A 57,671-nucleotide genomic window follows, 5' to 3' on the forward strand; every position below is an offset into this window, starting at 1 on the left:
AACGATTTGTAGGATGGTTGAAGAAAAGCCAGTATATCAAAAATTAATAAAACAGAAGCTAAACGTATAACTCAATTAATTTATACATAAAAATAGATATGGACTATAAAAATTTAGTAATATCAGAAAATGAAACTATTTCTGATGCTTTAGAAAAGTTAAATTTGATTAGAGATGTAAGTAGATTAATTCTTTTTGTATCCAAAGATAATGGAGAAATTATAGGATCGCTTACTGATGGAGATATTAGAAGGTCATTAGCTAAAGATAAAGATTTATTTAAAAAAGTTGGTGAAATTTGCTTTAGAGGTTTCGTTTATAAATATAAAACTGAAGGTTTTATTGAATTACGAAGTATTAGGGAACAAAATATTATAATACTTCCAATTTTAAATAATGATAAAACATTAAATAAAATAATTGATCTTGATAAAATAAAATCTGTTGTTCCTGTTGAGTGTATGATTATGGCAGGCGGAAGAGGGAAGAGATTAAGCCCATTGACAGATTCAATACCAAAGCCTATGCTTACTCTAGGAGAAAAGCCAATTATTGAATATAATATTGATAGGCTTATTGCTTTCGGAATAAAAAAAATATATATATCTGTTAAATATTTAGGAAAACAAATCGAAGATTATTTTGGAGATGGTAGTTCGAAAGGTATTGAAATTGAGTATATATGGGAAGAAAGAGCCTTAGGTACAGCAGGAGCATTGTCTTTAGTGGATAAATTTGAATCTAACCAAGTTCTTTTAATGAACAGTGATTTATTTACTAATGTTAATATTGAAGAAATGTATCTCAAGTTAATAGCTGAAAATGCAGATATGGTTGTTGCTTCTACTGAATACAAAATAGACGTTCCCTATGCAGTTTTTGAAAGTTCAGACTATAGGGTAAATGCTTTTAAAGAAAAGCCAACATATATTTACCATTCAAATGCTGGAGTTTATTTGTTTAATAAAGATTTAATATCTAAAATCCCTAAAAATAAATATTATGATATTACTGATTTGATGGATGAAATAGTCTCTACAGGTGGGAAATTATTACACAATCCAATTCGAGGTTATTGGATTGATATCGGGAAACCAATTGATTATAAAAATGCACAAGAATTTGTAAAACATATTAATAAATGATAGCTTAAAAACATTATATATAATATAAAACAGTTAAATTATCTATAATTGAAACTGAATACTCCTGTATTAATTATTTTAATGAAAATTTTAAATAATATAGGTAAGTTTAAATTTATAGTGTTTAATTTTTTATTATAAAATTTAATTTCTTTTACAACTATTTTAGATATACTTACCATTAAGAAAATAAAATTTGAAGCGAGATATTGAAGAAAGTAAAATACAAAGGCAATAAAAATTTATGAAAAATAAATTCAATTTGAATGTAGATTTTAAAGAATTAATTATTCATTCAAAAAATTATCTAACAGCAGAGTTTATATCTTTGTTAATTGGTTTTATTGCTTTACCATTTTATACTAGATTGCTTAGTCCAGAAGATTTTGGAATTATGTCTGTTTTTGTATCTTTTGTGACATTATTCTCTGTTATTTTAGGGTTAGGAATTAGAGGAGCAATAATTAGATATTATTATGAAGAAAACGATGATTTTTTCGATTTTTTTAATACTAATGTAACATTAAGTTTTTTTGTTTGTGTCATTTTGGTGATTTTATTGTTTTTTTTCAGAGTTTCGGTTCAGGGTTTTTTTGACATACCAATGAAACTAATTTATTTTGGTGTTATTATATCTTTCTTTACAGTTTTTATTCAACTCTACCAAGCATATCTTCAAGCATCAAAGCAAAGTAAATTTTTATCACTCCAAAAAGTTATACAAGTTTTTATTGGAGTAAGCTTTTCTGTAATAATAATGTTTTATTTAGCTGAAGATAAATATTTTGGAAGATCATATGCTATGCTAGCTTCAGTATTAACAATAACAGTAATTATAATATATAATATAAAGAATTTTTTTTCATTTTCATTAAAAAAGAAATATGTAGTTTATTCTCTTTCATTTGGTTTACCAATTTTATTACACCTAATATCTCAAAATGTTCTTACAACTTTTGATCAGGTGATGATTAACAATATATTAGGGGAAAAAGAAGCAGGATTGTATTCTATAGCATACAGAATAGGTATGATTCAAAATATTGTTTGTACTGCAACACTAGCAGCTTGGACACCTATTTTCTATAATAAATTAAATTTAAAAAAATATATGGAAATTAATGTGCTTACCAAAAAGTATGTTTTAATTATGACGTTAGTCTCTTTAATTTTAATTTTATTTTCAAAAGAAATATTATTTATTTTTGCAGATAAAAGTTATCACGAGGCCTTTTCTGTTATACCGTTTGTAGTAATTGGGTATTTTTTCTTTTTCTTATATTCTATTTATGTAGCTTATTCTTTTTATAATAAAAAAACAAAATTTATTTCTATATCTACTATTTTTGTTGGTATTTTAAATATAATATTAAATTATTATCTGATACCTATTTATGGTTATATTGGTGCAGCATGGTCAACCTTGGGATCTTATTTATTATTATTCTTGGTACATTATATTAACTCTAAAATTAAATATAAAGAATACTTAACAATCGAAATTTCTTTTTTTTTGATTCCCTTATTTATTATAATATCAACTTATTATTTGCACGGTTATCTGAATACTTTAAATGTTACTTTTAAGACAAATATTTTATTAAAAATAATTGTCTTAATTTCATTTTCTACGTTTGTGTTTAAAAAATATGCTTTAAAATAAAAAAAGAATAATGAAAATATTAAACTTCATATATCTAATCTTAGATAAGATATCTTGGTTCTATCATAGGCTAAATTATAATATTTATTCTAGTAAATATGATATTCATAAAACTTTCAATTATAACGGGAAGGGTATTTTATTTCACGGAGATGGAGAAATAGTTATAAAGGAAAATTCATATATTGGGAGATATTCATATCTACAAACATCATATTCACAAAAAATTCAAATAGGTAAAAGTGTCTCAATATCTCATTTAGTTTATATTTACACAAAATCTAATATAGCTAATCAAGATTTTAAAACCAAAGGAATCAATAACGAATTTTCTATAAAGAAAGGAAATGTTATTATTGGTAATTATTGTTGGATTGGAGCGAAAGTTTTTATAAATCCAGGAATAGAAATAGGAGAAAACACAGTTGTTGGTGCAAATTCTGTTGTTACACGTAATTTACCACCTAACGCAATTGTTGGAGGGATTCCTGCAAAAGTAATTAGTTTTAAGAGTTATTTAAATGAACAAGAGGTCTATGATTTATCTAAACAATATTACTCTGTGTTAAGTGATTCTTTAAAATTAAACTTAAGTGATAATAAAAAAATAGAAAATTAAGTCTATGATGTCGCATAAACAACTTTTGGAAGAATTTATTTCTTTTGAAGAAGAAAATAATCTATTTGCTTGGAATATAGATTCTATTCCTATTTGGGAGTTGGTTAGAACTATAATTTTCACAGAATTATCTTCCAAATTAGTAAACAAATTTGTTGTTAAAAGAAATGAAAAAAAAGGATTAAGAATTAAGCTTTTCTTTAATATATTATATAATTCAATTTTCCATAATCCTTTTTTTAGCTTTAAAAGAAAAGACATATTAATTTTAAATCATCCTAGAAGAAAATTTAATCAGGGTTTTTTTGAAGACATTTATATTGATAATCTATTACCTAGTTTAAATAATAACTACCTATTATTGGAGGGCTTTGTAAGCCATAATCAGGCTCATTTAAAACCAATTAAGAGAAATAATTTTTTTTATTTAGATTTAATTCAATTTACAAGTAATATTATTAGCAAAAAACAAGGAACAAAATTATCTTTAGGTGATCTAGAGAAAATTAAAACTTTAGAGTGGAAAATATCTAACATTTGGAATGTGCATACAAATACTCTTCAGAATGAAATACCAATATTATTAAAGAAGTGGAAAATAACAAAATTCTTTATAGTAAAATTACTTATCAAATTTAAACCCAAAGTTGTAGTCACTGTAGTTTCATATTCTTTTATCAATCAAGTTTTTAATTATGTTTCTAAACAAAAAAAAATACCAATAGTAGAGTTACAACATGGTACAGTTGGTAAATATCACATAAACTATAATTACAAAAACTATAAAAATCTTACACTTAAGACCTTTCCCGACTTTTTTTTGGCATGGGGAGAAAACTGGGTTAAAAACTCTAGGCTTCCATTATTAGATAAAAATATTATTTCTACAGGTTATCCATATATAGATAATTTTAGAAATGAAATTAAAATTAAAAGAAATTTAAATCAATTAGTATTCATTTCTCAAATTAGAGAAGATATCGCTTATTTTACGCAAGAAGTTGCAAAAATTTTACCAGATTTTAAAATTATATTTAAGGCTCATCCAGCAGAATATTCTTTTGCAAATAGGAAATATAAATCAATATTAATTTCTAAAAATATAGAAATAGTAACTAATGATGAAAAGAATTTATATACTCTTTTTAAAGAAAGTTATGCTATATTTGGAGTTCATTCAACTGCACTAATTGAGGCTTTAGCTTTTTGCCCTAAAATAGGAATTATAAAGCTATCTGGTTGGGAATATTTTGAAAATATAGAGGAAAGTAATAAGATAGTTTTTATTGATAATAAAAAAGATGCTATTGATTATATTTTAAAGAATGATTATAAAGACTCGAAAATTTTAAATAATAATTATTTTGAAAATAACTCAAGAGAAAATATAATTAATTTTTTAAATAAATTTTTATAGTTTATGATGATTTTACTTTCAGTATTAAATATAATTTTATTGTTTTTTTTATTAAATTATGATTACAAGAATAACTTAAAAAATGTTTTTTCACCAGGAGCTATTTTTTTGTATTTTGCTTTTTTGCCAGCTTTTTCAAATTTATATTTCTCACTAAATCCAGATTCATTCAACAAGATAGTTTTAAGTCAAGTGCTTCCAAAATTTAGAGATTTAACTATTGTAAATATAGCTTTGTTGTTTGTTTTTTTAGGTAATCTTGTTACTTATGTTGGTGTTAATCATGGTGTTAATTCAGATAATAAAATTTTTAATATTTTTCTAAATAGAATCTTATTGACTAAATATTACCCAAAAAAACAAAATAGTATTTTTTATCAGAATTTTTTTTTTAAATTTGGTGTTATTGTTTATGTGCTTGGTTTTTTAGTTTATTTGCTATTCGTCCAAAGAATGGGAGGGTTATCTCAGATTTGGAGTGAATTACACTTGAGATCAACTAACAATGCAGGTTTAGGTTATTATCAATCATTTTATATGATGGCTATTCAACTAGGAGGCATGATTATAATGTGGTATTTTAAAATTAAAAAAAGTAAATTATTACTCCCTTTTTTTATTTTAACAATTATTATTGTTGGATCCTTAGGGGCAAGAGGTCCAGTAGTTATTTTTTTGCTTTCAATATTAATAATGAATCATTTTCTTTTTAAAAGAGTAAAAGCACTTTTTAATTTTAAGATTATTCTACTTGTTCTTTTTTTACCTTTTTTTATTGTTGGTATACTTCAGTTTAGGTCGAATTCATTAGAATACTATTTAGACCATACTGATGAATTTGTAGATAATACAATAGATAGTTTTGAAAGTGGTTTTGTAGCTAGAGTTGGAAGATTGGAAAGAGATGTTGTTATTTTATCATATTTCGATGAAAACAATTTTTGGTTTGGGAAATCTTATTTTGGTTTAATTACGGCACCAATTCCAAGAACAATGTTCCCAGATAAATCTCCTGTAGATACTGGAATGTATTTACGAGCTATGGCTCTTGGGGATGTTTTAGAGCCTCCATTACCAGTTCATAGGTTAAGAGGCTCTAGTTGGCCAGAACATAATTGGGTGGGTTACATGAATTTTGGGATCTTTGGTTTTATTATATTCTATTATATCTCTGGTTTATTATTTGGTAAATTTTACAATTTTGTTAGCAAAAAAAAATTTAATGTTTTGGCAACATCCCTATTTTCTATACTAGCAGTTAGTGGGCCTCCAATGTTATCTTCCTTAGGTTTAGTAAGCCTATTGACAAAGTTTTTAATAGTATACTTATTGATTTTTTTTATTCTTATTCCTTTAAAATCAAGAAAATAATTTAATATGAAAGTAATTCACATTATAAATTCTATTGATAAATCTACAGGTGGTCCTGCTAGGAGTGTTACACATCTAATGGAGCAAATTTTAAAACTTTCTAAAAACATACATTTAGATTTAGCAACAAAAAATTCTGAAAAACCCATTATTAAATCCTTTAAATCAAAAAAAAGTAACATTTATTTTTATAAAAATAAATTTAAATTTAAAGAACCTTATGATATTTATCATGCTCATGGAATTTGGCAGAGACCTATACATGAAATGGTTATAGAAGCAAGAAGTGAAAAAAAACCATTTATTATAACAATTAGAGGTATGTTAGAACCTTGGTCTTTAAAGCAAAATAAATTAAAAAAATATTTTGCTTTACAACTATATCAATTTAGGGATTTGAAAAAAGCATCTTGTTTACACGCAACTGCTCAAATGGAGGTTGAGAGTTTGAGGAATTTGGGACTAAAAAACCCTATTGCTATGATACCTAATGGTATAGATTTAGATAAATTCCCAAAAGAAATTCCTGTAAAAAAAATAAAACAAAAGAAAATTTTATTTTTATCGAGGATACACCCTAAAAAAGGTATTGAAAACTTAATAGAAGCATGGAAAGAGTTAGATAAGAGTATAAAGAAAGGTTGGGTTATTGAAATTGTTGGCAATGGAGAACCTAAATACATTCAAAAATTACAAGAATTAATTAGAGAGTCTAAGTTAGAAAACCAAATATTTATTTTATCACCCGTTTTTGGATCTGATAAAATAAAACTATACAGAGAAGCTAGTTTATTTGTTTTACCTACATTTAGTGAAAATTTTGGAGTTGTAATCGCTGAAGCTTTAGCAAGTTATACACCTGTTATAACTACAAAAGGTGCTCCTTGGATAGATTTAGAAAAATATAATTGTGGTTGGTGGATAGATATTGGTGTAAAACCACTGAGAAATACTTTGGAAGAAGCAATGTCTATTAGTGAAAAAACAATTTTAGAAAAGGGTAAAAATGGACGAATGTTAATAGAGCAAAAATATAGTATAGACGCTGTTGCAAGAAAAATGATAACATTATATAATTGGATACTAAAAAAAACTGAAAAACCAGCTTTTGTTGACATATTATGACTAAAGTAAATTTATCTAAATATCAGAATAAATTATCAAAATTAAATCAAATTAAAAGATTAATATGGTCTATTAGTTGGTTTTTATTGGTAAAACCATTGCCTAGAAGTTTATGTAATAGATGGAAAATATTTTTGTTAAGGTTGTTTGGAGCTAAGATTAACAGTAAAGCCGTAATATATTCAACTGTAAAAATATATGCTCCTTGGAATTTAGAGATGAAAGAATTTTCTTGTTTGGCGCCAGAAGTAGATTGTTATAATGTAGATAAAATTATAATAGGAGCGCACTCAACAGTTTCTCAGAAAAGTTATTTATGCTCTGCATCTCATGATGTAACAAAAAGTTCAAATCCATTAATAACAGCTCCAATAATTATTAAAGACCAAGTTTGGATTGGCGCAGATGTTTTTTTAGGAATGGGGGTAACCATAGAACAAGGGGCAGTTGTAGGAGCTAGATCTTCTGTTTATAAGAATATAGCACCATGGACTATTGTTGGAGGTAATCCCGCAAAATTAATCAAAAAAAGAGAAGTAATTGAATAATACAACAACGTCATTAACCGCAATAGTACTAACGTTTAACGAGGAATTACATTTAGAAAGATGTTTAAATTCGTTAAAAGATGTTTGTAAAGAAATAGTAGTTGTAGACTCTTTTTCAAAAGATGAAACAGAAAATATTGCTAAAAAATATGGAGTTAGGTTTTATCAAAATAAGTGGATAAATTATGCAACGCAATTTAATTGGGCAATTAAAAATACAGAGATAAATACAGACTGGGTTATTAGAATAGATGCAGATGAATATATTGATGAAGAATTACAGACTAATATTTTAAATAAATTACCTCACTTTAATAAAGAAGTAATTGGTCTTAGAATTAAACGTATGATGTGTTTTTTTGATAAACCACTTAAAAAAGGAGGAATGTATCCAATTTGGCATCTTAAAATTTGGAGAAACAAAACTGCAATTTGTGAGCAGAGATGGATGGATGAAAGAATGATTTCTATTGTAGATGGTGAAACTGAAAGTTTGAAAGGTAATTTAATTGATAATAATTTTAATAAAATTTCTTGGTGGACACAAAAGCATAATAACTATGCAACAAGAGAAGCAATAGACGTTTTAGATAAAATATATAATTTTACTAATAATAAATTGACAAGTGATAATTTTTTTGGTACTTCCGAGGAAAGAAGAAGGTGGTTAAAAATGAGGTATTTAAAAATGCCATTATTTGTCAGACCTTTTTTGTTTTTCTTCATAAGGTATTTTCTGCAAGGAGGTTTTTTAGAAGGTAAAAGAGGTTTTATTTGGTCTATTTTACAGTGTTTTTGGTATCGATTTTTAGTTGATGTTAAAATATACGAAGCATATAAATATGCAGGCAGGGATAAAGAAAAATTGATAGAATATTTTAATGTAGAATATGGATATAATATTACTAAATTCTCTTAATGTATGAAAATCTCCATAATAACAGTTTGCTACAATAGCGAAAAAACAATTGAGAAAACTTTTAAATCTGTTAGAGATCAAACATATAAAAATATAGAGTATATTGTTGTAGATGGAAATTCTTCTGATAATACTTTAAATCTAATAGCAGATTATAAAGAAATTATTTCAAATCATATTTCAGAGAAAGATAAAGGATTGTATGATGCCATGAACAAAGGAATTGCATTAGCAACAGGTGATGTAGTTGGAATCTTAAACTCTGATGATATTTTTTTTGATGATAATGTTCTAGAAAATGTAGCAAAACTTCATAAAGAAAATGATATTGAAGCTTCTGTTGGTAATATTATACAATTCAATGAAGCAGGAAAAATTGTTAGAAAATATTCGGCAAAAAATTGGAATCCAGAAAAATTAAAAATAGGTTTTATGCCAGCGCATCCAGCAATATTTTTTGATCGAAAACTATTTGAGAAATATGGTAATTACCAATTAGACTTTATTATTGGTGCAGATTACGAATTAATTACTCGTTTTTTCTTAAAACATGATATTACTTGGAAATTCTCTGACATTACTACAACATCAATGTTAATAGGAGGGTTAAGTAGCTCTGGAATTAGTAGTTATAAATTGATTTCAAAAGAGATTAACAAAGCATTATTAAGAAATAATATTAAATTTAGCCCAACAAAAGTAAAGTTAAGAGGATTTTGGAAAATAGTTGGCTTCTTAAATAAAGGATAAGTTTTGGCAGAAAAACCTCATATAATTACAGGAAATAAAGGTTTTGTTGGTAGTAATCTAACACAGTATTTCTTAGAAATAGATAAGCTAGTACTCGGAGTTTCTAGAAACCCTGAGAATGATGAGATAAACTATCTAGATCTTAATTTAGAAATTATAAACAAATCTAGAGGTTTCATACATTTAGCAGGAAAAGCCCACGATTTAAAAAAAACTTCAGAAGACAAAGAGTATTTTGAAATTAATACTGAATTAACAAAAACGCTCTTTAATCAATTTTTGAAGAGTGATAGTGAAGTGTTTATTTATATGAGCTCTGTAAAAGCGGTGGCTGAATTAGTAGAAGGGGAATTGACGGAAAATGTTTTAGCACATCCTGTTACTGCCTACGGTAAATCTAAATTAGCAGCAGAAAATTATATTTTATCTCAAGAAATACCTCAAAATAAGAGAGTATATATTTTAAGACCTTGTATGATACATGGTCCAGAAAATAAAGGTAATTTAAATTTGTTATATAGTTTTGTATCTCAAGGAATACCTTATCCATTTGGGAAATACCAAAATAAAAGATCTTTTGTCTCTGTAGAAAACCTGTGTTTTATTATTAATGAATTGATTGAAAATAACAATATTCAATCAGGTATTTATAATGTAGCTGATAATACATCCTTATCTACAATAGATTTGGTTAAAATTATGGGAGATGTTTTAAATAAACCTACAAAAATCTTAAACCTACCTAAAAGATTTATAAGATTTTTAGCCAAAGTGGGAGATATGATACCCATCCCTATAAATTCAGAAAGACTTCAGAAATTAACAGAAAACTATGAGGTTTCTAATTTAAAAATAAAAGAAGCTATACAAAAAGATTTACCTTTATCAGCTGAAGAAGGTATCAAAAAAACAATAGCTTCATTCTAATTATGGGAAAATACGCATTCGTTTTATTTATTTTAGTTATTGTATCGTACTTGTATTTAAAACTAGCTGTTAAATATAAAATTATTGATAAGCCAAATCAAAGAAGTTCTCATAAAAAAATAACTGTTAGAGGTGGAGGAATCTTGTTTCCTATTGCTATCGCATTATTTTTTTTGTTGAATGATTTTCAATATCCCTATTTTTTTGCAGGTGTTATAGGGATTTCAATCGTTAGTTTTTTAGATGATATCTATACGTTAAGTTCTAAAATTAGATTTCCATTTCAATTGATTGCAATTTATTTAATATTATATCAAATAGGTTTGCCATTTCATCCTGTTTATATGTTCTTTTTATATTTGATAACAGGAATAGGAGTTATCAACATGTTTAATTTTATGGATGGTATCAACGGAATAACAGGCTTATATAGTTTAGCTACAATTTCTGGTTTATATTTGATTAATATTGATGAACAGATTGTAAATCAGGAACTACTAATATATGCAATCCTAGCGATTCTCGTTTTTGGTTTTTATAATTTCAGAAAAAAAGCTGTGTTTTTCGCAGGTGATATTGGTAGTATATCTATTGGAATGCTCATTTTCTTTGTTGGTTTTTACCTAACATATAAATTGAATTCTCCGCTTATTTTACTCTTAGTAATCGTTTATGGAGCTGATGCAGGTAACACTTTGTTGTATCGTACGTTTTTTACACAAGAAAGTATTTTAGATCCTCATCGACACCACATCTACCAAAAATTAGTAGATATCAAAAAAATGTCTCATTTAAAAGTGTCGATCATTTATGCCTGTATTCAGTTAATCATAAATATGATTGTTTATAAGACATATCATTTAGAATTACAACTCCAATTCTTAATTTTAGCAATTTTAGTATCAATTTTCACGTTATTATATATCTTCTTATTTAAGAAATTGAAAGCATGATTTTTAAAATGAAATAGTTAATGGATACAAGAATTTTTCTCTCTAAGTCAATTTCAGATATTTCATTGGAGAATATTACATCTGAAGAAAAAAATGTCTTAGATTTTGAAAAATCTTTAGAAAAATATCTAGGAAAAAAAAACTGTGTTGCTGCTTTAAATTCTGGAACTTCTGCAATACATTTATCTTTAATTTTATCAGGAGTTAGCCACGGAGATGAAGTGCTTTGTCAAAGCTTTACGTATGTTGCATCTGCAAACCCCACCATTTATCAAGGAGCAATCCCAATTTTTATAGATAGCGAAAAAGATACTTGGAATATGTGCCCTAAATATTTGGAAAAAGCCATTTTAGATCGGATTTCTAAAGGGAAAAAACCAAAGGCTATTATTTTTGTACATCTATATGGGATGCCTGCAAAAATTGAAGAAATTTCTTTAATAGCAAAAAAATACAACATAAAACTCATTGAAGATGCAGCAGAAGCATTAGGTTCTGAATTTAAAGGAAAAAAATGTGGTACTTTCGGGGATTATGGCATCATTTCTTTCAATAATAATAAAATTGTGACCACTTTTGGTGGAGGAGTTTTAATCTGCAAAAATGAAGAAGATAAACAAAAAGCAATTTACCTATCTAAGCAAGCAAGAGATAAAGTAGCTCATTATCAGCATTCAGAGATAGGTTACAACTATCGAATAAGTAATGTTTTAGCAGGAATTGGAGTAAAGCAAATGAAATTTTTAGAGAAGCATATCTCACGAAGAAGAAATGTAAATTTTTTTTATAAAAAATTTTTCAAAGAACTAAAAGGTTTCAAGCTGTTAGAAGAATTAAATAAAAATAGATTATCGAACCACTGGTTAAGCTGTGTTGTGATTGATGAAAAATTAACAGGTTTTAATAGAGAAGATTTAAGGATGTTTTTACTGAAAAATAATATAGAATCAAGACCCTTTTGGAAACCAATGCACTTACAACCTGTTTTTAAGGAATTTCCTTTTTATGGAGAAATGATCAGCGAAAATTTATTTAACAATGGACTTTGTTTGCCATCTGGTTCAGATTTAGAAATCACCGATTTGGAAAGAATCACTTCTTCAATCAAGAAATTATTGTAACTTCGCGAAGTTCCTTATTTTAATTATAATGCTAAGAAATTTCTTTTTAAAAGCCTTAAATAAATATGCCTCTAAATGGTTTGTTTTAGGTATTGATATAATTCTTATTTGCTTTGCATTTATCATAGCTTATGCCATACGTTTTAATATTAGTTTAGATTTTGATATTTCAAGTTTGAAGGAACAATTACCTATCGTAATAATTATCTCTTTAATTAGTTTTCTTTTGGTAGGTTCTTATAAAGGAATTATAAGACATACAGGAACAAAAGATGTGTTTAACGTTTTTTTTGGAGTTACCATTTTTAGTGTATTTATAGGGACGCTTGTAGTTCTTAACCAGTTTTTAGAAATTTACAAAGGTTTTACAATCCCTAAGTCGATTATTTTAATACACTATTTGGTTTCTGTTTTTTTATTAATTATAAGCCGGTATATATTTAAGGCTTTTTACGAAGTGATTTCGACGGAGTTGAAAACAATCACCAATGTTTTAATATATGGAGCAGGAGATTCAGGAATGATTACTTATGGTGCTTTAAATAGAGAAAGAGGCAATAATTATGATATTTTAGGTTTTATAGACGATGATCTCAACAAAATCAATAAAAAAATAGACAGAATAAAAATATATAATGCTTCTAAAATAGATAAAGAATTTATAGAAAATCATGATATTGATGAAATCATCATATCGATTCAAAAAATCAAACCGAATAGACTTTTAGAAATTACAGATCAATTATTGATTTTAGGAGTTGAGGTAAAAATAGTGCCACCACTTTCTCAATGGATTGAAGGTGATTTACAAGCAAATCAAATCAAACAAATCAACATCGATGATTTATTAGGAAGAGAAACCATTTCTATAAATAACCCAATAGTTAAAAGAGAAGTTGCTAATAAAATAGTTTTGGTTACTGGTGCAGCAGGGTCCATTGGTAGTGAAATATCGAGACAATTAGCCAATTATAATTTAGAACTACTTATTTTAGTAGATCAATCAGAATCTTCTTTGTATGATCTACAACAAGAGTTGTTGCAAAGCGGAGAAAATAATTTTAAGGCTTTAGTTGCAGACGTTAGAGACTTCAAAAGAATGCAAGAAATATTTGAAAAATACCAACCTCAAAAAGTCTTTCATGCGGCAGCCTATAAGCATGTTCCTTTGATGGAAAACAGCCCGTATGAGGCCGTTCGAATTAATGTTTGTGGGACAAAAAATATTGCAGATTTATCGTTACAATACAAAGTTGAAAGATTTGTGATGGTTTCAACCGACAAAGCAGTAAACCCAACAAACGTAATGGGAGCAACTAAAAGATTGGCAGAAATGTACATTGGCTGTTTGAGTAACAAAAAAAGTGATACGAAGTTTACAATCACTCGTTTTGGAAATGTTTTAGGATCCAATGGGTCTGTAATCCCATTATTTAAAAAACAAATAGAAAATGGTGGCCCTTTAACGGTTACTCATAAAGAGATTACTCGGTATTTTATGACCATTCCAGAGGCCTGTAGATTGGTTTTAGAAGCAGGAACCATGGGCGACGGAGGAGAGATTTATATTTTTGATATGGGCAAATCGGTAAAGATTTTCGATATGGCAAAAAGGATGATTTCACTTTCTGGATTAAAATATCCAGAAGATATTGATATCAAAATTATGGGTTTACGACCAGGAGAAAAATTGTATGAAGAGTTGTTGGCAAACGGAGAAAACACTATAAAAACCTATCATGAAAAAATTATGATTGCGAAATCTCCTGATATACATTATAGTGAAATTAAAAAACAAATCATAGAACTAACGGAGAAAAATGCGACTTTCACAAATTATATGATTGTTGAGTTGATAAAAGAAATTGTACCAGAATACATCTCTAACAATTCAGTCTATGAAAAACTAGACGTTAATGGCTAAAGAATCAATATAAAATATTATTTTCGCAAAAAAGAATATTGATATGAATTTATTTTTAAGTAAAATAAAACCATTTATAATAATTACTATTTTAGGGGTCTTCTTTTCGTCCTGTGTCTCCAATAAAAAAATAGCGTATTTTCAATATGATGAGATTGATCAAGCGAAAGTAAGTAATGTGTACAAAACGGTTTTTAAACCAGATGATTTACTACAAATTACAATTTCATCAGATGATTTAGAAGCAGTAAAACCTTTCAATCTGCCCGCTGTAGCTTTTGCGGTCACGACTAACTCGGTTGTTGGGCAGGCACAGCAATTGACTTATTTAATTGATAGCAATGGGGAGATCGATTTTCCCATATTTGGAAAATTAAAAATCGGAGGATTGACAAGAGAAGAGACCATTCAATTATTAAAAAACAAGTTAGCTCCTGATTACGTTAAAAATCCTACAGTTAATATTAGAATCGCTAATTTTAAGATTACAGTGCAAGGTGATGTTGCTAAACCAGGAACTTATAATATCCCTAATGAACGAGTGACTATTTTAGATGCCATTGGATTGGCTGGCGATTTAAATATTTCTGCTAAAAGAGATAATATCATGGTAATTCGTGAAGAGGGAGATTTAAAAAAAGAGTATCTAGTAAATTTACTATCAAAAAAAATATATACATCTCCAGTTTTTTATTTACAACAGAATGATGTTATTTATGTAGAGCACAATTATGCCAGAATCCAATCAGCATCTAGTAATAGTAACACTACCTTATTTATTTCATTAACAGGTTTAATTATTACTATTGTCTCACTTTTAACCAGATAAAAATGCAAAAAAATAATACTTTTTTAGATGCTCAATTAGAAGAGAATGAAACCTTAAATATTAGAGAGGAATTAGAAAAATATCTATTACATTGGAAATGGTTTATAGTGGGGCTTCTTTTAGCACTTGTTGTTGCTTTTTTATATCTGAGATATACAACACCTCAATATAATGCCACCGCAACAATCCTAATTAAAGACAATCAAAAATCAGGTATTTCTAAAGAGTTGGAAACTTTTAAAGATTTAGGCATTATTGGTGGGGGTTCTAGTAACAACACAGATAATGAAATTGAAATTATCAAGTCTAGAAAAATTATTGGTCAGGTTGTTGATTCTTTAAATTTGGATATTACTTATATCATAGAAGGAAGAGTGGTTAATTCAGAGATTTATGGTTATGGTAATCCGGTCTATTTTGATTTAATTGCTAAAGATTCTACTTTTTTCTTAAAAGATACTACTATTGCAATATCACAAAAAAACGCTCTTCAATATGATATTAAAAATCTTGAAAAGGAAATTGTTGCTACTCATAATTTTGATGAAATTATAAATGCTAAGTTTGGTGATTTTAAAATTGAAAAATTAAATGATTTTGATCAAGATATTTTTATAGTTCTAAATAGGAAATCGAAAGTAATAGACAGCTATAAAAATAAGCTTAATATTAGTCCTGTTAATAAAAATTCTAGTGTTTTAACTTTATCTATCAATGATCCCGTTCGAGCCAAAGCAGAAGATTTTTTGGATGAATTAATTAGACAATATAATATTGATGCGGTTAACGATAAAAGTGAAGTTTCTAAAAAAACAAAAGAATTTATTGATGAAAGGTTGAAAAATATATACATCGACTTAGCCTCTATTGAAGATGAGGTTAAAGATTATAAAAATACGAATAATATTACAGGGCTTTCTATTGAGGGAGAATTAGCGTTGGAAAATGCTTCAAAAAATACAGAGAAACTCGTAAAAGTAAAAACAGAATTAACCTTAGCAAAAGGGATTTTTCAGAGTTTAGACAGAGATATCTTAGAAAATGAAACGCTACCGCAAAATTTAGGCTTTTCAGATGCTAGTATTGGCAATTCCATAGAAAAATACAACGAATTAGTTTTAGCAAAAAATAGATTAAGCATCAATGCTGGAAATAAAAACCCACTTTTAATTCAATATCTTTCAGAAATTGAAACCCTAAAATCAAATCTTAAAAGAAGTATCCGTAATTTGATAGCTTCTCTAAACTCAGAACTAAAAACACTGCAAAATGCTGCTTTTGTAGTAAATAATAAAGTATCTTCAATTCCCGAATTGGAGAGAGGGTTTATTGAGATAGCAAGACAGCAAGAAATCATTTCAACACTATATTCTTACTTACTTAAGAAAAAAGAAGAAACTGCTATTTCTTTAGCTGTAACAGTTGCTAATGCTAAAATTATTGATGTGGCATACAGCACAGCAATTCCTGTCTCTCCCAAAAGAAAAATTATTTATTTAGCCGCTTTATTAATTGGGCTTTTAGTTCCTTTTGTTATTATTTACATTGTAAATCTACTAGATACAAAAATTCATAATAAGAAAGACATCGAAAATAATCTAACTGTACCCTATTTAGGAGATATTCCAAAATCTGAAACGAAAGAAAAAATTATTGTCGGTCACGATGAAAGGTCTAGTGGATCTGAAGCTTTTAGATTGATTAGAACCAACCTAGATTTTATGCTAGCGAACAACACAAAGACGAGTAAATTTATTTTTATCACTTCAACGACAAGTGGTGAAGGAAAATCTTTTATATCGATAAATCTAGCAGCAACCTTAGCGCTTTCTGGTAAAAGGGTTTTATTAATGGGAATGGACTTAAGAGCTCCAAAAGTTACAGAGTATTTGGGAATTGAAAGTAAAAAGGGTATTACAAACTATATAACCAACAAAAACTTAACTTTAGACGATATTAAATTTAACATTCCTGAAGCGGAAGGTTTAGATATCATATCTTCTGGTGCAATTCCACCCAATCCGGCTGAACTTCTAGTGAGTAAAAGTGTTGAAAACCTTTTTGATGAGGTGAAAAATTATTACTATTATGATTATATAATTGTAGATACGGCACCAGTAAATTTGGTAACAGACACATTGCTAATTGCTAAATATGCAGATATGTTTTTATATGTGGTAAGAGCAAATTATTTAGACAAAAGATTATTAGCGGTTCCTGAAGAATTATATAGAAATAAAAGACTACCAAACATGTCTATTGTTCTAAATGACACAGACCCCAAGAGAAGCTATGGCTACGGTTACGGAGGCTATGGGTACGGTTATTTAGCTCAAGAAAATAAGCCTTGGTATAAGAGAATATTTTCTAAAAGTTAGAAAATGATAAGTTTAAAAAAAGAGGCTGTCTGAAAAGGAACTTATGTCTGTTCGAGACCTTTGGAAAAAAATTATCAAGCGGTTATAATGACGAAAGACAAATGCTTGTTAGCATGTCTGTTCGAGACCCGAGAAAAATTTTTATCAAACGATTAGAATGACGTAATGTCTCCTCGAGCGCAGTCGAGAGGTTTTAATGAGGTCTCGACTGCGCTCGATCAGACATATATTAGTAATTTGTAAAACAGCAATTTACAAGCTACGTCAATGGTAGCGCAGTCGAGAACTAATATAAATTTCTGATAATCAGTAGTATTTTGTGAACCTCGTTCGCTACTTTCAATCAAAAAAAATTATTGATCTCAGTAATGCTCAAGGAGATAAAAAATTAAATAAACCTTTCAGATAGCCTTTTTTTTTAATTAAATATTGTAATATTACTCTTTAAAAGCTTCTGAATTTTTTTCTGAATTTTCTCAGTTCCAATTTTTTTTAAGAGTTCTAAATGATGATTATGATGCGTATCAGTACCCACAAAATCATATAAATCTTTTTTTAATAAGTCATTGCTTATATTTTGAACGTTTTTCCCATATTGTTCAGTCAAGGATAATAAATTGAGTTGAAACAAACAGCCCGCTTTTTTTAGTTTATAATAGTTATCAAAATCATTATGATAGAAATTATATCTTTCAGGGTGTGCTAAAACAGGTTTATAGCCTTTCAGTTGGATTTCAAATAATATTTCATACAAATTTATTGGAGCATTAAAATAAGACATTTCAACTAAGATATAGTTGTCTTTTAAGGTCAAAAGATCATTGTTTTCTAATCTCTTAGAGAATTGTTCATCCATCATATATTCTGCAGCAGCATTTATGTTGATGTCATCAAGTCCTTTTTCTTTTAATATTTTTTGAACTTCATTCAACTTCGTTTTTATTGTTTCAGATGAATTCGGATATACATCTCCTAAAACGTGAGGTGTCGTTATAAAGTTCTTAATTCCGTAAGAATGCATTTTCGAAATAAGTGCGATTGAGTTTTCTATATTTTTAGCACCATCATCAATTCCTGGCAATAAGTGAGAGTGTATATCAACAAATCCTTGCGGGAAAAATTCGGTTAGGGGAATTTCTTTTTTCTTAAAAAAAAACATGAAAATTAAATTTATACAAATTTACGACTTTTATAATTATTTTATTGAACGAAAACGATTGAAATTTTGTTCACCATTGCTCATTATTATAAGATATCATATATTTGATTAAAATAGAAATTATGATTTTAATTGCTGACGGAGGTTCTACAAAAGCAGATTGGATTGCTATCAATAACGAACAGAAAGAAGAATTTAGAGTGAGAACTCTTGGGTTGAATCCTGCTGTGGTAGCTGAAGAAGAGTTGACAAATCGAATTATTAATATGTTTCAACTTATTAATATCAAAGATGATGTTTCTGAAATCCATTTTTACGGAGCTGGTTGTGGAACTCCAAAACCAGCGGCAATTTTAAAAAATATATTAGAAACAATATTTATAAATGCCAAAGTGCTCGTTTCTGAAGACATGTTAGCCGCTGTCTATGCTGCTACTGGTAAAGAACCGGCGATGGTTTGTATTTTAGGAACAGGATCTAACAGTTGTTATTTTGATGGAACAAATATGCAAATGTTAGTGCCTTCATTAGGCTATATTTTAATGGATGAAGCCAGTGGTAATTATTTTGGAAAAAAACTAATTGTAGATTATTTCTATAATAAAATGCCAAAAAGTATTGCCTTAGAATTTAAAAAGGAATTCAATTTAGATCCAGATTATATTAAAAGAAATATTTATAAAGAAGTAAATCCGAATATGTATTTAGCCTCTTTTGCTAAATTTATGTTCGACTTTAAAGATGAGAAATATATTAAAAGACTCATTAAAAAAGGATTTCAAGAATTTTTTAAATACCGCGTTTTACCTTATCATATTAGTAGTGAAACACCCGTTTACTTTATTGGTTCTATAGCTCATTATTTTAGAGATATTTTAGAAAAGGTCGCAAACAAAAATGATTTGCAAATAACCGATGTTATTCAAAGACCCATAGATAATTTATTGGAATATCATAAAAATAATATCAACCTATAAAATCAAGAATTCTTTCTAATTTCATGCCTCTAGATCCTTTAATTAAAATCGATTGATCCTCTAGAGGATTTTTATTGATGAAATTTTTCAATTCATCTAAGTTTTTAAATTGGTGATTTTTTGTTTTAGTTTTAAAAAAATGCTCGCCAATATAAAAGGTATTTGAAAAAGAAAAACCATCTGTTAAATCTACAATTTCCTGATGTTCTTTAGAGCTATCATCGCCTAATTCAAACATATCTCCTAAAAAGACAGTTTTATATGTATTATCCATTCTAGAAAAATTTTCCAAAGCAACCTTCATACTAGAAGGATTTGCGTTGTAGGCATCTAAAATAATATGATTTTTTGCTGTTTCAATGATTTGTGAACGATTGTTCGATGGAATATACTGTTCAATGGCATTTTTAATCTCTAACTCACTGATGTCAAAATATTTTCCAATAGTAATCGCTATAGCAATATTTGTATAATTATAATCTCCCACCAAATTACTCTGTATTTCTAAAGCTTCAAAGGACAATTTTACAAAAGGGTTAGCTACTAAAAATTGAATGTTTTCAGGAAAATAAACGGTTTTACAATTTTTGGTTTTTTCAACCTGAATTTTATCATTAGGATTTACGAAAATTGTTTTATCATGGGCAATCAAATGGTCATACATTTCGCTCTTCCCTTTAATAACACCTTCAATACCTCCAAAACCCTCTAAATGAGCCTTACCAAAATTCGTGATATAACCAAAATCTGGAAGTGCAATATCACATAAAAAAGCAATTTCTTTTTGATGGTTGGCACCCATTTCTACAATGCCAATTTCTGTTTTTGGAGTCATAGAAAGCAATGTTAACGGGACACCAATATGATTGTTTAAATTTCCTTTTGTAGCAGTTGTTGTATATTTTTTTGAAAGTACAGTGTTGATTAATTCTTTAGTTGTCGTTTTTCCATTACTACCTGTTAAAGCAATGATAGTAATTTTTAATTGAGTTCTGTGATAGTTTGCTAACTTTTGCAACGTTTTTAAAACATCATCAACTAAAATAATATGCTCATTTGTTTTAAATTTTGCTTCATCAACTATAGAGAAACTAGCACCGTTTTTAAGTGCTTCTTCAGCAAATTGATTGCCATTAAAATGATCGCCTTTTAAAGCAAAAAACAACGTATTTTTCCTGATGTTTCTAGTATCAGTATCTACCAAATAATGCTTTTTGTAAAGACTGTATATCTCTTTTATTTCCATTTTTTAAATATAAAAAAAACCTCATTGTAAAGTTACAATGAGGCTGCATATTTTTTAACAAAAAACTATCTACTTGGGTGCCTAGCTTTTCTTTTTTTATAACTCATGGGACCTAATTGGTCGGATACACATCTAAAACCAATAAAGTTGGTCGCCATATATTCTGGCAAGTATCTTCTCTGAGCAGGATCTAACCAATATTCTCTATCAGCCCAAGAGCCACCTTTGTACACTCTCGTTTGATCACTTATTAAAGTTCTACGCATTTTTGAATCATTGGTTAATACATCTCTTCCAGTGATAGAATCTCTAACTCTCGAAGGTCTTTTTGGTGAGTTGTACATACTTGGTCTAGACGCAAACCGATCTTCATCATCTTGATAAAAACGAGTAGAATTTAAATCACCATCACCAATATTTGCATTGTCTGCTTTAGAGAAATTGGTTCTAAAGGTAGCATCATCTCTTGTAATTGGTACATATTTAATGGTTCCTGGTAATTGTCTTGGTATGATAGTTCCATTTGGTAATGTGTCGTATTCTACAGCGGCTTCATCACCAATAATAACAACCTTACCTTCTTGATTAATAAACTTTTTGGTAAATAAATTACCTCTAAAATAATTAAAGTCATTTGCTTCATTGTCTATTATCGGTCTGTAGACATCGGCAACCCATTCGGCTACATTTCCAGACATATCATACAGGCCAAACGCATTTGGTGGATATGATTTTATTCTAATAGGAATGTCAGAACCATCAGAACTCCAACCTGGTAAACCACTATACTGTCCTTTACCTTGTTTAAAGTTCGCTAATTGATCTCCTCTAAATCTTTTAGATTTTGCTCTTGTGTATTTACCATTCCAAGCATATTTTTTTCTACCTCTAATATTGTTGTATTCTCTATTTTCTACAATTGCTTTTGCGGCAAATTCCCATTCAGCTTCTGTTGGCAATCTAAATCTTTGTTGAAGAACACCATCTGCTTGTGTGATTTTTCTTCCTTCAAAAGCACCTGCATTAGATCTCGAATTTCTTGTTCTAACACCTCTTTTATAAATCGTTGTATCGCCTTCAAAAAGCTTAGAATCATCTACTAAAAATACATCTGTATCAAAAAAGTTCCGAATAGAATCGTTTTCGAAAATGTTTTCAATATGACCTTTGTCTATTAATTTTTTTAAGTTAACAGCATTTGTTCTCCATTTACAATATTCGTTTGCTTGCAACCAAGTTACGCCAACAACAGGATAATCTGCATAAGCTGGGTGACGAAAATAGTTTTCAGTTAAAATATCTGTATTTCCTAAACTCTTTCTCCAAACAAGCGTATCTGGCAATACGGAACTATATATATGTCTGTATTTTTCTTCAGAAGGAGAAAATACATCTTTCATATATTGTACATATAAAAAGTATTCTGAGTTGGTAACTTCTGCTTCGTCCATAAAAAACGAACGAACATGAATCTTTTTAGGTGTTGTGTTCCAATCGAACATTACGTCATCTTGAACCTGTCCCATTGTAAAAGAGCCGCCTTCAATAGAAACCATTCCAAGTGGTGCATCTTGCCCATCAAAAGAACTATTTCTTATATAATTTCCGTTTTTGGGATCATTAAAAGACAAGCCTGTTAATCTAGATTTACCTGAAGTAGATTTGTTACAATTCGCTAAAAGTAGTGTTGTGAAGACAACTAGAGTGATTTTATATATATATTTCATTTTCGAATAGAAAATTATTAAGGGTTTTTTATTAACTGATGCAATTTACAATAAATATCATTTAGAGCAAGAAAAATATAAAATTTAACGCATCTACTTTTTGCATACATTTTATTAAACGAAAGCATTTTGAATTTAGTATAACTTATATTTGTACTTGCTAAAATATCTTCGGATGTTTTGCGTTATTGGAATAGTATTTATGAAAAGATTTTTTTTAATCATTTTAACGATATGTATCACTCAATTTGCAACCGCGCAGATTGATACTTCTGTACTGGCTTCTGGAGATTGGTTTAAATTTTCAGTGGACACTACGGGTGTTTTTAAGATTGATAAAAACCTCTTGCAAAGAATTGGTATTTCAACAAATGGATTGAATCCTAAACATATTCAAATCTTCGGTAATGGAGGTTCTCTATTGCCTGTTTTAAATAGCGATTTTAGAAATGAAGATCTCCAAGAAAATGCAATTTATATTGAAGGAGAAAATGACGAAGTTTTTAATGAGGACGATTTTATTCTTTTTTATGCAAAAGGGCCTCATGATTGGACTGTAGATACCAATAATAAAACAGCAAGACACCGGCAAAATATTTATTCAGACAAGGCATATTATTTTATTACTGTTGGAAGTACTAATGGAAAAAGAATTTCCCAAAAAGCAGAAAACACCAATTCAACAGTTACTCAAATAACATCTTTTGATGATTATACATTTTTTGAAAAAGAAGAATTGAATTTATTAGCAGTTGGTACACAATGGTTTTTTAATGATAATTTTAATGTAGAAAATACACAAAGTTTTACCATACCATTTCCCAATGCATTGCCCAATCAAAATATCTCAATCAGAACAAGAGGTGTAAGTGATTCTGTAGTTTCATCTATAATGAGCGTTCAAGCAAATAATGAAAATTTGTATGATATTTCTTATTTGGCAGTAAATTCTGGTTCTTTAACCAAAGCAAGTACTTCAGAAAGAACTGCTTCAATAAATAATTCTTCGGAAGCTATTACTATTGAAATAACCTATAATAATAACGGGAACCCTTCAGCAAATGCCTATTTAGATTTTATAGAAATTGTGGGTAAAAAGCAATTATTAGCAGACGGAAAACAATTTTCATTTAGAAGTTTTGCCCAATTTGATAGTGCTGGCACTGTAGAATATCAAATACAAAATGCAAATAACATTTTTCAAGTTTGGGATGTTTCAGATTTTTTATCTCCCAAAATAATCATAAATCAAGCTACGGGTACAAATTTTTCATTCAAAGATAATGGAGGTATTTTAAAGGAATATGTTGTTTTAAATCAAGCTGATTATTACATTCCAGAAACCATAGAGAATTCAAAAGTTGTCAATCAGAATTTACACAATTTAAAAGACATTAATTATTTGGTAGTTACTAGTTCAGAATTGGTCTCACAAGCACAAAGATTGGCAGACTATCATCAGGCAAATTCTAATTTGACTACCAAAGTGGTAGTTTTAGATGAAATTTATAATGAGTTTTCTTCTGGTTCTAAGGACATTACGGGTCTAAGAGATTTTATAAAACATGTTTATGAAACGAATTCTTCAGCAGATAAAAAACTAAAGTATGTTTGTTTCTTTGGCGATGCTTCTTATGACTATAAAGATCGAATCTCATCAAACAACAATATCGTTCCTGTAAAATTGTCTGAGACAAGCTTCAATTTGGCAAACTCTTATGTTACAGATGATTTTTTTGTGATGTTAGATGATAATGAAGGTACCATGATAACGTCTCATACCTTAGATGTTGTTTCGAGCAGAATTCCTGTTACGGGAATTTCTCAAGCAAAGGATGTGGTTGATAAGATACTAACCTATTACAGTAAGAGTTCTATTGGAGATTGGCGAAACACCATTACTTTATTAGCAGATGATATCGATGCAACAAGCGATATTGTTATTCAACAAGGAGTTGAATCTATTGCAGATGAAATAAAAAATAACAAGCCAATTTTTAATGTTGATAAAATTTATGCAGATGCTTACGTGCAAGAAAATTCTTCTGGTGGAGAACGGTATCCTGAAGTGAAAAAGGCAATAACAAATGCGATCGAGAAGGGAACATTGGTTTTTGATTATTTTGGGCATGGAGGAGAAGATGGTTTTGCCGCTGAACGTATTTTAGAAAAACCACAAATTCAGGAATTCAACAACCCAAATACATTGCCATTACTAATTACAGTAACCTGTGATTTTTCTAGGTTCGACAACCCAAATAGAATCACTGCAGGCGAACTAACCTTATGGAACAAAACAGGTGGTGCAGCAAGTATGATTACCACTACAAGAGAGGTTTTTATTTCTGTTGGACAACGTTTTAATGAAAGTTTAATACGACTTTTGTTAGAGTTTAATAATGAAGATTTATCGATTGCAGCATCTTTAATGACCGCTAAAAATAATTTCTCTAATGCACAGAAATTCTTTGTGTATTCTTTTGGAGATCCTGCAATGAAATTAGCCGTTCCAGAGCCTAATGTTAGAATCACCAAAATGAATGGTAAAGACATTTCTCAACCTACAGATACATTAAAAGCACTGTCTAAAGTAAGTTTTGAAGGCACCATTGTAGACAATTCGAATGCAGTTTTAAATAATTTTAATGGAACATTATCCACAACTGTTTTTGACAAACCTTTAAATAAAACAACTTTAGATAACGATAATTTTGGGATACAAATGATTTTTGACACGCAAGATAGTAAACTTTTTAGAGGGAAATCTACAGTTGAAAATGGTGTTTTTAAATTCGATTTTATTGTTCCCAAAGATATAAAAATAGCCTACGGAAAAGGAAAGCTAAGTTTTTATGCTGAAAACGGAGAAGCCGAAAAAGCAGGTTTTAATTTTGATATTGTGGTTGGCGGTATCGATGAAAATGCACCAGAAGACACTGTTGGTCCTGAAGTACAGTTATTTATGAATGACGAATCTTTTATTGATGGTGGAAATACAAATGCTTCGCCCAATTTAATTGCAGTACTTTCTGATATAAGCGGAATTAATACTTCCATAACTGCTGTAGATCATGATATTATTGGAATTTTAGACGGAGATACTTCAAACCCAATTGTATTAAACGATTTTTATCAAACAGAATTAAATGATTTTACAAAAGGAAAAGTAACGTATAGATTAAGAAATTTAGAAGTAGGTCCTCATACTTTAAAAATAAAAGTTTGGGATACTTACAATAATTCATCTGAGACAACGTTAAATTTCGTGGTTGTAAGTGACACTATCTTAAATTTAGAAAATGTTTTAAATTATCCAAATCCATTTGTAAATTATACAGAATTTTGGTTCAATCATAACAAACCAAATGAGCCTTTAGAGGTTCAAGTTCAGGTTTTTACGGTTTCAGGTAAATTGGTAAAAACCATCAATCGAAATGTGCAGACAGTAGGTAATTTGGCAAGAAGCATCACTTGGAACGGTTTAGATGATTTTGGCAATAGAATTGGAAAAGGGGTCTATGTCTATAAACTAAGAGTAAAATCAACCATAAGTAATTTGGTTTCAGAGAAGTATGAAAAATTAGTAATACTTCAATAAAAAGCAGATATTTGTATCACATAATAGAGAATAATAAACATGAGAAAAATACTTTACGTTTTAATATTGATAGTTTCAGCTGGTAAATTACAGGCGCAACAAAATGCTATTACTACTGCAGCACCATTTTTATTAATTGTGCCAGATGCAAGAGCAGGAGGAATGGGAGATATTGGTGTGGCAACATCTGCAGATGCTTTTTCTCTGTTTCACAATCCTGCAAAAATTGCATTTAGTAATCGACAGATTAAAACAGGAATTACCTATTCACCTTGGTTACGTAATTTAACAGATGATATTTTTATAGGAAGTGGTTCTTATATCAATAGATTTAGTGAAAATGCAGCTTGGGGAGCTGAATTCAGGTATTTTTCTTTAGGTCAGATTGATTTAACAACGAATGACGGAACGCCGAATGGCTCGATAAACCCAAATGAATTGGTAGCAACAGGTACTTACTCTTTAAAGCTAAGCGAAACTTTTGCAATGGGAGTTTCTTTAAAATATATTCGTTCTAATTTAGCTTTTAACGGAACAGAAGGGAATTCTCTACAACCTATAAATTCTTTTGGTGTAGATGTATCTGGTTTTTATCAATCTTTAGAAGAAAATTATGGCAATTTTAACGGACGTTATCGATTGGGTTTTAATATTGCCAACATTGGGCCTAAAGTTTCTTATACGCCAGGTGAAGAAGATTTTATTCCAACAAATTTAAAATTAGGTGGTGGATTCGATTTTATTTTAGACGATTACAATACCATTTCTACAACCGTAGAATTTACAAAACTTTTAGTTCCTTCTCCGCAAGAAGATGGTTCTGAGCAAGACCAAGGTTGGGTAGAAGGGATGTTTAGCTCTTTTGGAGACGCTCCAGGAGGTTTTAGCGAAGAAATAAAAGAATTTACCTATGCTTTAGGTGCAGAATACTTGTACAATAATGCATTTGCTTTAAGAGCAGGGTATTTTCATGAAAATGAAGACAAAGGAAACAGGCAATATTTTACTTTAGGTGGTGGTTTTAGAACCAACGCTTTAAATATAGATTTATCTTATTTAATCAACGCTTCAGATGTAAACAATCCATTAGAAAATTCGTTGCGTTTTTCTTTATCATTTGATTTGGGTGAAATTTTTGAAGACTACTAAAAGCTGCTTTTTTTTTAGTAATTTTAGCACACTATTGAAAGCAGTCGTTTGGACTGCTTTTTTTGACCGCCTAAATTATGAAAGAAATAAAAGTATCTGCTACTGCAACCCTTTTTAATGATGTTTCAGAATTATCTTCAGAAGATCAAATGTTAATGAATAAAGCTGTTGAAGCTAGAAAAAAAGCCTACGCACCTTATTCTAAATTTAGCGTTGGCGCAGCATTGTTGTTAGAAAACGGAGAAATAGTTTTAGGAAGCAATCAAGAAAATGCAGCGTATCCTTCAGGTATGTGTGCAGAAAGAGTGGCCATTTGGAAAGCGGGCTCTGAGTTTCCTGGAGAGAAAATAAAAAAACTGGTCATTACAGCAAGTTCAACAATTTCTAAAGTAGACAAACCAGTAGGTCCTTGTGGCGCGTGCAGGCAAACATTGTCTGAATTTGAGATCAATCAAAAAGAACCTTTCGAAGTTATTTTTATGGGTGAAGTTGGTGAAGTTGTAAAAACAGCCTCATTACTTTCTTTATTGCCTTTTTCTTTTGATAGTTCTTATTTATAGGTAGTTTTAATAATGTCTTCGCGAGCATTACTGAAATTTAAAACAATTATGAAACCAGATATTTCTTCCAGAAAAGACATCAAACTGATCATCACAAAATTTTACGATAAATTGTTGGATGATCAAGAGATGATTCCGTTTTTCGAAGAAATTGTTTTACAAAATCATCTAGCATCACATCTCGATATGATTTCAGATTTTTGGAATGATATTTTATTTGACACAACTACTTATAAAAATAACACCATGCAAAAGCATTTAGATAAAAATACTTTTATAAAGTTTAAGAGAGCACATTTTTCAATTTGGACATCGTATTTTTTTAAAACGATTGATGCCTTTTTTGAAGGAGAAATTTCTGAAAGAATGAAAAACAGCGCAACCTCAATAGCGACTTTTATGCAACTAAAAATGAATTTATACTCTTAAAAAGACACTTCAATTCAATAAAAATCATTTTTGAATATCATTTTTTGAGAATAAAAATAGATTTCACAAATGCAAACATTTAGTAACTTTCGGAAAATACATCAATGAATAAAGAACGTACATTTATGATTTCATCAAAAATCACTGGAACAGGAAGTTTTATTCCATCAATAAAAAAAGAGAATAAAGCCTTTTTAGAAAATCTTTTCTTAAATGAAGATGGTAGTACTTTTTCATCTAAAAATGATGTAATCATCGATAAATTTAAAGACATCACAGGTATTGCAGAAAGACGGTATGTAAGCCCTAAATATAAAACCTCTGATATTGCTTTTTTTGCTGCGGAAAAAGCAATAAAAGATGCAAATTTAAACCCAGAAGCGTTAGATTATATAATTGTAGCGCATAATTATGGTGATATTGAAGCAGGTTCTGTTCAAAGTGATATGGTACCAAGTATCGCCACAAGAGTTAAATATAGATTGGGTATTTCGAACCCGAATTGTGTGGCGTATGATGTTCTTTTTGGTTGCCCAGGTTGGTTGCAAGGGGTTATACAAGCACAAGCTTTTATACAAGCAGGAATTGCAAAAAAATGCCTAATAATTGGCGCAGAAACCTTGTCTAGAGTGATTGATAAACACGATAGAGATTCTATGATTTATAGTGATGGTGCAGGTGCTTGTATTGTTGAAGAAACACAAGAACAAGATTCGGGAATTATTAGTCATGCAAGTCAAACCTTTGCAAAAGAAGAAGCTTATTTCTTACATTTCGGAAAATCGTTTAATAAAAATGAAGATGATAATGTACGGTATATTAAAATGTACGGTAGAAAAATTTATGAATTTGCTATTACACATGTTCCCGCAGCAATGAAAGCCGCTTTAGACAAAAGCGGAATTGACATCACAGAGGTGAAGAAAATATTCATTCATCAAGCCAATGAAAAAATGGATGAAGCTATTGTTAAAAGATTCTACAGATTGTATAAAATGCAAACTCCAGAAGGCATTATGCCCATGAGTATTCATGAATTAGGAAATAGCTCTGTTGCCACGGTACCTACCTTATTAGATTTGGTTTTAAAAGGAAATATAAAAAATCAAGAAGTAAAAAAAGGAGATGTTGCTATTCTAGCTTCTGTGGGTGCAGGAATGAACATCAATGCGGTTGTATATCGTTTTTAGTTTTTAAGAGAAAAGATGTAATTTTAAGAAATCATCTTTTTACTAGCTGATCTTAGTTCAAAAAAGAAGAATGTCAAGTTGAGACCCGAGAAAAAATTTTATCAAACGATTGGAATGACTTAATGTCTCCTCGAGTATTACTGAAATGAAAAGACATTTTCATTGAGAGTACCTAGCGAAGCTATCGAGAGGTTTTAATGAGGTCTCGACTGCGCTCGACCAGACATATATTAATAATTTGTAAAACAGCAATTTACAAGCTACGTCAATGGTAGCTTGTCGAAGTTTTTTAGTTTCAAAATCAATGGTGTCCGAAAAAAAATTGTAAAAGAACCCGAATGATAAACAAGGCATAGACCAAAAGATCTTTTTAATAGGTATACCTTGCTTTAGCAACAAGTAGAAATTTATAAACTTTCAAAAATGATAAATTTGCTGTAAAATTGATTATCAGTTAGTTAAAATAAAAGTCTTGGTTCTATGTTCTTTCAGCGCAGCGATCTTGGCTTTTATATCTGACAACAATATTTCAAAATGAAACTGGTGAAATATCTCTATGACGCTGCCTTTAAAATAGTCCGTTTTAAGAAATTTTTATTAGGGATTTTTTTTGTTAAAAAATGTCCCATTTAAACTCCTTTTTCTAAAATCAAAATATTATTTTTGCGCATGCAACAACACAACGTACTTATTTTAGATTTCGGCTCGCAGTACACTCAACTAATTGCGAGAAGGGTAAGAGAATTAAACATCTATTGTGAAATTCATCCTTATAACAACCCACCAAAAAATGCATCAGAATTTAAAGCGATCATTTTGTCTGGAAGTCCAAATTCTGTAAGAGGAGAAAATGTCTTACATCCAGATGTATCAGAAGTAAGAGGTAAAAAACCATTATTAGCAGTTTGTTATGGTGCACAATATTTAGCACATTTTTCTGGTGGAAAGGTAGCGCCTTCAAATACTAGAGAATATGGGAGAGCAAATTTATCATTCATAAAAAATAACGAACCTTTCTTTGAAAATATTTTTAAGGGAAGTCAAGTTTGGATGAGCCATTCAGATACCATTAAAGAATTACCAGAAAACGGCGTTTTATTAGCAAGTACAACCGATGTAGAAAATGCAGCTTATAAAATTGAAGGAGAAGAAACCTACGGAATTCAATTTCATCCAGAAGTATATCATACAAAAGATGGAAAACAATTATTAGAAAATTTCTTAGTAAAAATTGCGGGTGTTGCACAAACTTGGACGGCAGACTCTTTTGTTGAAGGCACCGTTGCTTCCATAAAAAAAACGGTTGGAAAGGACAAAGTAGTTTTAGGGCTTTCTGGAGGAGTAGATTCTACCGTTGCTGCAGTGTTGTTACACAAAGCGATTGGTAAAAATCTGTATTGCATTTTTGTAAACAATGGTTTGTTGCGTAAAAACGAGTTTGAAAGTGTGTTAACGCAATATGAAGGCATGGGATTAAATGTAAAAGGTGTAGATGCATCTGAACGTTTTCTAACTGCTTTAGCAGGATTATCTGATCCTGAAAAGAAAAGAAAAGCAATTGGAAATGCATTTATAGAGGTTTTTGATGATGAAGCACACCAAATAAAAGAGGTAACTTGGTTGGCACAAGGAACTATTTATCCTGATGTAATTGAGTCGGTTTCTGTAAATGGTGGGCCTTCAGCAACCATTAAAAGCCATCATAATGTGGGTGGTTTGCCAGATTTTATGAAACTAAAGATTGTAGAGCCTTTGAAAATGATTTTTAAAGACGAAGTAAGAAGAGTGGGTGCTTCTATGGGAATTGATTCTGAATTATTAGGACGTCATCCTTTTCCAGGGCCTGGGTTGGCCATTCGGATATTAAGTGATATTACCCCAGAAAAAGTTCGTATTTTGCAAGAAGTAGATGCGATATTTATCAACGGTTTAAGAGAAGATGGTTTGTACGATAAAGTTTGGCAAGCTGGTGCAATGCTACTTCCTGTAAATTCTGTTGGAGTCATGGGAGATGAAAGAACGTATGAAAAGGTGGTAGCACTTCGAGCTGTAGAAAGTACCGATGGTATGACGGCAGATTGGGTGAATTTACCATACGAATTTCTACAAAAAACATCAAATAAAATAATAAATCAAGTTAAAGGCGTTAATAGAGTAGTGTACGACATTAGTTCTAAACCACCTGCAACTATAGAATGGGAATAAAATATATGAGACATCTTAAATTTTTTGTTTTTCTGTGTATCCTAACGTTTACCGTTTCTTGCGGTCAGCAAAAGAAATACGTTCAGTACAAGGTTAAAGAAGGAGAAACCATGCGTTTAATAGCCAATAAGTTGGATATGAGAACTCAGGACTTGCTCCGACTAAATCCAGATGTGAGCAGAAAACCAGAAGCAAATACTGTAATTATTGTTCCTAACAAGAAAATGGTTTCAATAATAATTGATGGCAATAAAAAAGATTCTTCAAAAGATATTAGTCCTGAAAAAGAGAAGAAAGAAGATATTGTGAATGCTATCGATGATAAGGAACTGCAAAGAAACCTTCTTATAGAAAAATTAGAAAAGGAATTTAAAATTCACGAAGTAGCAAAAGGAGATACATTCTTTAGTCTTACCAGGTTCTATAATGTTACTAGAGATGAGTTAATTGAATTGAATCTAGAATTATCTGAAGGTTTAAAACTTGGGCAACTCATTAAAATTATGCCTATTGAAGATGTTTTCGAAGATGATAATTTTCTTTACAAGGATGAAATAAAAGACGGAATTTCTATAAAAGCAGCAATCATGTTGCCATTTAGAGCTTCAGAATTAGATACACTTTCTAGTGATGCAATTTTTGATAATAGTAAATTGGCAAACATTGTAACCGATTTTTATTTAGGTGCAGAAATCGCAATCGATTCTTTAAGAAGACAAGGAATACAATTACATATAGATGTGTATGATACTGGAAGAAACAGTTCTAAAATAAGAAGTATTATTGAAGAAAATGATCTTGATGATAATGATGTTATTATTGGTCCTCTATATTCAGAGGAAGTTCAATATTTAGCAGGAAAAGTAAAAACACCAGTTGTTTTTCCTGTCTATTCTAAGAAACAAGCCAATTTTACGGGGCGAAGAATTGTGAAAACTTCACCAAATAAAAATTTATTTAGAGATAAACTACTAGAGTATATCGAAGAGAATTTTCATGACGGAAATATTGTAATTGTTGGTGATGGGCAAGGCGATTCTAACTACAATTCAAAGAGAATTGAAAAGATTTTAGAATCGAGTGATTCTATCTCTGGAGTAAGCATTATTATTCCTGAAAATGGATATATTAAAAAACAAAAATTTTTAGATGTTTTAAAGCCAGACATGAAAAATATTGTGGTGATGACAACAGACGATAATGTAATTGTTGCCAGTGCCATCAACAGTTTAATCAGTTTGCCAGAATTTGTCTCTGCAAGAGTTTTTACTTTTGATAAAGTAAGTGCATTTAATAAAGTAGACAATGCAAAACTAGCACAATTAGGCTTTACTTATGTGAGTGACGAGTATATTAGAGAAGATTCTTTTAAATCTAGAACTTTTAATAGAAAGTATCTAAGAAAAAATGGCGTATTGCCATCTTTTTACGCAACAAAAGGATTTGATATTACCTACGATATTTTAATGCGTTTGGCCTCAGGAAAGAGTTTAAAATCTACTTTTGATGAAGGCTATTCTTATCGAGTAGAAAGTAAGTTTGATTATACCGACAAACTTTTTAAAATAACAGAAAATAAAGGCTTGTTTTTGGTGAAGTACAATCCAGATTTAACCTTAACAAGAATCAAATAAAGTTATTAATTGAGCAAAAAAAATCCGTTAGAAATTATTCTAACGGTTTTTTTTATACTTAGATTTTCTTCATCTGTTGTTTCATCATTTGCATTTGCTCCTTTAACATACCGTGTTTGTCTAATTTTTTAGCTTCTGCCATTAAATTAGTTGCTTCACGTTTACGTCTTTTAGTCATGGCAATTCCTGCCAATTGCAATTTGGCCATCGCCAAATCATGATCCATTGCCAAACCTAATTTTACAGCTTTACGCAAATATTTTTCTGCTTGCGTAATGTTTGTTTGACTTAGCATGATACCATGTAAATAATTGTAATATCCATGTTGTTTAGTGGTCAAAGCCGTTTCAGGATTTTTAATATAACTTAACCATTTTTTAGTTCCTTCAAAATTTTGTTTCCGCAATTGTAAAAAAGCCAACAAAATAAACTCATTTTTAAAGTACAATAAAACAAAAATTCCAGCTAAAAGTAAAATGGAAATTCCGTTCATAATATTCCCTTGAGTAAATTGATACACAGCCCAAACAGAAATCAAACCTGCTATTATTAATTTTATATTTTTATGAAACATAGTTGTTTTTAGTTGTCTCCTCGAGCGCAGTCGAGAGATTATTTAATTTGAAAAGCAAAAGTACATTTTTTGAGTTTAAATACCTACAAGGTTTTTAAAACCTTGCAGGTAAAAAGAATTTTATTTCTTATAATATTTACGATATTTAAACCATGCAAATAATCCTAGAATAAATACAAACCCAACAGAATAATAAATAGAAGTGGGTGTGATCACTCGATCTCCACTAGCATACGAATGCAAGCCAGATAAGTAGAAGTTTACTCCAAAATAGGTCATCATTATAGAAGCATATGCGATAATAGACCATAGATTAAAGGTGTATCTCCCTCTCAAACCAGGAATTAAACGCATGTGTAAAACAAAAGCATATACCATGATAGAAATTAAAGCCCAAGTTTCTTTAGGATCCCAACCCCAATAACGTCCCCAACTTTCATTTGCCCACATTCCGCCTAAAAAGTTCCCAATGGTTAACATAATCAACCCAACAGTAACTGCCATTTCATTAATAATAGTTATCTCTTTGATGTTTAAATCCATCTTCTTTTTATTCTTTTCATTTGTAAAAACCATTAAGAAAAGGGCAAAAATTCCTAAAATCATTCCTAAAGAAAGCGGGCCATAACTTGCTACAATAATAGAAGTATGCACTAAAAGCCACCAAGAATTTAATACGGGTTGCAAATTAGCAATTTCTGGGTCTAACCAATTTTGATGCGCAAAACCGAGAGTTATTGCCACTAAAAATGCGGTTGCAGTAATTGTTAATGCAGATTTTCTGCCTATAAAAAGACCGAACAACATGGTGGCCCAAGCAACAAAAATGATAGATTCATAGGCATTACTCCAAGGTGCATAACCGCTAATGTACCAGCGAGAAATTAAGCCTAAAGTGTGAAAAATAAATAAACCAACAACAATTACCGTTAATATTTTTACAACGGTATTGATCCATTTTTTAGAACTAAAGATTTGCCAAATCACAAAAATGATTAAAAGCAAACTTACATAGCCATAATAGGTAGAAAGTCTTTGGAAAGGTAGAATTTTGTTATAAGCAATTTCAAGTTCTATTCTTTTTTCGGTAGGAATTACTTCAGAACCAAATTTTTGTTGAAACTTCTTAATACCGTCTAAAATTTTGTTGGCATCTGTATAATCATTCGTTTTCTTTCCTTTCTGCAAAAATTGAATGTAAACTGGTAAAGACTGACGTACAAAAACAGAATCTGTTCCTTTAAAATTTGCCGTTGAGGTTTCTGGTTGCGAAACCCATGTATTGTTTTCATCACCAGGAATTGGATAAATTTTTAAGATTCCACCACCAATTGCAGAGTACAATAAACCAATTCTTCTATCTATTTTAATAAGATCTTTCTCAAATTTATTTTTAACCTTTTTTTGTTGTGCTTCAGCAACTTTCTTTTCTATTTTATAAATACCTCTTGGGGTTACAAAGTCAGACAATGCTGCATATTTTGCAGTATCTGCAATTCCTATAAATTCTCTAATTTTAGTGTTTCCTTTTTCTAAATAAATCACAGGAACTTCATACCAAAGTCTAGGGTTTTCTATGATAGACAACAAAACCTGACTTGGTTCCATGTCCTTAAATTTTTCTATTTTACTTACTTTTCGAACCAATTCTGAAGCAAAAGTATGTGCAGGCTTCATTCTTCCATCGTCCTGTATGACCAATCTGTTAAAGCTCTCTGCGTGTTTTGCATCGACGCTATTGGCTTCTAAAATAGAATCTATCTGTTGGTGTGTAATCTTTTTATTTTGATGATTGTCATTGTGTTGCGCAAATGCGAAAGTTGATAAAAACAACGTTGCTACAATAGACATTGTCAATTTCTTTTTTCTAATTTTAAGCAATCCTTTTTTCAAATCATCAAAACGTGTATTTTTTGCAAAAAGAATACAAATTAATCCCGTGTATAATAAAGAATATCCTAAATAAGTAACAAAGGTTCCTAAAAAATCATGATTTACAGAAAGGTGCGTTTCTTCTTTTTCACCCGTTAAATCATAACTTGCTTGAAAAAACTTATAGCCTTTGTGGTCTAGAATGTGATTCATAAAAATTCGATAATCAAATGTTTCTTTTGGGTCAATTACAGTTACTTCACTGGCATAGGCAGCAGCACTTTCTGATCCTGGATATTTATCTAGTTGAAAATCATTTAGCTTGATGCTAAAAGGCGTTTCTAATATTTTAGCACCATAGAGCATTCTAAAATTTAAACCACCCACTTCAACAGATATAGAACCATCTGAATTAAATTTTCCACCGGTTAATGCTACTCTTTCTGTTTGATTATTGGCAGTAATATCTACGATAATAACATCTTGTTTTTTATCATCTTTTGGACCGCTAACAGTGGTCATAATTCCTTTTTCTGCAGGTTTAGGAATTACAAACTGTAATTCACCAATAGTATGAAGCGTTAAATATTGAAAGTTTTGAACGGAGTCTTTTACAATTTTCCCCTTTTTTTGATCTGCCATTCGAAACCAATCTCCATCAGTCTTCGAAACCATTTTTAAAACGCCATTTTCTTTGGTAAAGTTTACAGAAGCATTGTCACTTTCTGCTTCAAAACCAACTAAAATTCCGTGAATGTTTTGTAGGGTTCCTTTTTCAATCCAATGTTCATGACGTGTACCTTCAGAAGATTCTACAAAAAATAAATGTGCTACACCATTTTCATCTTCAATTAATTTCTTTTCAGCCCAAGGAATATAGTCTACCAATTCAAAATTAAAAGCGATCTTTTTTTCTTTTGTTTCAAAAGCATCTGAATAAGACCAAGTATTACTGCCCCAAGCAGAAAGCATAATCGGTTCGTTTATTTCTGGTTTTTGAGAATTCCCATCATCTACAATAGCATTTAGATAGGTAGTTTCAGATAAAAATTTATTAGTGGTTTCTCCTTCTTCAATCAGCATAATGCCCTCATAACCAATATAACGTGTGATGCCTGCTCCGATAAGAATCAACAAGAATGCAGAGTGGAACATTAAAACTGCCCATTTTTCTTTTTTATACAAACGATACCTAAAAATATTTCCGAAGAAATTTACAACAAAGAAAATCATGATGGCTTCAAACCACCAAGCATTGTAAACAAGTGCTTTTGAGGTTTGTGTGCCGTAATCATTTTCTATAAAAGTGGCTATTGCCATTGCTGTTGCAAATAAAATAAACAAAACAGCTGTTAGACGAGTAGAATAGAGGAAATTGAATAATTTTTTCATCCTTATGAAGTGCTTTTTAAAAGAGTTACAAATTTAAGCATAAAAGCACAATTTTACTTCTTGATAGCGGTATATTTATACGTTAAATATTATTAAATTTAAAAGCATTTATGCCAGAGAAACATATCATCCCAAATTCAATAAAAGAAGAAGTACAAACTGCCTTAAACTACTATCCGCAACTAAATGATATTCATATAGAATTTAAGTTTAAAAAGAATATTAAAAAGTCTACAATGCAGGCAAGACCCACATTTGATAGTTTTTTTAAAACCAAAAAAAACAGAAAATTTTTAGTGTTAATTAGCGAGAAATTTAAAATATCAGATAAAGAATTCTCTACGAGAGACATTCCTAGAGATATTTTTATTGGTTGGATAGGCCATGAATTAGGGCATATCATGGACTACCAACATAGAAACAAATTGAACTTAATTTGGTTTGGTATTAAATATCTATTATCCGACAATCATATTGTTGAAGCAGAAAGAGCCGCAGATGGTTTTGCAGTAAAACATAATATGGAAAGTTATATTTTAAAAACAAAAGATTTTATATTAAACAATGCCGATATTTCTGAAGATTATAAGAAACGAATTAGAAGGTATTATTTATCTCCGGAAGAAATTATGGTATTGGTAGAGGAGAGAAACGAAATAAATAAAGTCTTATGAAAAAACTAGCAATTGTTGGCTTTGGGCCAAGAGGCTTGAGTGCTTTAGAAAACCTATTTGTAGAAATTTCTAAAGAAAATTTAGCCATTAATATTCACACAACCCTTTTTGAAATAGAAAAAGAATTAGGAACCAGTAAAGTTTGGAATACAAAGCAGCCAGCAATTAATTGGGTAAATATATCGGAAAGAGCTTTAAAGGATTTGGAAGGAAGGCCAGAACTTGTTTTTAAAAACGTGACCATTCCTTCATTTCCATCTTATTTAAAGTGGTCACATAGAGACGAGAAAAATCTAGATGAAACTGATGCAGATCAATTTCCTCCAAGAAAAAAGATAGGAAATTATTTGTCTGAAAGAGCAGACTCAATTGTAAATATTTTACTAGAACATAAAATGATTGCTGTTGAACAGGTTTTAATTACAGATCTAGAGTACAACGCAGACACAATTACTTTAATAGATTTAAAAAAGAACTCATATATTTTTGATGAAGTTGTACTAACCATTGGTCATCAACCCACTAAAATTGATGAAGATATCAAAGATTTTGAAATGCAGTCTATTGATGATGATAGGATAAGTTTTCCAGAAACCTATCCGATAGAAAATATTATCAATTCAAAAGCTATCAATAGCGAGAAAAACGTTGCTATTAGAGGTTTAGGTTTGGCAATGATAGATGCTGTTAGGGCTTTAACAATTGGTAAAGGTGGTCGCTTTAAAATACTGAACAAATATACATTTGAGTCTGAATTTATTTCGGGAATAGATGTACCAAAAAAGATAATTCCGTACTCATTAGATGGCTTGCCGATAGTTTCCAAACCTTTAAATCCAAAGATTGATCGTCAATTCTCTTTATCTAAAACACAAGCTACGTATTTCGAGAAAACAATACGCGATGTTGCTGACGGAAATGTAGCAGTAGAAGACAATACCTTTTTAAAAGAAGCAATTGCAAAAATTAGTGTCGAAAATTATTTCGAACTAGAAAATAAACTTTTTGATGAAAATATAGACAAGACTGCATTAGAAACAATTGTTATAAAATGGTTGACAGATCCAAATTACGCTCATAAACTCATTCAACCCACAAATTGTAGTACAGATCAAATTATTAGTTCTTTTGTAGAAATGGCCTGCGGAAAGAAAGCCGTCTCATTAGATTTTTGTGTCGGACAAGTCATTCGTCATTGCCAGCCCATTTTATACAAATCTTTCTCTCATGCGAATATTGATGAAACAATCATCGCTTCCGTAATTTTATTAGATGAACAAATGAAGCGCTATTCTTATGGGCCGCCTTTAGAGAGCATGCAACAACTGCTAGCGTTGCATAAATGTAATCGTATCGATTTTAATTTCGCAAACAATCCTAATATTCGTAACGAACCTCATGCATGGAATTTTGAGAAAGAGGAAAATTCAGTTGAGGTAACAGTAATCATAAACAGTGTGTTAAGTGCCCCTAAATTATTAGAAGTTTCTTCTTTAATTATTCAGAATTTATTAAGAAATGATTTGATAAAACCCATTCATTCTAAATTGGGCATTCATACACAAAAAGATGGGCTCATTTTAAACGCTCAAAATAATTCATTTCTACCCATTGCAGTTTTAGGAAGGTTGGCAAAAGGAAGTGTTATTGGTGTAGATGCGATATTAGAATGCTTTGGAACGAGAATAGAAGATTGGGCTGTGGGTTGTGTAAATAGATTAAAGGAATAATTTTAAGGTTGTTTTTCACTTAAATATTTCCAATAGCGTTTTGGAACATGTCTAATATGTAATTTCATATTTTTCCTTTCGGTAATATTGGTGCTTTTAAAATAGTCTTGCCATAATTTCTGAAATTCAAATTCTTTTTCCGAAAAGAAGTTGTCATCTGTTTTAGAAAAGTCGAAATTCTTTGGAAAGTCCATTTGAATGATTTCCAAAGAATTTAAATCATAGTGCAAACCGTAATTTCTTTTAATATCATAAATAACCCATTTCTGATCGGCATATCTACTTTTAAAATGCTTAGAAATTAAAGGTAAAACATTAAAATCTGGTGCGATGTTTGCGAAGTAAATTTCATCTTTTGTTAATTTGAAACGAACAAAAGCTTCCATTCTATGTTTTTCTCTACTTACATTTTTTGCAATTTGAGAAGTCTTTAGTACGCTAGCATGTGTAAAATCGGTGTCTACCTTTTTTTTCGTACTAAAAATATATTGCAAATAATCTAATAAGATATTTTCTATACCCAGCTGTTCACTTAAAAAAGCATAATACATTTTGGTAGCTGAAATTGCTGCAACCTTTCCTTTTAAACCTTGCCAAACCCTATCTGATTTCTCTTTATCAGTAATAATCGTTTCGTTTTCTGAGAACAATCCGTTTTGAATTAAGAATTCATTTTGAATAGAAACATCTTTTAAATTGTATTCAAAAATATGAAATATGCACGTTAAAAAACCTTCAAAAGAACCATCATAAATTAAAATCTTTCCATTCATTTTAAGAAAATAGATTTAATTGTGGACTTAATAGTTTTTCATATTTGCTCTTTGAATTTTTAAAAATGCTTGCTTTAATTTTTTCAGCAGTTAAATCTCTTCTTTCAAATTGATGGCTATCACAAACTAAAAAATATTGTGCTCTGTTAAATGCAATTCCAATTTTTTTAAGATGTTCCCAATTCAACCTTCTGTGTTTTCTTGCCATTACAATCTTTGCAACAGATTTCATACCAACTCCAGGTACTCTAGCCAACATTCTTTTCTCTGCTTTATTAACATCTACAGGGAACTCGTGTAAATTTCTTAAGGCCCAACTTAACTTTGGATCGATGTCTAAATCTAAATTTTGATGGTTCTGATTTACAATTTCGCTAGTTTGAAATCCATAAAAACGTGTCAACCAATCTGATTGATACAATCTGTTTTCTCTTAACATTGGCACTTCACTACCAATTTTTGGCAAACGGCTGTCTAAACTTATTGGAACATAACCTGAGTAATAGACTCTTTTAAGATTGTAATTTTTATAATAATGCTCTGCGGTTTTTAAAATTTGAAAATCATTTTCTCCGCTTGCACCAACTATCATTTGTGTACTTTGACCTGCAGGAGCGTATTTAGGCGTACTTTTTATAATTTTCTTTTCTGCTTTGTATTGAATAATTTCATTTTTCACCTTTTCCATAGGTTTTATAAAATCTTCAAAATTCTTATCGGGTGCCAATAACTTTAGCCCAGATTTTGTAGGAATCTCAATATTCACACTCAATCGATCAGCATACAAACCCGCTTCTCGCATCAATTCATCTGAAGCTCCTGGTATGGATTTTAAATGGATATAGCCATTAAAATTTTCTTCTATTCGTAACTTTTTTGCGACAGCAACTAAGCGTTCCATCGTATAATCTGCACTTTTAAAAATTCCAGAACTTAAAAACAAACCTTCAATATAGTTTCTTCTATAAAAATTAATAGTCAAATCTACTACTTCTTGCACTTTAAAAGCGGCGCGTTTTACATCGTTACTTTTTCTGGTAACACAATAGGCACAATCAAAAATACAGTAGTTGGTTAACAGAATTTTAAGTAGAGAAACGCAACGCCCGTCTTCTGTATACGAATGGCAGATGCCCATTCCCGTAGAATCCCCAATGCCCTTATTTGTATTTTTTCTTTGACTACCGCTTGAAGAACAAGAGACGTCATATTTAGCAGCATCTGCTAAAATTTTAAGTTTTTCTAAAGTTCTTTCAAAAGACATAAGTTGTTGGTATTGAGTAAATTGTTTTAATAACGATGTAGGGTTTAAAATCATTACAATTTACAATTTCTAACCATCAAAATTCCGTTTCTGAATGACATTTTTCCAGCGATAAAAACTGTTTCACAAAAAAAACCGACGTTTAAAGTCGGTTCTAATCTATTTTAATGAAAGAAAAATTATGCGATTGCTTCTTCGTTAATTCTTTTCTTCGCCATTTCGCCTAATTTTTCATCAACATTGTATTTTTGATCTAAAATGTTCTGTAATTTTTCTGCAATGGTATCTTCTTTTAATTCTTTAGCATACCTTACTGAGGTTCCATATGCTGAAATTTCATAATGCATCATTCTTTGAACACGTGCAATTAAACCAGCATCTTTTACATTGGCTGTCATATCGTGTTTTAATAAGCCTTTACATTCTTTAATCAAGCCTTCCATTGCTTCACATTTAGAATTTCCAGGATTGGTGTTTAAAGTAGCAGCAATTTGTCTAACTTCTTCTAATTGTGTTTTATTTTGATCACTATACTTTGTGAGTAAATCTGTTAATTTGGCGTCTGAGGCTTCGTCAATTAATTGCGGAAAAGTTTCCTTTAATTGTTTTTCTGCAGAATATAAATCTTGAATTTCATGTTCGAATAAATCTCTTAAGGTTTTCATAATACTATTTTTTAAATTAATACTTGCTCAAAAATACATTAGATTCTAAGTTCTGTTGTGCGGTATTGCGATAGTCTTTAACCCAAATAATATGTTAACTTTTCATTTGGTTTTCATTAATGTTTTGAGTTGTAAATTAATTAATTTTCGTAATCTTGCTACATATTATTTGATAATGATACCTAAATGTATTTTTTCGGCATGTTTTTTAAAAGGTATAATTAGAAAAATGATGTGCCCCAAAATAATTTTAGTTTAAAAAAATAGAAAAATGGTAAAGAAATTTTTGATTGGTTTTGGAATAGTAGCAATAATCCTTACAATTACTCCGTATATTCCTGTTGATTATTGGTGGATAAGAATGTTCGATTTCCCGCATACACAATTAACCATGCTTACTTCAATAGCAATCTTAGTCTATTTGATAAAATTTGATGTTAAAAATAGTAAAGATTACGCGTTTATTAGTGTTTTAATTTTTTGTTGTGGGTATCAATTTGTAAAAATATATCCCTATACACCATTGGCAACGGTTGAGGTATTCGATTCTAGCGCTGAATCTCATCAGAAACTAAAAATTTTCACCGCTAACGTGTTGCAAGAAAACGAAAAGAGTCATTTGCTGATTCAAGAAATTGAGACCTTGAATCCAGATATTATTCTTTTGACAGAAGTGAATAAAAGGTGGCTAAAAAGTCTGCATAGCACCATAAACAAGGCTTATGCATTTAAATATGAAATTCCTTTAGAAAATGCTTACGGAATGGCATTGTACTCTAAATTAGAATTGGTAAATCCTACCACAAAATTTTTAGTTGCTGATAGCATTCCGTCTATTCATACAAAAGCGCTGTTGAAAAGCGGAGATGTTATACAGCTTTATGCGATTCATCCTACACCGCCTGTACCTCAGGAAAATATGATGTCTACAGATAGAGATGCAGAAATGATGATGGTTGCTAAAATGAGTTTAGCATCTGAACTTCCTGTAATTGTTTTTGGTGATTTTAATGATGTTGCTTGGTCTGTAACCTCAAAACTTTTTGCCAATGTTAGTGGTTTGCTAGATGCCAGAATTGGAAGAGGCATGTTTAATACCTATAGTGCTAGAAGTTATATTCTGAAATGGCCTTTAGACCATATATTTATATCAAGTGAATTTAGAGTTCAAAAAATAGAAGTTAGAGATGATATTTTTTCAGATCATTATCCATTGTATACAGAGTTTACATACGAACCAAAAAAATCTTCTGAACAAAAACCAGAAGCGGCTTCTGCAGAAGATTTAGCATTTGCGAATGATCAAATTGAAAATTTCTTAGAGCAAAAAAAGAACAACTAATTTTTAAATGGGAAGAGTGTTAATTTACAAACGCTTCCCATTCAGCGAATTTTTCTTCATTCATTACACGTTCCATTTTAACTTGTCCGCCTTTTTTCTTATTGCTATCATTCCAATCGTGAAATTTTTCTACAGGGATTACTGTTACTTTTACCCCTTTTAAAGCTTTGCTTCTAGCAACTTTATAATTCTTATTAGCTTCTTTTAGAAAATTGTCTAATGCTTCAACAATCATATCATTATTAGCCTCTAAATCTGTACCTAGATACCAAGAGTGGTAAAATTCACCATCTTCAAATCTTTTTGCACTGATGGTATATTCTGTAATTTTGGTTGAGAGTTTTTCCTCTAAATGTTTGATGGCATCATCCATTTTATTTACAGATAGCTGAGAACCAACGGTATTTAGGAAAAATTTTGTTCTTCCCGTAATTTTAATTTCTGCCTTTTCAATATTTGTAAATTCGATGGTGTCTCCAATTAAATATCTCCACGCACCACTAACAGTACTAATAATTAAAATATAATCTTGATTGAGTTGTACCTGATCTAAAGTAAACGAAGGCGCATCTTGTTTGATAGCGCCATCTTCATTGATAAAATCTGGGTTCATGGGAACAAATTCAAAATAAATACCATTGTCTGTATTTAATTGCATTGCATCTGTATCTGGTCTTACCTGAGTTGCAATATATCCTTCGGAAGCTAAATAGGTGTCAATAACAGTTACGGGTTTTCCTAAAAGTGCTTTAAAACTTTTTTCATACGGACCAAAAGCAACACCACCAGAAGTGTATACTTGCAAATTTGGCCAGATTTCATGAATGTTTTTCAATTGATGGAACTCTATTACTTTTTGTAGCATTAATTCTATCCAAGCAGGTATTCCGCTTAGTGCACCAATGTCCCAAGTTTTTGCATTTTCTGCGATGTGTTGTACACGTTCATCCCAATCATCTATTTTAGCAATTTCTTCACCTGGTTTGTAGTATCCTTTAAACCAAAATGGAATGTTGCTGGCGCTAATTCCGCTAATTTCACCTTCTAAATGGTCGTCTTTTTCATCTAAATCTGTAGAACTTCCTAACATCATGATATCCTTTTCGAAGAAATCTGCAGGCAATTCAAAATTATTTAAAGATGTAACTTGTTTTATTCCAGAGCTTTTAATGGCAGCAATCATGTCATCAGTAACTGGAATTCTTTTACTTGTTTTTCCTGTAGTACCAGAACTCAGTGCGAAGTAAGACGGCGTTCCTGGCCAAGTAACATCTAATTCACCTTCATGAATTTTATACCACCACTTATCATTTAAAGAATTATAGTCAAAATATGGAACATCGTCTGCAAAAGATTCTTGCAAATCATCACTTAATAAAATTGTTTTAAAGTTATAAGCTTCCCCAAACTGTGTGTCTTTTGCAGTATCTAAAAGATTTTTTAAGACCTCTTTTTGAGATTCTATATGATTTGGTTCAGATGTAAGAGTGTCCGTTAAGTTTATAATTCCTTTAATGATGCTTCCTAAAATTGCCATTGGTTGTATTTTTTAACAAAGATGACATTAGAAACTGTATAAAATTAACTCTATTGATTTTTTAGTGAATGCAATAGAAATTTTTTTCGAGAAATTAGTCCGTTAGATTTTAATTCTGGTATGCTCCTGATGAATAGGTAAGCTCATAGCTGTGGGTATAAATTTCGAAAACAATCCCAAAAGGATCTTGTACATACACCATTTTATAAGGTTTATCATTCGGATAATATGCTCTTATTGGCATTCTTTGTTTCCCACCGTGTGCTACTATTTTTTCTGTCAAAGCTTCAATATTTGGGTCTTGAACACAAAAATGGAAAAGTCCTGTATTAAATGGATTAAACTCTGGAGCTTCTTTTTTACCATTTGGAAATGAAAACAATTCGATACCAATGCCGTCTGAAGTAGACATGTGAGCAATTTCAAATTCTTGCCAATCCTCACCAAAAACATCAATACACATCTGTCCGATTGCAGTATCACTTTCTTTTTGAACTTTTGATGGAGCCATAATGATATACCAGCCCATTACTTCTTGATAAAATTCAACAGCCTTGTGAATATCAGGAACTGTAATTCCAATATGAGAAAACGATCTTGGGTGTCTTTGTGTATTCATATAACTTGTTTTATAAATTTAAAAAACAGCTATTTTATTCAGCAATACTATCAATTAGAATGGTTAGCATGTCTATTGCAGCTTGCGCAATTTTAGTTCCAGGACCAAAAATACCCACAGCTCCAGCATCAAATAAATATTGATAATCTTGTGCTGGTATTACACCACCAACAATGACCATGATATCTTCACGTTCGTATTTTTTTAATTCAGCAATTACTTGAGGTACCAATGTTTTATGACCCGCTGCTAAAGAAGAAATACCTAAAATATGCACATCATTTTCTACCGCTTGTTTTGTAGCTTCCATTGGTGTTTGAAATAATGGACCAATATCTACATCAAAACCTAAATCTGCATATCCCGTAGCCACTACTTTTGCACCTCTGTCATGACCGTCTTGCCCTAATTTAGCAATCATAATTCTTGGACGTCTGCCTTCTAATTCAGCAAATTTATCTGCCAAATCTTTTGCTTCCTTAAAGAGTTTGTCTTCTTTAATTTCTTTACTATACACGCCAGAAATGGTTTTGTGAACTGCTTTATGTCTCCCAAATACTTCTTCTAAAGCATCTGATATTTCACCTAAAGTAGCCCTATTTTTTGCTGCCTTTACAGCCAAATCTAATAAGTTTTGTTTTCCAGATTTTGCGGCTTTGGTCAAAGCTACTAAAGATTTTTCTACTGCTAGACTATTTCTTTCAGATTTTAGTGTTTCTAATCTTTCAATTTGAGATTTTCTAACAGATTCGTTATCTACTTCTAAAATATGTAAAGGATCTTCTTGTTCTAGTTGATATTTATTAACACCTACAATGATGTCTTGTCCACTGTCAATTTTAGCTTGTTTCTTGGCGGCAGCTTCTTCAATTCTCATTTTCGGAATTCCTTTTTCGATGGCTTTTGTCATGCCTCCTAATTCCTCAACTTCTAACATCAATTCCCAAGCACTGTTTGCAATATCTTCTGTTAGTTTTTCTACATGATAACTGCCTGCCCAAGGATCTACTGTTTTGGTAATATGTGTTTCTTGTTGTAGAAAGATTTGTGTGTTTCTGGCAATTCGTGCAGAAAAATCTGTAGGCAATGCAATGGCTTCATCTAATGCATTTGTATGTAGACTTTGTGTGCCCCCAAAAACAGCCGCCATCGCTTCTATTGTAGTTCTAGCAACATTGTTAAAAGGATCTTGCTCGGTTAAACTCCAACCACTTGTCTGGCAATGTGTTCTTAGCGTTAAAGATTTTGAGTTTTTAGGGTTGAATTTCTTCACAATTTTAGCCCACAACATTCTTGCAGCTCTTAGTTTGGCAATTTCTGTAAAATGATCCATACCAATTGCCCAGAAAAATGATAATCTCGGGGCAAAAGAATCAATGTCCATTCCTGCATCAATGCCTTTTTTAATATATTCTAAACCATCTGCCAATGTATATGCCAACTCAATTTCTGCGGTGGCACCCGCTTCTTGCATGTGATAGCCAGAAATAGAAATTGAATTAAATTTCGGCATATTTTTACTGGTATATTTAAAAATATCAGCAATAATTTCCATAGATGGAGCAGGAGGGTAGATATAGGTATTTCTCACCATAAATTCTTTTAAAATATCATTCTGTATGGTGCCTGAAAGATGTTCTAATAAAACTCCTTGTTCTTCTGCAGCGACAATATAAAAGGCTAAAATTGGAAGTACAGCACCATTCATCGTCATAGAAACAGACATTTTATCTAATGGAATCTGATCGAATAAAATTTTCATGTCCTCAACAGAATCTATGGCAACACCTGCTTTACCAACATCTCCTTGTACGCGTTCATGGTCTGAATCATAACCTCTGTGGGTTGCTAAATCAAAAGCAACAGACAAGCCTTTTTGACCCGCTTCTAAATTTCTTCTATAAAAAGCATTGCTTTCTTCTGCAGTAGAAAAACCTGCGTATTGTCTAATGGTCCATGGTCTTCTAACATACATTGTAGCATAAGGCCCGCGTAAATTAGGTGCAATTCCTGCCACAAAATCTTCGTGAGGAAAAGATTTTTTTTCTTTTTCCTTTTTGATAAGTTGTATGTTTTCAATAGATTTTCTATTCATTTTTTAGTTTCATTAAACTATATATTTTTACACCAATAGCTTTGGCGGTTTTTTCTTTGTATTTAATTTTATTTTGACTTTTGTAAAAGTAAAAACCACAAAGCGCGAGCGTAATTAAAGAACTAATCACTATAAAATTTACAGTTCCTCCAAAAAAAGTATACACGATACTCTCTAAACCAAATACCGCTAAAAACATCAAAAATACAATACCTAATAAGTAAATAGGAATGCCTTTTTTAATTTTTTTAATATCAGCTTTTAATTTTTTTTGTTTGTTCTGTAATAATAAAATTTGGTTGCGTTTATGCATTGTTTCTCTCTTTAACAAGAACTACTTTCTTCCTTTAATCGTTTTTTTTCTAAATTTTCAGAAAGTCGTTTTCTAATTAATGGGGGAAATAATGTTTTAATGTTTCTTTGTTTTATAAATGGATCTGTTTGTATAACATCTTTCATGAAATTATCTTTGTTAGACTGTAAATTAGTGCCTAGTAAGATGATTTCTTTTTTGTTGAATTCTTCTTCTTCTTTATTGGCGCTTTCTTTTAACTTTCGTTGAATAGTACCTTCTTTTAAATTTTTTAAAAATCCGCCACTTTTTTCAATTAATTTAAATATTTCCAACGCTTTTTCAGCTATTTGATCTGTTAAAGATTCGATATAGTAACTTCCATCAGCAAAATACTGTGCATCTTCGAATCCACTTTCTTGTTGAAGTATTAACAATTGATTTCTAGAAATTCGCTCACCAAACTCATTACTTTTTGCATAGACACTATCATAAGAAACGTTAGAGATGGTATTAGCGCCACCAAGAACAGCACTCATGCACTCAGAGCTGGTTCTTAACATATTCACATTGTAATCATACAATGTTTTATTTCTTTTTGAAGGTTGTACAAAGAGGTGTGCTTCTTTATCTTGAATTCCATATTCAAGCAATAGCGCTTTCCATAACATTCGAAAAGCTCTTAGTTTTGCGATTTCAAAAAAATAATTACTACCCACAGAGAATTGAAAATGAATTTTATGAGCATTTTCTACACCAAAATGATTCAAATACTCATTTGCTTGTGCTAATGTATATGCCAATTGCTGCGTATTATTTGCGCCAGCATTTTGAAACAAATCTCCTGAAACTGAAATTGCATTGTCTAAAGAGGCAACAATTTTCTCTAATTTTTTATGATCTTCTTTTAAATTGACATACCAATTGCCGCTTTCTGCAAGATTTCCAAGAATGTCTATTTGATAAAAGCATTTTTTTGAATCTACATATTCAGCAATTGCAATGATAAATGCATCGTCTAAAAAGTGAAATTTAAAATAGGTATTGATTTGATTGAAATCAATATTATGAAGTAAGGCTTTGAAGTCAATTTTTTTATTTAGCACAAACTGAATTGCAGTTGCGCCTCTTTTTAAAACATCGTTTGCGAAAGTATTTGCTTGGTGTTCATTATCAACTATGATGGTTTGGCAGATTTTATAATTTTCTTTGGGAAGATTTAAGTCGTTATGCGTTCTGTCTTCTTTTGTGTAAAACGGTTTTACTGTAATTCCTTCATTCGTTTTCCAAAGTAATGTTTCATTGTAATCTGCACCTTTTAAATCTACTTGAATTTTTTGTTTCCAAGCAGCTGGTGATGTTCCTTCAAATTCACTAAATAGAAATTTACTCATTATTTTTTTAGGGTATCAAATTCTATAATATAAATGTCTTCATTTTCTTTTTTCATGAGATATTTTTCTCTCGCGAAACGCTCTAATTGTAAAGAATCTTCTAGCTTTTTTATGGTTGCTTTGTCTTCAGCTATTTTTGTTTTATAGAAAGAAATTGTACTTTCTAAATCGTTTATTTCTTTGTTGAATTTTCTATGAATCAAATAAGAATTTTCATCAAAAAATAGCATCCATATTAAAAACGGAATGAAAATTAAAACAAAAATATTTGTTATAATTTTAAAGGCACTATTATTTTTTAAATCCTGTATAGACATTTTTATAGGCGTTCGTTTATAACCGTTCTTACAATATCTATAGCAACTGTATTAAAGCGATCATTTGGTATAATTAGATCTGCAAAATTCTTTGTAGGCTCTATAAATTGTAAATGCATTGGTTTTAACGTAGATTGATATCTGCTGAGTACTTCATCTAAATCTCTTCCTCTTTCTGTAATATCTCTCTTTAATCTTCTAATTAAACGTTCGTCAGTTTCTGCATGTACAAAAATTTTGATATCAAACAAATCTCTTAATTCTTGATTGTTTAATATTAGAATACCTTCAACAATAACCACTTTTCTAGGGTGTGTTTTTAAAGTGTCTTTTGTTCTATTATGTGTTACAAAAGAATAAATAGGCTGATCTATGGTTTTTCCAGATTTTAAGGCTTTTAAATGTTTGATAATTAATTCAAAATCGATGGCTCTTGGATGATCAAAATTAATTTTTGTTCTTTCATCATAAGATAAATTATTTGTCTCATTATAATATGAATCTTGAGAAATCACACAAACTTCATCTGTTGGTAGTTGTTTAATAATTTGATTTACAACGGTGGTTTTTCCACTTCCAGTACCTCCTGCAATTCCAATAATTAGCATAAAAAATTATGTTTTTGATAAAAATCTCTGTTCAAAGAGTAAAGATATTATAAATAAATAAATTTGAGACCTAACCGGGTTCTTTTTCAGAACCAACTTCTCGTGTAATTAATCCTTTAAAGGCATCAAAAACAGTATTTCCTTCATACAAAACTTTGTACACTTCTTCTGTTATAGGCATGTCTACCTTGTAATCTTTCGCTAATTGAATAACCACTTTTGTGGTTTTAACGCCTTCGGCAACTTCACTCATATCATTAATAATAGCTTCGAGTTTTTTGCCTTTTCCTAATTGAAAACCTACATGATGATTTCTACTTTTAGAACTAGAACAGGTAGCTATCAAATCGCCCAAACCCGTTAAGCCTGCAAAAGTTCTGCTTTTTCCACCCATGGCAGTTCCCAATCTTGTTAATTCAGACAAACCTCTTGTTATTAAGGCAGAACGTGTATTGTCTCCTGCATCTGCGCCGTCACCCATACCTGCTGCAATTGCCACAACATTTTTTAAAGCACCACCTAATTCACTACCAATGACATCTGTATTTGTATAAACACGAAAAAGACCAGAGCTAAAAACGGTTTGTAATTTTTTAGCAATGGTATTGTCTACCATAGAAATTACAGCCGCCGCCGCTTTGCCAAAATGAATTTCTTTGGCAAGATTTGGGCCCGTAAGCACACCAGCCGGATGACCAGGCAAAATTTCTTTAATGATTTCTGTCATTCTCATTTTAGTTGAAATTTCTAAACCTTTCGCTAAACTAACAATAGGCACCCAAGGTCTAATGTAGGGTTTTGCTTCTAAAAGTACCGTTCTAAAATGCTGTGACGGAATTCCCATGACAATTACATCTGCATTTTCTACAGTTTCTTTTATAGAGTTTGAAGCTTTTAACCCTTTGTGAAGTTTTGCATTTGGTAAATATTTTTCGTTAGAATTAAGATTGTTTATTTCATTAACGGTATCTATATTTCTTGCCCACAAAGTTGTTTCACTATTTTTTGAGGTTAATGAAGCCACAGTAGTTCCCCAAGAACCACCACCTAACAAGCCAACTTTAAGTTTCATAGTTTTAATTTTGAAATAAATGGGAGATTGCAATATAACCAATTTAAGCAACTTTTTAAATTGGTATTTTTAGATTGAAAATAAAAATTTCTTGAAAATGACCATCCTTAAAGAAGAGCTATCAAGGAATTGTTTAGATTAAATAACGTGTTCTAAAGAAATCAGGATTTTTAAAATAAAAAAGTCTCAAAAGAAATTTTGAGACTTCTATAATATTGAGCCGATGGAGGGACTCGAACCCACGACCTGCTGATTACAAATCAGCTGCTCTAGCCAGCTGAGCTACATCGGCTTTTAATTTTGTGAGCGCAAATAACATACAATAATTGTAGATGACCTAAATAAATATGATTTTTTTGCACAAAAAAAACTTCAATAACTATTGAAGTTTTTATCAAAATTTTTAATACTTTATATCTTGTTGAACATAAGACTTTTCTACTTTTTCAATTTTTTGTAATTATAATTAATTTAAGGCTTCCTTGTAAACCCTTAAACATCTTTCTCTTGCTTCTTTATGATCTACTATTTCTTTTTCATAAGTTAGTTCCTGAAATTCTGGCACCCATTTATGAATGTATTCTAAATCTTTGTCGAACTTTTTAATTTGGGTTGTAGGATTAAAAATTCTAAAATACGGAGCTGCATCTACACCAGAACCTGCAACCCATTGCCAATTCCCAATATTACTTGACATTTCATAATCGTGTAGTTTTTCAGCAAAATAGGCTTCTCCCCATCTCCAATCTATTAATAAATGTTTGCACAAAAAGCTACCTACCAACATTCGGACTCTGTTATGCATAAAACCTGTTGCATTCAATTGACGCATTCCTGCATCTACAAAAGGATAACCCGTTTGTCCGTCACACCATTTTTTAAACTCATCTTCATTATTTCTCCATTCAATTCTGTCGTATTTAGATTTGAATGACCGTTCTGAAGTATGTGGAAAATGCCAAAGGATTTGCATAAAAAATTCTCTCCAAATTAACTCTTGCCAAAATATTTCGTTTTTTTCTGAGATGGCTTTTTGCACCATTTTTCGAACACTAACGGTTCCAAAACGTAGATGTGGTCCTAATTTAGAAGTTGCATCTTGTGCGGGAAAGTTACGCGTATCTTCGTAGTTTTGAATAAGGGTAGGCGTAACCGTATAATTTTCTATTTTTTGTTTCGATTTTGTAAAACCAATATCAGAAAGACTTAAATTGGGTAGTTTTTTGTTTTTTACTAAGTTTTTTAAGAACGAACTTGTATAATAGTTATCTAAATTATGTGTTTTAAATCTCTCTTTCCATACTTTCATATAGGGCGTATAGACCACATACGGAAGTCCGTCTTTTTTTACAACTTCATTTTTTTCAAAAATTACTTGATCTTTAAAGGTCTGAAATTCAATGTTATTAGCATCTAACAACTCTTTAATTTCTTCGTCTCTCTGTTTCGCATAAGGTTCATAATCTCTATTTGTGAAGACAGTATGTATCGTGTAATTTTTAATGAGCTCTTGATAAATAGCCAATGGTTTTCCATGAAACATTGCAATGCTACTTTTATTTTGTTCTTGCAAAGTGGTACGCATTTTTTGAAGTGTTTCATAAATAAAAGTTACCCGAGCATCATCTTTTGGCAGTTTGTTTAAAATTTCTTCATCAAAAATAAAAATTGGAAGTACAGGGAAATCACTTTTTAAAGCATTGTAAAAACCAAGATTGTCATCTAAACGCAAGTCTCTACGAAACCAAAAAATATTTATTGTTTCTTTCATCTTACTCAAATTTACCAAAAAGTGCTTGTAGTTTTTCTTGTCGGTACTTAAAAATTTCTTCCAATTTTGGCTTCACTAAAAAAGGATGCACCAGTTGTCCTAAAAAACCTAGCGGAACTTTATAATCGATTATATCTTCTAACTCTACGCCACCTGATATTTCTTTTACAAAATGTTTATGATGCCAAAGTGCATAAGGACCATACATTTGTTCATCTACAAAGTATTTTTTATCTTCTATATGTGTAATTTCTGAAACCCATTTTGTTTTTATTCCTAAAAGAGGTGTAACATTGTATTGAATAATTTGCCCAATATACAAAGGTCTATCTATTTTAGAAAGAATATCAAAACTCATATAATCTGGAGTAATTATTTTTAAGTTTTTAGGATTTGATAAAAATTTCCAAGCTTCATCTAGAGAGATTGGCAACTGCTGTTTTTTATGAAGCGTATATATTTTCATGTTAATTGTGTATTAAAATGTATAGATTTAAAGAAGTTGCAATACACAACCAGATCATATAAGGAAGTAGTAAGTATTTGTAATTACCAACTTTACTACTGAATTTAAAAAAGTACATAAATAGCAGAGCCGTTAGAATAGCAATAGTAACCAATGCAAACAAAACTAATTTTTGATGAAAGAAAATAAAGTTCCAACTTACATTTAGTATAAATTGTAAAAGAAAAATACTTTTATTTTTTTGATTGTTTTCTTCAATAAAAAGTTTTCCTAAATAGATAGAAAAACAAATCATTATAAATGTCCAAGCAATACCAAAAACAACACCTGGCGGTGTCCAAGGAGCTTGATTTAGATTTGTATACCAAGTTGATAAAGGACCATTTTCCATCAACCAACTTCCAATAGCCAGACCACTAAAATTTATAATCAGGAAAAGTAGGGTTAGTTTTAGTTGTTTCATCTTTTAAGATTTCGCTTGTATGGCTTCAATTTTTTTTAGTATATGATCTGCTTCTAAATACTTTTGATCGCTGTCGCTTCTATTGATAGATTGCAGTTTATATGCATCTTCCATTAATTTTTTATACTGTTCTTGAAGTTTATCTACTTCAGATTTTTTTTTGAATAAACCAAACATCGCTATGAATTTAAGTGTTTTGTAATTTTAGAACTCAATGGTTTGGTAATAGAAAAATAATAATCTACCAATTTACCATCTGGAGAAACCAAGTATTTTTGAAAATTCCATTTTACCGTAGAACTTTTATGATCGTTGAAACTTTTATCTGTTAACCAAATGTATAATGGATGTTGATTGCTACCTTTTACATCAATTTTTTCAGTCATTAAAAAAGTAACACCAAAATTCACTTTACAAAAAGCTTCAATATCTTCTGAGTCTCCTGGTTCTTGACTTCCAAATTGATTGCATGGAGAGCCAATAATCATCAAATTTTCTTTGTGCATTTTATACAATTCTTCTAATTCTTTGTATTGAGATGTAAAACCACATTTAGAGGCTACATTCACAAAAAGAAGGTATTTGTTTTTATATTCAGATAAGTCAATAGCTTTATTTTGTAAGCTATTGATCTCAATTTCATAGAGGTTTGTCATGTTGTTATATTTTGAAATTAACGATTCCGCAGTCAAGTTCAAAAATTTGACCTGAAATAGAGCTTGCCTTTTCTGAAATTAGAAAATTTGCCAGGTCTGCAACTTCTGTGGGTTTTAAAAACTTTTTAAGAGGATGACGTTCTGTGATATTTTCTATCATTCTTTCATTTCTTAACAGTTTCGATGCCAAGTCTGTGTCTGTTACTGTTGGAGCAATTGCGTTTACACGAATTGTTGGTGCTAATTCTGCACCTAAAGATTTGGTTACACCTTCTACACCAGATTTTGCAGCAGCTACACTTGCATGAAACGGCATTCCTAATTTTGTAGCAACGGTGCTAAATAATAAGATATTTGGCTGTATTCCATTTTTTAATTTTGGTAAGTATTTTTGAATTGATTTTACTGCACCAATCACATTAATTTCGAAATCTTGTCTGAAATCATCTAGTATTAATCTAGAAATTGGTTTTAAATTGATGCTACCAGGACAGTAGATTAAAGTGTCTACTTCTTCAATTTCTGGCAATTCATCGGTAAGAATATCACAATTATAATGAGTTAAATTAGTATGAGTTAGCAAAGGAGCTGTTCTACTGATATTAAAAACTTTGTTTTTTTCTATTAAGGAATTTACAATTGCTTGTCCAATTCCTTTGCTTCCTCCAATTACTATTATTTTTCTCATGTGCTTTTAGGGTCTTCCTTTCAAGCGCTTTTCAATTTTTTGTTTTACAACTGTTAAGCGCTTCATAAGATCCATTATTTCTGGATCTTTTTCTTGTTTATATACTTCGTTTAGCTCTAATACTAAAGCTTTTACTTCTCTAGAAGCTAAAATTCTATCACTTGTTGTTTTAAATGAGAATTTTCTTGTTTCAAATTCTACTGCCTTTTCTTTTAACGTCATTCTATTTTTATATTCGATTTATCTAATTTTCGAATATAAATATAATTGTTAGAAGTGCAAGAGAAAAGTGAGTTTATTATGATGTTAAAGGTTTTCCTTTTAAACGCCTCTCAATACGTTGCTTTATAACAGTTAAGCGTTTCATGATATCCATAATATTAGCATCATTAGTCTCTTTATAGATTTCATTTAGGCTTAAAATGAGTTCTTTGGCTTCTCTGGCCGCCATAATTCGATCGCTAGTTGTAGGAAATCTCATCTTTCTGACTTCAAATTCTAGTGCCTTTTCAATTAATTTTTCCATATCTAGTAATTTCGTGTACTTTATAATTTTTTGACTCACCAAAAAGTTTAAAATCATCAGATTTTATAGGGATTAATAAATAGTCATCTCAAAATATTGTACATGAGAACTCATTTATACCATCTGAAGCTTTTTCTTTTAACAGTGCCTCTGTTATCATTTTATCTTTTTGCTATCGCATTATTTGATATTGATCTTTGCCTAGTGCATTTGAATCTACCTTTTTCAAATGTTCTTAACTTTTCGTGTTTGGTTTTTCTACCCTGGACTCTTTTTCGCCACATTTTGAAGCTTTTTGGCTTCATCTCTCTTCGCATTACGTCGATGACTTCTTGCTCTTTTAAACCGAATTGAAATTGTATTGCTTCAAAAGTTGTTCTGTCTTCCCAAGCCATTTCAATAATTCTATCAATAGATATGCCACTTAATTCTTTCATCTATTGGAATTCATATTGTTTATCAAATTCAACCTTAATATTTATTAGTCTGTCAATAAATTTTTTATTTTCTTTTAGTAGTTTATTGCTCTTAAACCTTACAAAATTTCCTTGGGCATGAATACTGAAACCTTCAGTTTTGTAAGTATGCAATTGATAATAAGGTATTGCCCAACTATAGTTTTTTAAACCTTTGTTTACGTGCACTATAATTCCTTTCTCTCTTAATTCGATATTGCCATAATTGATATCTGAAACTGTATTCATCACATTTAAAAAACCAGAACTTACTTCTTCTACAACCATTCTCTTTGAACCAATACCACCTAGTTTCATTGCTTGAAAAAAGTTGTAAGATTTTCCTAGCAAATCGTTGATAGTTGCAGTAGCGTCTTTGTTTCTGTATGTTGTGTTAAATATCATTATTCAAATATACGAAAAAATCAATTATGTTTAACAAAAGAAGATATGAGTTAAACAACAATTAACAGAAGTTTATAATTTCAATTTTAGCTTAGTCTTCTTTTAAAAATCTGCCTCTGTTTGAAATCGTATGTTTTTTAAGAATTCTTTCGTTTTCTTTTTTTACTTGCATATTGTTCTTCATTTCCCAGAGTACATCACTTGCTTTTTTTCTTGCATCTTTGATCTCTACAATTGGTCTCGGATAGTCTTTGTTCAGTTCAAAATTATTAAATTGTTCCTCTAAAGGAGTCATTAAATAAGGCTCATGAATAAATGAAGTCGGTAAATTTGCCAATTCTGGAACCCATTTTTTAATAAAAGTAGCATCTTCATCATGGGCCAAACTATTTTTTATTGGATTGTAAATTCTAAGAATATTTATACCCGTTTCTCCGGCATTCATTTGTAATTGAGGA

The 57,671-nt window shown here is 30.3% G+C and carries 53 protein-coding genes and 1 tRNA gene (1 of these 54 running past the window's edge); 26 read left to right on the forward strand and 28 right to left on the reverse strand.

The features are described 5' to 3' along the window. Positions 1-98 precede the first annotated feature (98 nt). The 15 genes from Q0998_RS03525 to Q0998_RS03595 all read left to right on the forward strand — a co-directional run bounded on the left by Q0998_RS03525 (position 99) and on the right by Q0998_RS03595 (position 17,689). Positions 99-1,145, forward strand: coding sequence for a nucleotidyltransferase family protein (locus tag Q0998_RS03525; RefSeq protein ID WP_299666343.1), 1,047 nt, complete (start codon positions 99-101; stop codon positions 1,143-1,145). Between the two features lie 244 nt (positions 1,146-1,389). After that, positions 1,390-2,808: a flippase gene (locus Q0998_RS03530; protein ID WP_299666345.1), complete on the forward strand. Its 1,419-nt coding sequence runs from the start codon at positions 1,390-1,392 to the stop codon at positions 2,806-2,808. 10 nt (positions 2,809-2,818) lie between these two features. Beyond that, a complete protein-coding gene (locus tag Q0998_RS03535; RefSeq protein ID WP_299666347.1) occupies positions 2,819-3,427 on the forward strand; it encodes an acyltransferase in 609 nt (202 codons plus the stop codon). Positions 3,428-3,452: 25 nt separating this feature from the next. Next, positions 3,453-4,844 (forward strand): hypothetical protein, encoded by a 1,392-nt coding sequence (locus Q0998_RS03540; RefSeq protein WP_299666349.1) that lies wholly within the window; start codon positions 3,453-3,455, stop codon positions 4,842-4,844. Between the two features lie 39 nt (positions 4,845-4,883). Continuing rightward, on the forward strand, positions 4,884-6,215 hold the full coding sequence (locus Q0998_RS03545; protein ID WP_299666351.1) for an O-antigen polymerase: 1,332 nt from the start codon (positions 4,884-4,886) through the stop codon (positions 6,213-6,215). A gap of 6 nt (positions 6,216-6,221) precedes the next feature. Continuing rightward, positions 6,222-7,340, forward strand: a complete 1,119-nt coding sequence (locus Q0998_RS03550) for a glycosyltransferase (RefSeq protein ID WP_299666354.1) — start codon at positions 6,222-6,224, stop codon at positions 7,338-7,340. Next, positions 7,337-7,888: a putative colanic acid biosynthesis acetyltransferase gene (locus Q0998_RS03555; RefSeq protein ID WP_299666357.1), complete on the forward strand. Its 552-nt coding sequence runs from the start codon at positions 7,337-7,339 to the stop codon at positions 7,886-7,888. The genes Q0998_RS03550 and Q0998_RS03555 overlap by 4 nt, the downstream gene beginning before the upstream one ends. Continuing rightward, the gene (locus Q0998_RS03560) at positions 7,881-8,807 is read left to right on the forward strand and encodes a glycosyltransferase family 2 protein (protein ID WP_299666360.1); all 927 of its coding nucleotides are present in this window, start codon (positions 7,881-7,883) and stop codon (positions 8,805-8,807) included. Before Q0998_RS03555 ends, Q0998_RS03560 begins: the two co-directional genes overlap by 8 nt. 3 nt (positions 8,808-8,810) lie before the next feature. After that, entirely contained in the window at positions 8,811-9,557 is a 747-nt protein-coding gene (locus Q0998_RS03565; protein WP_299666363.1) for a glycosyltransferase family 2 protein, read from the forward strand. Between the two features lie 3 nt (positions 9,558-9,560). Further along, positions 9,561-10,484 carry an NAD-dependent epimerase/dehydratase family protein gene (locus tag Q0998_RS03570; protein ID WP_299666365.1) on the forward strand — a complete coding sequence of 308 codons (924 nt, stop codon included), beginning with the start codon at positions 9,561-9,563 and terminating at the stop codon, positions 10,482-10,484. 2 nt (positions 10,485-10,486) lie between these two features. Then, entirely contained in the window at positions 10,487-11,437 is a 951-nt protein-coding gene (locus tag Q0998_RS03575; protein WP_299666368.1) for a glycosyltransferase family 4 protein, read from the forward strand. Between the two features lie 20 nt (positions 11,438-11,457). Further along, a complete protein-coding gene (locus Q0998_RS03580; RefSeq protein ID WP_299666370.1) occupies positions 11,458-12,558 on the forward strand; it encodes a DegT/DnrJ/EryC1/StrS family aminotransferase in 1,101 nt (366 codons plus the stop codon). Positions 12,559-12,586: 28 nt separating this feature from the next. Next, positions 12,587-14,482, forward strand: coding sequence for a nucleoside-diphosphate sugar epimerase/dehydratase (locus Q0998_RS03585; RefSeq protein ID WP_299666371.1), 1,896 nt, complete (start codon positions 12,587-12,589; stop codon positions 14,480-14,482). Between the two features lie 43 nt (positions 14,483-14,525). Then, entirely contained in the window at positions 14,526-15,311 is a 786-nt protein-coding gene (locus Q0998_RS03590; protein ID WP_299666373.1) for a polysaccharide biosynthesis/export family protein, read from the forward strand. A gap of 2 nt (positions 15,312-15,313) precedes the next feature. Beyond that, the gene (locus tag Q0998_RS03595) at positions 15,314-17,689 is read left to right on the forward strand and encodes a polysaccharide biosynthesis tyrosine autokinase (protein ID WP_299666375.1); all 2,376 of its coding nucleotides are present in this window, start codon (positions 15,314-15,316) and stop codon (positions 17,687-17,689) included. A gap of 418 nt (positions 17,690-18,107) precedes the next feature. On the opposite strand, the gene Q0998_RS03600 is transcribed toward Q0998_RS03595, so the two are convergent. Further along, on the reverse strand, positions 18,108-18,848 hold the full coding sequence (locus Q0998_RS03600; RefSeq protein WP_299666377.1) for a CpsB/CapC family capsule biosynthesis tyrosine phosphatase: 741 nt from the start codon (positions 18,846-18,848) through the stop codon (positions 18,108-18,110). A 122-nt stretch (positions 18,849-18,970) separates the two neighbouring features. Between Q0998_RS03600 and Q0998_RS03605 the strand changes: the two genes are divergently transcribed. Next, complete coding sequence (locus Q0998_RS03605) at positions 18,971-19,825, forward strand: N-acetylglucosamine kinase (protein ID WP_299666379.1); 855 nt, start codon at positions 18,971-18,973, stop codon at positions 19,823-19,825. Here the strand turns inward: Q0998_RS03605 and murF are convergent. Together murF and gldJ are read right to left on the reverse strand one after the other, a co-directional pair. Further along, positions 19,815-21,071 carry a UDP-N-acetylmuramoyl-tripeptide--D-alanyl-D-alanine ligase gene (gene murF / locus Q0998_RS03610; protein WP_299666381.1) on the reverse strand — a complete coding sequence of 419 codons (1,257 nt, stop codon included), beginning with the start codon at positions 21,069-21,071 and terminating at the stop codon, positions 19,815-19,817. The genes Q0998_RS03605 and murF overlap by 11 nt on opposite strands. A gap of 65 nt (positions 21,072-21,136) precedes the next feature. Then, positions 21,137-22,798 carry a gliding motility lipoprotein GldJ gene (gene gldJ / locus Q0998_RS03615; RefSeq protein WP_299666383.1) on the reverse strand — a complete coding sequence of 554 codons (1,662 nt, stop codon included), beginning with the start codon at positions 22,796-22,798 and terminating at the stop codon, positions 21,137-21,139. A 202-nt stretch (positions 22,799-23,000) separates the two neighbouring features. Here gldJ and porU point away from each other — a divergent pair, with 202 nt between their 5' ends. The 7 genes from porU (at position 23,001) to Q0998_RS03650 (ending at position 33,563) form a co-directional block, all read left to right on the forward strand. Then, positions 23,001-26,396 carry a type IX secretion system sortase PorU gene (gene porU / locus Q0998_RS03620; RefSeq protein WP_299666385.1) on the forward strand — a complete coding sequence of 1,132 codons (3,396 nt, stop codon included), beginning with the start codon at positions 23,001-23,003 and terminating at the stop codon, positions 26,394-26,396. 39 nt (positions 26,397-26,435) lie between these two features. Beyond that, the gene (gene porV / locus Q0998_RS03625) at positions 26,436-27,545 is read left to right on the forward strand and encodes a type IX secretion system outer membrane channel protein PorV (RefSeq protein WP_299666389.1); all 1,110 of its coding nucleotides are present in this window, start codon (positions 26,436-26,438) and stop codon (positions 27,543-27,545) included. A 77-nt stretch (positions 27,546-27,622) separates the two neighbouring features. Further along, positions 27,623-28,105, forward strand: a complete 483-nt coding sequence (cdd, locus tag Q0998_RS03630) for a cytidine deaminase (protein WP_299666392.1) — start codon at positions 27,623-27,625, stop codon at positions 28,103-28,105. A gap of 48 nt (positions 28,106-28,153) precedes the next feature. Beyond that, positions 28,154-28,534, forward strand: a complete 381-nt coding sequence (locus Q0998_RS03635; protein WP_299666394.1) for a group III truncated hemoglobin — start codon at positions 28,154-28,156, stop codon at positions 28,532-28,534. A 125-nt stretch (positions 28,535-28,659) separates the two neighbouring features. Continuing rightward, the gene (locus tag Q0998_RS03640) at positions 28,660-29,724 is read left to right on the forward strand and encodes a 3-oxoacyl-ACP synthase III family protein (RefSeq protein WP_299666709.1); all 1,065 of its coding nucleotides are present in this window, start codon (positions 28,660-28,662) and stop codon (positions 29,722-29,724) included. 669 nt (positions 29,725-30,393) lie between these two features. After that, positions 30,394-31,929: a glutamine-hydrolyzing GMP synthase gene (gene guaA / locus Q0998_RS03645; RefSeq protein ID WP_299666397.1), complete on the forward strand. Its 1,536-nt coding sequence runs from the start codon at positions 30,394-30,396 to the stop codon at positions 31,927-31,929. A 5-nt stretch (positions 31,930-31,934) separates the two neighbouring features. Further along, positions 31,935-33,563 carry a LysM peptidoglycan-binding domain-containing protein gene (locus Q0998_RS03650; RefSeq protein WP_299666399.1) on the forward strand — a complete coding sequence of 543 codons (1,629 nt, stop codon included), beginning with the start codon at positions 31,935-31,937 and terminating at the stop codon, positions 33,561-33,563. A gap of 58 nt (positions 33,564-33,621) precedes the next feature. Here Q0998_RS03650 and Q0998_RS03655 read toward each other — a convergent pair whose 3' ends face one another. Further along, positions 33,622-34,137, reverse strand: coding sequence for a DUF2892 domain-containing protein (locus tag Q0998_RS03655; RefSeq protein WP_299666401.1), 516 nt, complete (start codon positions 34,135-34,137; stop codon positions 33,622-33,624). A gap of 120 nt (positions 34,138-34,257) precedes the next feature. Then, positions 34,258-37,401, reverse strand: a complete 3,144-nt coding sequence (gene ccsA / locus Q0998_RS03660; RefSeq protein ID WP_299666404.1) for a cytochrome c biogenesis protein CcsA — start codon at positions 37,399-37,401, stop codon at positions 34,258-34,260. A 110-nt stretch (positions 37,402-37,511) separates the two neighbouring features. Here ccsA and Q0998_RS03665 point away from each other — a divergent pair, with 110 nt between their 5' ends. Further along, positions 37,512-38,075, forward strand: a complete 564-nt coding sequence (locus Q0998_RS03665) for a hypothetical protein (RefSeq protein WP_299666406.1) — start codon at positions 37,512-37,514, stop codon at positions 38,073-38,075. Continuing rightward, on the forward strand, positions 38,072-39,805 hold the full coding sequence (locus Q0998_RS03670; protein WP_299666409.1) for an FAD/NAD(P)-binding protein: 1,734 nt from the start codon (positions 38,072-38,074) through the stop codon (positions 39,803-39,805). The genes Q0998_RS03665 and Q0998_RS03670 overlap by 4 nt, the downstream gene beginning before the upstream one ends. Positions 39,806-39,807: 2 nt before the next feature. Here Q0998_RS03670 and Q0998_RS03675 read toward each other — a convergent pair whose 3' ends face one another. From Q0998_RS03675 to Q0998_RS03685, 3 genes are all read right to left on the reverse strand, one after another. Then, positions 39,808-40,578, reverse strand: coding sequence for a TIGR03915 family putative DNA repair protein (locus Q0998_RS03675; protein WP_299666411.1), 771 nt, complete (start codon positions 40,576-40,578; stop codon positions 39,808-39,810). A 1-nt stretch (position 40,579) separates the two neighbouring features. Beyond that, positions 40,580-41,842, reverse strand: a complete 1,263-nt coding sequence (locus Q0998_RS03680; RefSeq protein ID WP_299666414.1) for a putative DNA modification/repair radical SAM protein — start codon at positions 41,840-41,842, stop codon at positions 40,580-40,582. 179 nt (positions 41,843-42,021) lie between these two features. Continuing rightward, entirely contained in the window at positions 42,022-42,507 is a 486-nt protein-coding gene (locus tag Q0998_RS03685) for a DUF892 family protein (protein WP_299666416.1), read from the reverse strand. Positions 42,508-42,778: 271 nt separating this feature from the next. Here Q0998_RS03685 and Q0998_RS03690 point away from each other — a divergent pair, with 271 nt between their 5' ends. Then, complete coding sequence (locus Q0998_RS03690) at positions 42,779-43,849, forward strand: endonuclease/exonuclease/phosphatase family protein (protein WP_299666418.1); 1,071 nt, start codon at positions 42,779-42,781, stop codon at positions 43,847-43,849. Between the two features lie 19 nt (positions 43,850-43,868). On the opposite strand, the gene Q0998_RS03695 is transcribed toward Q0998_RS03690, so the two are convergent. From Q0998_RS03695 to Q0998_RS03790, 20 genes are all read right to left on the reverse strand, one after another. After that, positions 43,869-45,386: a GH3 auxin-responsive promoter family protein gene (locus Q0998_RS03695; protein ID WP_299666421.1), complete on the reverse strand. Its 1,518-nt coding sequence runs from the start codon at positions 45,384-45,386 to the stop codon at positions 43,869-43,871. Between the two features lie 109 nt (positions 45,387-45,495). Continuing rightward, positions 45,496-46,005 (reverse strand): lactoylglutathione lyase family protein, encoded by a 510-nt coding sequence (locus Q0998_RS03700; protein WP_299666424.1) that lies wholly within the window; start codon positions 46,003-46,005, stop codon positions 45,496-45,498. A gap of 34 nt (positions 46,006-46,039) precedes the next feature. Beyond that, the gene (scpA, locus tag Q0998_RS03705) at positions 46,040-48,100 is read right to left on the reverse strand and encodes a methylmalonyl-CoA mutase (protein ID WP_299666426.1); all 2,061 of its coding nucleotides are present in this window, start codon (positions 48,098-48,100) and stop codon (positions 46,040-46,042) included. Further along, positions 48,093-48,413 (reverse strand): hypothetical protein, encoded by a 321-nt coding sequence (locus Q0998_RS03710; RefSeq protein ID WP_299666428.1) that lies wholly within the window; start codon positions 48,411-48,413, stop codon positions 48,093-48,095. The genes scpA and Q0998_RS03710 overlap by 8 nt, the downstream gene beginning before the upstream one ends. A gap of 11 nt (positions 48,414-48,424) precedes the next feature. Next, a complete protein-coding gene (locus Q0998_RS03715; protein ID WP_299666430.1) occupies positions 48,425-49,786 on the reverse strand; it encodes a methylmalonyl-CoA mutase subunit beta in 1,362 nt (453 codons plus the stop codon). Beyond that, positions 49,786-50,103: a septum formation initiator family protein gene (locus Q0998_RS03720; RefSeq protein ID WP_299666432.1), complete on the reverse strand. Its 318-nt coding sequence runs from the start codon at positions 50,101-50,103 to the stop codon at positions 49,786-49,788. Before Q0998_RS03720 ends, Q0998_RS03715 begins: the two co-directional genes overlap by 1 nt. A gap of 2 nt (positions 50,104-50,105) precedes the next feature. Next, positions 50,106-50,711 carry a uridine kinase gene (udk, locus tag Q0998_RS03725; protein ID WP_299666434.1) on the reverse strand — a complete coding sequence of 202 codons (606 nt, stop codon included), beginning with the start codon at positions 50,709-50,711 and terminating at the stop codon, positions 50,106-50,108. A 70-nt stretch (positions 50,712-50,781) separates the two neighbouring features. Continuing rightward, positions 50,782-51,783 (reverse strand): NAD(P)H-dependent glycerol-3-phosphate dehydrogenase, encoded by a 1,002-nt coding sequence (locus tag Q0998_RS03730; RefSeq protein ID WP_299666437.1) that lies wholly within the window; start codon positions 51,781-51,783, stop codon positions 50,782-50,784. A 218-nt stretch (positions 51,784-52,001) separates the two neighbouring features. Continuing rightward, positions 52,002-52,075 (reverse strand) — tRNA-Thr (locus Q0998_RS03735). 174 nt (positions 52,076-52,249) lie between these two features. Beyond that, positions 52,250-53,554, reverse strand: coding sequence for a deoxyribodipyrimidine photo-lyase (locus Q0998_RS03740; RefSeq protein WP_299666440.1), 1,305 nt, complete (start codon positions 53,552-53,554; stop codon positions 52,250-52,252). 1 nt (position 53,555) lies between these two features. Then, a complete protein-coding gene (locus tag Q0998_RS03745; RefSeq protein ID WP_299666443.1) occupies positions 53,556-54,020 on the reverse strand; it encodes an SRPBCC family protein in 465 nt (154 codons plus the stop codon). Position 54,021: 1 nt separating this feature from the next. Further along, positions 54,022-54,483, reverse strand: coding sequence for a TspO/MBR family protein (locus Q0998_RS03750; protein ID WP_299666446.1), 462 nt, complete (start codon positions 54,481-54,483; stop codon positions 54,022-54,024). Between the two features lie 3 nt (positions 54,484-54,486). Further along, the gene (locus Q0998_RS03755) at positions 54,487-54,660 is read right to left on the reverse strand and encodes a Lacal_2735 family protein (protein ID WP_299666449.1); all 174 of its coding nucleotides are present in this window, start codon (positions 54,658-54,660) and stop codon (positions 54,487-54,489) included. 2 nt (positions 54,661-54,662) lie between these two features. Beyond that, positions 54,663-55,139 (reverse strand): glutathione peroxidase, encoded by a 477-nt coding sequence (locus Q0998_RS03760; RefSeq protein ID WP_299666452.1) that lies wholly within the window; start codon positions 55,137-55,139, stop codon positions 54,663-54,665. Between the two features lie 4 nt (positions 55,140-55,143). Next, positions 55,144-55,827, reverse strand: coding sequence for an SDR family oxidoreductase (locus Q0998_RS03765; protein ID WP_299666455.1), 684 nt, complete (start codon positions 55,825-55,827; stop codon positions 55,144-55,146). A gap of 6 nt (positions 55,828-55,833) precedes the next feature. Then, positions 55,834-56,049 (reverse strand): hypothetical protein, encoded by a 216-nt coding sequence (locus Q0998_RS03770; protein ID WP_299666458.1) that lies wholly within the window; start codon positions 56,047-56,049, stop codon positions 55,834-55,836. 76 nt (positions 56,050-56,125) lie between these two features. After that, complete coding sequence (locus tag Q0998_RS03775) at positions 56,126-56,353, reverse strand: hypothetical protein (RefSeq protein ID WP_299666461.1); 228 nt, start codon at positions 56,351-56,353, stop codon at positions 56,126-56,128. 161 nt (positions 56,354-56,514) lie between these two features. After that, the gene (locus Q0998_RS03780) at positions 56,515-56,790 is read right to left on the reverse strand and encodes a TIGR03643 family protein (protein WP_299666464.1); all 276 of its coding nucleotides are present in this window, start codon (positions 56,788-56,790) and stop codon (positions 56,515-56,517) included. Beyond that, positions 56,791-57,213 (reverse strand): hypothetical protein, encoded by a 423-nt coding sequence (locus tag Q0998_RS03785; protein WP_299666467.1) that lies wholly within the window; start codon positions 57,211-57,213, stop codon positions 56,791-56,793. A gap of 91 nt (positions 57,214-57,304) precedes the next feature. Next, positions 57,305-57,671, reverse strand: partial view of a cryptochrome/deoxyribodipyrimidine photo-lyase family protein gene (locus Q0998_RS03790; RefSeq protein WP_299666470.1) — the 3' portion only. It continues 1,124 nt past the right edge of the window; the window shows 367 of its 1,491 coding nt (coding positions 1,125-1,491); its start codon lies off the right edge, out of view — the gene reads right to left on this strand; it ends in the stop codon at positions 57,305-57,307.

Origin of the sequence: uncultured Polaribacter sp., assembly GCF_947501385.1 — a bacterium.
In the GTDB taxonomy this organism is placed as follows: Bacteria; Bacteroidota; Bacteroidia; order Flavobacteriales; family Flavobacteriaceae; genus Polaribacter.

Excerpts from the sequence above, each read along its gene's own strand:
- Q0998_RS03565 (WP_299666363.1), top strand. The coding sequence starts at position 8,811 with ATGAAAATCTCCATAATAACAGTTTGCTACAATAGCGAAAAAACAATT.
- Q0998_RS03670 (WP_299666409.1), top strand. The coding sequence starts at position 38,072 with ATGAAAAAACTAGCAATTGTTGGCTTTGGGCCAAGAGGCTTGAGTGCT.
- guaA (WP_299666397.1), top strand. The coding sequence starts at position 30,394 with ATGCAACAACACAACGTACTTATTTTAGATTTCGGCTCGCAGTACACT.
- Q0998_RS03580 (WP_299666370.1), top strand. The coding sequence starts at position 11,458 with ATGGATACAAGAATTTTTCTCTCTAAGTCAATTTCAGATATTTCATTG.
- murF (WP_299666381.1), bottom strand. The coding sequence starts at position 21,071 with ATGGAAATAAAAGAGATATACAGTCTTTACAAAAAGCATTATTTGGTA.
- Q0998_RS03745 (WP_299666443.1), bottom strand. The coding sequence starts at position 54,020 with ATGAAAATATATACGCTTCATAAAAAACAGCAGTTGCCAATCTCTCTA.
- Q0998_RS03740 (WP_299666440.1), bottom strand. The coding sequence starts at position 53,554 with ATGAAAGAAACAATAAATATTTTTTGGTTTCGTAGAGACTTGCGTTTA.
- Q0998_RS03770 (WP_299666458.1), bottom strand. The coding sequence starts at position 56,049 with ATGACGTTAAAAGAAAAGGCAGTAGAATTTGAAACAAGAAAATTCTCA.
- Q0998_RS03555 (WP_299666357.1), top strand. The coding sequence starts at position 7,337 with ATGACTAAAGTAAATTTATCTAAATATCAGAATAAATTATCAAAATTA.
- Q0998_RS03700 (WP_299666424.1), bottom strand. The coding sequence starts at position 46,005 with ATGAATACACAAAGACACCCAAGATCGTTTTCTCATATTGGAATTACA.
- Q0998_RS03650 (WP_299666399.1), top strand. The coding sequence starts at position 31,935 with ATGAGACATCTTAAATTTTTTGTTTTTCTGTGTATCCTAACGTTTACC.
- Q0998_RS03780 (WP_299666464.1), bottom strand. The coding sequence starts at position 56,790 with ATGAAAGAATTAAGTGGCATATCTATTGATAGAATTATTGAAATGGCT.
- udk (WP_299666434.1), bottom strand. The coding sequence starts at position 50,711 with ATGCTAATTATTGGAATTGCAGGAGGTACTGGAAGTGGAAAAACCACC.
- Q0998_RS03685 (WP_299666416.1), bottom strand. The coding sequence starts at position 42,507 with ATGAAAACCTTAAGAGATTTATTCGAACATGAAATTCAAGATTTATAT.
- Q0998_RS03530 (WP_299666345.1), top strand. The coding sequence starts at position 1,390 with ATGAAAAATAAATTCAATTTGAATGTAGATTTTAAAGAATTAATTATT.
- Q0998_RS03730 (WP_299666437.1), bottom strand. The coding sequence starts at position 51,783 with ATGAAACTTAAAGTTGGCTTGTTAGGTGGTGGTTCTTGGGGAACTACT.
- Q0998_RS03680 (WP_299666414.1), bottom strand. The coding sequence starts at position 41,842 with ATGTCTTTTGAAAGAACTTTAGAAAAACTTAAAATTTTAGCAGATGCT.
- Q0998_RS03715 (WP_299666430.1), bottom strand. The coding sequence starts at position 49,786 with ATGAGTAAATTTCTATTTAGTGAATTTGAAGGAACATCACCAGCTGCT.
- Q0998_RS03525 (WP_299666343.1), top strand. The coding sequence starts at position 99 with ATGGACTATAAAAATTTAGTAATATCAGAAAATGAAACTATTTCTGAT.
- Q0998_RS03595 (WP_299666375.1), top strand. The coding sequence starts at position 15,314 with ATGCAAAAAAATAATACTTTTTTAGATGCTCAATTAGAAGAGAATGAA.
- Q0998_RS03535 (WP_299666347.1), top strand. The coding sequence starts at position 2,819 with ATGAAAATATTAAACTTCATATATCTAATCTTAGATAAGATATCTTGG.
- Q0998_RS03760 (WP_299666452.1), bottom strand. The coding sequence starts at position 55,139 with ATGACAAACCTCTATGAAATTGAGATCAATAGCTTACAAAATAAAGCT.
- Q0998_RS03710 (WP_299666428.1), bottom strand. The coding sequence starts at position 48,413 with ATGCATAAACGCAACCAAATTTTATTATTACAGAACAAACAAAAAAAA.
- Q0998_RS03775 (WP_299666461.1), bottom strand. The coding sequence starts at position 56,353 with ATGGAAAAATTAATTGAAAAGGCACTAGAATTTGAAGTCAGAAAGATG.
- Q0998_RS03635 (WP_299666394.1), top strand. The coding sequence starts at position 28,154 with ATGAAACCAGATATTTCTTCCAGAAAAGACATCAAACTGATCATCACA.
- Q0998_RS03605 (WP_299666379.1), top strand. The coding sequence starts at position 18,971 with ATGATTTTAATTGCTGACGGAGGTTCTACAAAAGCAGATTGGATTGCT.
- Q0998_RS03585 (WP_299666371.1), top strand. The coding sequence starts at position 12,587 with ATGCTAAGAAATTTCTTTTTAAAAGCCTTAAATAAATATGCCTCTAAA.
- cdd (WP_299666392.1), top strand. The coding sequence starts at position 27,623 with ATGAAAGAAATAAAAGTATCTGCTACTGCAACCCTTTTTAATGATGTT.
- Q0998_RS03765 (WP_299666455.1), bottom strand. The coding sequence starts at position 55,827 with ATGAGAAAAATAATAGTAATTGGAGGAAGCAAAGGAATTGGACAAGCA.
- Q0998_RS03655 (WP_299666401.1), bottom strand. The coding sequence starts at position 34,137 with ATGTTTCATAAAAATATAAAATTAATAATAGCAGGTTTGATTTCTGTT.
- Q0998_RS03640 (WP_299666709.1), top strand. The coding sequence starts at position 28,660 with ATGATTTCATCAAAAATCACTGGAACAGGAAGTTTTATTCCATCAATA.
- Q0998_RS03575 (WP_299666368.1), top strand. The coding sequence starts at position 10,487 with ATGGGAAAATACGCATTCGTTTTATTTATTTTAGTTATTGTATCGTAC.
- gldJ (WP_299666383.1), bottom strand. The coding sequence starts at position 22,798 with ATGAAATATATATATAAAATCACTCTAGTTGTCTTCACAACACTACTT.
- Q0998_RS03665 (WP_299666406.1), top strand. The coding sequence starts at position 37,512 with ATGCCAGAGAAACATATCATCCCAAATTCAATAAAAGAAGAAGTACAA.
- Q0998_RS03755 (WP_299666449.1), bottom strand. The coding sequence starts at position 54,660 with ATGTTTGGTTTATTCAAAAAAAAATCTGAAGTAGATAAACTTCAAGAA.
- Q0998_RS03785 (WP_299666467.1), bottom strand. The coding sequence starts at position 57,213 with ATGATATTTAACACAACATACAGAAACAAAGACGCTACTGCAACTATC.
- scpA (WP_299666426.1), bottom strand. The coding sequence starts at position 48,100 with ATGAATAGAAAATCTATTGAAAACATACAACTTATCAAAAAGGAAAAA.
- porV (WP_299666389.1), top strand. The coding sequence starts at position 26,436 with ATGAGAAAAATACTTTACGTTTTAATATTGATAGTTTCAGCTGGTAAA.
- Q0998_RS03750 (WP_299666446.1), bottom strand. The coding sequence starts at position 54,483 with ATGAAACAACTAAAACTAACCCTACTTTTCCTGATTATAAATTTTAGT.
- ccsA (WP_299666404.1), bottom strand. The coding sequence starts at position 37,401 with ATGAAAAAATTATTCAATTTCCTCTATTCTACTCGTCTAACAGCTGTT.
- porU (WP_299666385.1), top strand. The coding sequence starts at position 23,001 with ATGAAAAGATTTTTTTTAATCATTTTAACGATATGTATCACTCAATTT.
- Q0998_RS03695 (WP_299666421.1), bottom strand. The coding sequence starts at position 45,386 with ATGGCAATTTTAGGAAGCATCATTAAAGGAATTATAAACTTAACGGAC.
- Q0998_RS03720 (WP_299666432.1), bottom strand. The coding sequence starts at position 50,103 with ATGTCTATACAGGATTTAAAAAATAATAGTGCCTTTAAAATTATAACA.
- Q0998_RS03590 (WP_299666373.1), top strand. The coding sequence starts at position 14,526 with ATGAATTTATTTTTAAGTAAAATAAAACCATTTATAATAATTACTATT.
- Q0998_RS03675 (WP_299666411.1), bottom strand. The coding sequence starts at position 40,578 with ATGAATGGAAAGATTTTAATTTATGATGGTTCTTTTGAAGGTTTTTTA.
- Q0998_RS03550 (WP_299666354.1), top strand. The coding sequence starts at position 6,222 with ATGAAAGTAATTCACATTATAAATTCTATTGATAAATCTACAGGTGGT.
- Q0998_RS03690 (WP_299666418.1), top strand. The coding sequence starts at position 42,779 with ATGGTAAAGAAATTTTTGATTGGTTTTGGAATAGTAGCAATAATCCTT.
- Q0998_RS03600 (WP_299666377.1), bottom strand. The coding sequence starts at position 18,848 with ATGTTTTTTTTTAAGAAAAAAGAAATTCCCCTAACCGAATTTTTCCCG.